Origin of the sequence: Streptomyces sp. NBC_01257, assembly GCF_035917255.1 — a bacterium.
Taxonomy (GTDB): Bacteria; Actinomycetota; Actinomycetes; order Streptomycetales; family Streptomycetaceae; genus Streptomyces.
Map to the genome: position 1 here is coordinate 2906937 of NZ_CP108472.1, position 56947 is coordinate 2963883.

The following is a 56947-nucleotide window of genomic DNA, read 5'->3' on the forward strand; positions in this document are numbered from 1 at the left end:
GGCCGACAGGGTAGGGGCACTGCGTGGACGTCCGGAAGTGCCGAGCACGACGAAGACGGTGACGACGAGGAGCACGGCCGCGACGACACGCAGTCCTTCGGCCATCGCCGGGACGAAATCAGCGGCGCGGGCGGCCGCCGGACGGTTCGGTCCCGCCCCGGAGGCCAGCACGGTTCCGACGACGGCGGCACCGAGCGCCGCCCCGATCTCGCGGGCCGCGGTGTTCAGCCCGGAGCCGAGTCCGCTCCGGTGGGCGGGCAGTTCGGAGACGACGGCGACGGTCAGGGCGGGCGCGCACAGACCCGCACCGGCGGAGATGACGAGCAGATGCACCGCGTACACGGCGTACGGCGTCCCCGCGTCCGCGGTGGAGACCAGCAGCAGCCCCACTCCGATGAGGGCGAGCCCGCCGCCCGCCACCGGCCGGATTCCGTACCGGTCCAGCCAGCGGGCCCCGAGCCTCGGCACGAGCGCCATGCCCACGGTGAGGGGGACGATCGCCACCCCGGCGAGGCCCACGGAGAAGCCCTTCACGTACTGCAGGTACTGGGAGTTGACGTAGAACAGGGCGAAGAGCCCGAAGAACCCGGCGGCGGTGCCCAGCACCCCGGCCCGCAGGCCCGGCGACGCGAAGACCCTCGGGTCGAGGAGCGGATGCGCCGCCCGCAGCCCGTGGACCACGAACACGGCCAGCAGTACGGCTCCGAGGCCGAAAGCGATCAGCACGTGCACCGAACCCCAGCCGCGCGACGGGCCCTCGATGATCCCGTACACCAGGGCGGTCAGGGACCCGGTCAGCAGCAGTGACCCGACCGGGTCCGGTGCGGCGCCGGTCTGCGCGGGGGTGCGGGGCGCGATACGGGCGACGGCCAGGGCGAGCAGCGCGGCGAGCGGCACCATCGCCCAGAACAGGGCGCGCCAGGACAGGAACTGTCCGACGAGTCCTCCGCCGACATTGCCGGCCAGACCGCCGAGCCCGACGGCGAGTGTCCAGGTGGCGAGCGCCTGCGCCCTGCGGCCGGGAGCGGCGAGGGTGACCAGGATGGACATGGTCGCGGGCATGATCAGCGCCGCCCCGGCGCCGCACACTCCGCGTCCCGCGATGAGCGCGGCGGGAGCGGTGGCGAGCGCGCTGGTGGCCGAGCCCGCGGCGAAGAGCCCGAGGCCGGCGAGGAGGACGCCCTTGCGGCCGAAGCGGTCGCCGAGGGCGCCGGCCGGGATCAGCAGTCCGGCGAAGACGATGACGTAGGCGTCGACCGCCCACAGCAGCTCGCTGGAGCTGGGACGCAGGGCGGAGGAGGCGAGTTGGGGGATGAGCAGGTTGATGGCGGCGACCATGCTCTGCGCGACGAGCACACAGGCGCAGAGCACGTACAGCGCGGAACGGGAGAGGCCCGGGGCCTTCGGGGCATACGGAGACAACGCTCCTCCTGGAGCCGTGGATGCGGGGTGTGCTCTCCACCGTAGAGTTGGCCCGACTTGCTTTCCAATGCATCTTTGGCAAGGGAACTATGCGCGTGACGCAATCCAGCCTTGACCTCAACCTTCTGGTCGCCCTGGACGTGCTGCTGGAGGAATCCAGCGTCTCGGGGGCCGCCGCCCGGCTGCATCTGTCCGAGCCGGCCATGAGCCGCACCCTGGGCCGCATCCGCAAGGCGCTGGGCGATCCGGTGCTCGTGCGGGCGGGCCGCACCATGGTCCCCACCGCGCACGCCCGGGCCATCCACGGCGAGGTGCGTGCCGTCGTGGAGCGGGCGCGCGGCGTCTTCCTCTCGGGCGGCAAGGTGGATCTGCGCGCCCTCTCGCGGACCTTCACCGTGGTGGGCCAGGACACCCTGGCCGCGACAGCCGGTGCGGCACTGTTCGCCAGGATCGCCGAGGAGGCGCCGGGCGTACGGCTGCGCTTCCTGATGGAGAGCCACGTGGACGCCCCGTTCCTGCGCGAGGGCGCGGCGGACCTGGAGGTCGGGGTCATCGACACCCGCTCCCCTGAAGTCCACCGCGAGCACCTCTTCGAGGACCACATGGTGGGCGTGGTGCGCCCGGGTCACCCGCTCCTGAGCGGGGAGCTCACGCCCGCCCGCTTCGCGGCCGCGGAACACCTGACCGTCTCGCGCCGCGGCCGCACGGAGGGCCCCGTCGACACCGCCCTCGCCGAACTCGGCCTGCGCAGAAAGGTGGTGGGGAGCGTCGGCACCTTCCCGTCCTCGCTGTTCATCCTGCTGGGGAGCGATCTGGTCGGACTGGCCAACACGCGCACCCGCACCCTGACGGACACCTTCGGCCTGCGGACGTTCGAGATCCCGCTCCCGCTCCCGCCCCTCCCCTTCGGCCTGGCCTGGCACCCGCGCGACGACGCGGACCCGGCGCACGTCTGGCTGCGGGGATGCTTCCGGGAAGTGATGACAAGGGCTTAGGCGACCTTGACCGGGGGCTCCGGGGACAGGGGGCGGAGTGCCGGGGAGGGGTCCTACCGCTTGAGCGCCCGGTACCGCTTCGTCAGGGCGACGATGGCGTCGCGGTTCGCGTCGCCGTTCAGCTCGCGCAGGAGATCATCGGGGCAGAGCTCGTAGTGGTCCCCCCACCATCGACGCCCACGGTTGTCCCAGATCCGGTAGCCGCCCGGGACGCCCCTGGCGACGTAACGCCTCTTGCTCACGCTGCACCTCTGCTCTCACGGCCCGGCGCACCAGCGCCCCGGGAATCGAGGGTACGGAGGGGCGACGAGGACAGGGATAACCGCTACCTTCCCACGCGATCAAGGACTACCGTCCAGCACGCACAACCACAACCGCAACCACTTCCAGCCTCCCTCACCGTCGCATGATCCTCAAGGAGTTGGGATGCCCGGTCGCCAGAGCACGCGCTGACGTCGCAGGTCGTGATCGACCCGTCATCGCGTGCTGCCTCCACGTCGCGGCACAGCGAGCCTTTCTCGCCCGATCCGGCGCACTTCCTCGTGCACCGGCCGGTGAGCGTTGTCCGCCACAGCTCAAGAGGCCTCCATGCACCCGGTATGCCACACCCGAACATCGACCGCCTTCAAGCCGGAAGTCCCCCTCCGACGGGCCCACCGATGAAGGCGGCCGGGAGCAACGGCCGTCGGGCGGCCGGGACGCCGCCGCCCCTGTGGCGGGACGCCGACTTCCGCAGGCTGTGGGTGGGCCAGGCCGCCTCCCAGTTCGGGGCGCAGGCCACGCAGGTGATCCTGCCGCTCGTCGCCGTGGTGTCCCTCGACGCGGGTGCGGGGCAGCTCGGCTTCCTGCGCGCGGTGGAGCAGGCGCCGATCCTGCTGCTCTCGCTGTTCGCGGGCGCGTGGGTGGACAGGCGCCGCACCCGTACGGTGATGGTGGCGGCGGACCTCGGCCGCGCACTGGCACTGGCGGCGATCCCCGCCACGTACGTACTGGGCCTCCTCGGCATGCCCGCGCTGCTGGTGGCCGCCCTGCTCGTCGGCGTCCTGAGCGTGTACTTCGACGTGGCGTACCAGGCGTCGCTCGTACGGCTGGTGGACCGTGACCGGCTGATGCAGGGCAACAGCGCGCTGGAGGGCAGCAGATCAGCGGCCCAGATCGGCGGCCCTGCGCTCGGCGGCATGCTGATGTCGCTGTTCTCCGGCCCGGTCGCGGTCGTCACCGGCGCGTTCTTCTTCGCGCTGTCGTCGGCTTCGGTCCACCGCATCCGCGGCCACGAACGGGTACCCGAACCTGCTGCGGGTCCGGCGCGCACGGGACCACAGATCCTCGAAGGCCTCCGCTTCGTGGCCGGCAATCCCGCGCTGAGGGCGGTGGGGGTGGCGTCGGCGCTCTTCCAGTTCTGGTTCGCCGCACTGATGACCGTGTATCTGCTCTACCTCCCGCGCGGGCTGCACCTGTCGCCCACGGCCATCGGCCTGGCGCTCGCGGCGATGGGTCCGGGCGCGGTCGCGGGATCGCTGCTGGCGGCGAGGCTGCCGGGGAGGTTCGGATACGGCAAGGTGCTGGTGTCATCGGCGGTCGTCGCGGACGGCGTGATGCTCGGCGTACCGGCCCTGCACAGCTCCTCCTTCATCACGCTCCCCGCGCTTCTCGTCATCAACTTCCTCTTCGGGACCTTCGGCCAGCTGGTCAACGTCACGGTGATGGCGGTACGGCAGGGGCTCACACCCGTACGAATACAGGGCCGGGTCGTGGCGACGATCAACTTCGCGGGCATGGGCCTGACGCCGATCGGCTCTGTGCTGGGCGGCTACCTGGCGGGCAGTTGGGGCCTGCGCACGAGCCTGCTGGCGACCGCGGTGGCACTCTCCCTCTCTCCCCTCTTCATGGCCTTCTCCCCCTTGGCAAGACTGGGGAGGCGCCTCCCGCTCCCGTACGGAACACCCCTCCAGGCCCCGCGCCGGTTCACACCCGCTGGATCCGGTACACATCGCGCACGCACAGGTTGGCCACCGTGGCGGCGAGGATGATCGCGGCGCACACCAGCAGAATGTGCCGGCTGGTCCAGTACGCGGAGGCCCCGGCCACCAGCAGGTAAGCGAAGGGGATGGCGACACGCTCCCCCACCGCGTTGAAGGCACCGAGCCGCCCCAACTCCGCGTCCGGCACCTGCTGTTGCATGACGGTGGACCAGGCCACGATGGCCACGTCCAGCCCGATCCCGGCAACGACGGCGGCCCCCAGCACCCAGGACAGCGAGAGTCCCGCCCCGAGAGCGGCCAGCGGCAGCATGATCGCCGAACTGGCCACCACGCAGACCAGCATCAGCCGCCGCGGCTTCCAGAGGAGACAGACGAAGGTACCGGCCAGGAGCCCGGCGGCGAAGGCCCCCTGCACAAGCCCCCAGGAGCGGGCACCGGAGTAGCCGCGGTCGGCGACGAGCGGCCCGAGCAGTTGATATCCGGCCAGCCAGGCCGCCACGACCGCGGTCCCGGCGGCGGTGTAGCTCCAGAGCCAGTTCCGCGAACGGAATCCGGCCCATCCGGTACGGAGGTCGTCCAGGGCGCCACCACCGGAGGGCACGGGGCCGGCGAGCCGGAGCCCGAGCAGCAGCAGTGCCGCGACGACGAAGGTCGCCGCGTCCCACCCGAGCGCCCAGGCGGGCCCGGTGAACGAGACGACGAACCCGCCGACGACCGGCCCGACGACCTTGACCGCGTTCCCGGGCACCCGCACCAGGGCGTTGGCCTGCTGGAGCTGCTCCCGCGACACGAGCCGGGTCGCGATGCCCTGGGCCGCCGGCGCGATGAAGGCGGCCGCCACCCCGGATACGCAGGCACAGACGCTGATGGCGAAGGTGGACGCGGCCCCGGTGGCAACGAGGAGGGCGAGGGTCGCTTGAGCGGTCCCGGCGCCGAGGTTGCCCATGAACAGAAGGCGACTGCGGGACATCCGGTCGGCCAGCACACCGCCCATGAGGAGAAAGACCAGGGCCGGCACGGTGTTGGCGGTGAGCACGATCCCGAGCGACCAGGCTCCTCCCCCCTGCCCGATGACGGCGAACGCGAGCGCGACGGGCGCCATGGCCGACCCGGTCGCGGAAACCAGGTGAGCCAGCAGGAACCGCCGGAAGGCCGGAACACGCAACGGGGAGCCGGTCACGGAAGCGGGGACGGGCCGCGTGCGCTCGCTCTGGCCTGCGCTCACCGGCTGCCCTCACGGCTCGGAGCCGGACAGCAAGGAGCCGTCGTCCAGGTGCGGCGCTGCCGCTGGTCACGCCTTCGCCTCTGATCCATGCCGGAGAGGCTAGGGGCCCTGCCGGTACCGGGGGACGAGATTTCGCCTCGCGGGGAGACCGGGCGCGAGCGGCCACAGACCGCCGTCTCGCGCCGAGCGTGGTCGTGCCGCGACCGCCCCGGACGACTGCTCCGGTCGACTGCTCCGGAGTCGCCAGGGAAAACTCGGGCGCGGACGAATTCCTGCGGAGCTAGGGTGCGGCAATGATGAACGAGGGACAGCGCTTGGGCGCGGAGGCCGCGCGTCGCCTGGCGGATACGGGCCTCTACGCATTCGAGCCGGGACTCAGCGATGCGGAGTTCGCACGGATCGAGCGAGAGCACGGCTTCGAGTTCGCGGACGACCACCGTGCGTTCCTGGCAGCGGGCCTTCCCGTAAACGTGCCACCGGAAGAGGGCCAGACCTGGTCCAAGCCCTGGCCCGAGTGGCGCGACGCAGAACCGGACGAACTGCGCAGTCAGCTGGACTGGCCGGTCGAGGGCGTCCTCCTCAGCATCGAGCACAGCGCCTTCTGGTACGAGCCGTGGGGTGAGCGCCCGACGGATGACGCGGCCGCCCTCGCCACAGCACGGTGCCGGCTGGAGAACGTACCGATTCTGGTGCCGGTGTACGCCCACCGCTACCTACCCGCGGGACGGGGAAGCTTCGGGCACCCCGTGCTCTCGATGTGGCAGACCGACATCATTTACTACGGGCAGGACCTGGTCGACTACATGCACCAGGAGTTCGACGACGCACGGGGCGACGTCGACGCAAGTGGGGACCCGCAGGCGAGCGTCGGATTCTGGCAGGACTTGATCTGAACCCCGAAGGGCCTTGCGATGCCGCGGAATCGGGGCGGCGGGCACATTACTTGCCGCAGCGGCTGCCATGCCCATCGACCCCTGACCGTCACGTCAAGGACCGGAGCTGAGTAGCCGTACTCAGGCGCGACGCCTGCCGCGCAAGGAGGCTGGACCACATGCGACCGACCGGATCCGGCAGACCGGAGTGTGGTGGACATGTGGCGTGCCAAGCCGTCGACCGGCCAGCAGGTCGGCCTCAGCGTGGCACTACTGTTGATCGACCTGGTAGTGGTCGCCTATCTGGTGTTCCGATATGGGATGACGGGATGGGCCGACGCCTATGACAGCAACAATCCGCCCGGCGCCCCAAGCGAAGCGATACGAGGGGCGTGGCTGTTGCTCGGCGGCGCGGCCGTCACAGGGGGCGGGCTGATTCTCCTGCGATGGCAGATCTCCGGCATCGTGCAACTGCTCGTACTGGGGACCGGAGCGGGGCTGCTGGCGGCCTTGGCAACCGTCAAATAGCCCACGCCCGCAGGCGGAACGACGGGGCACAGCGCCCGGCGCCCGGCGCCTACGGCCATGGCTCTCTCAGGCGCGCCGCCTAAGGGTCTCGGCTGCATGCCCCACGTCATCTGAGGCCCGCCTGCGCCGGACTCGACCTCGCTAGGCCCACCTCAGATCGCCCTGCACCAGGTCGTGGTCCGAGTAGGGAGTGAGATGCACACGTTGCCTGATCGGGGCGAAGCCGCGCAGAAAGATGTAGTCGAACTTGCTGCGCCAGTCGGTGGTCGGCTTGCACGCACCGGCCGCCGAGGGACCGCACTCGGAGTCGGCGTCCGAGGCCAGGCCCCACATCCCGGTGAGTTCGGGTGTGTCCGGCACCGCGTTGAAGTCACCGAGAACGATCGTGCGGTCGTGCCGGGCAACGGCCTTCGCCAGTACGGCGGTCTGCTTCACGCGGACTGATTCCTGTCTCCGCTGGGCCAGGTGCGTGTTGAAGACCCGGACGGGCCGGCCGTCCACGAGGGTGGTGACGGCCATGTACCCACGGTCCTCGGAGCCGCCGTCGGGGTACTCCACGTTCACATGGTCGGTCATCGGAGCGGCCGAAAGAATCGCCTGGCCAAAGCCCCCAGGACGCCACGGCACTCCCCCGCAACGGCCCCAGTTCCGGAGAACCGACCCGTACTCGACGTGGTAGACGAGCCCGTACTGATACCGCAGATGCTCCCGGATCCTCTCGACATCACCCACACACGCCTCCTGCAGGCCGATGACCTGAGGCGCGTACGTGGCGATCTCCGCCGCCCGGCCGGCGTTCTGGCCGCTCCCCTTGCAGGGGTTGCAGATGTTCCAGGTCATGACCCGGTTCGGCACGACCTCCGTGGGGGCGCCGGCCGGCAGCGGCTTGGTGACGTAGGCGCCGTTCGACGCACTGGGGCCGACAAGCAGCACACAGGCCACGATCAGCGCACCCGCGAGCCATCGCGCGCCGGTTCCGGTCACGTTCGCCTCCTAAAGGTCTCCGCGCACGAGGTTATGTGACGGGCTGTATGCGGCACATGAAGTGCCTGGATCTCGCAACGCAACAGAAGCCATCGCATCCAAAGCGGCTTGTATTCCGTTCGGTGGCCGGGAAATCCGTTGGACCTGTTGGCGGGGGTGCGTCGTAGGGTGCGGGGCGCAGTGGAGCGGTCGGCGGAGAGGGAGCGGTGGATGGCGGGACTGGACGAGATCTGGCGGCGCGCGGAAGTGACGCGCAGGCTCGACGTGTTGTCGGGCTTCGTCGCGATGTGCGTGGCGGGGGACGACGACGCGCGACTCCGCCTCACCCAGGTGGCCACCGACGCGGACGAGGCCCTCTCGGCCTCGCCCCCGGATCTGGTGGCCGCCTCGGGGTACCTGGACGAACTCGTCCGGTGGGCTGAAACGGAGTGGGCGGATCACCCCTACCGCCCCGTGGAACCCAGGCCTGACGAGGCCGACCGGCAGACACGTGACTACGCCAAGGATCTCCGGCACGCCGCACTCCCGGTCCACGTGCGGGACGAGATGGGCCGTATCGAACTCGGCCTGGAGGTAAGGTTCCTGGCCTTGTGTCGCCAACCGGAGTTGGACTGCCGGATCCGCCAGGACATCTTCTACGTCGCCGGGCGAGCTGCGATGGCCCTGGACCTCGGGTACTTGGAAGCGGCGGAGCGGGAGATCAGGCGCATGGAACAGGTGGGTTCCGAGAGAAGCGGCAACCCCGCGCATCAGCTCAGTCCCGCCCGCACTGGCAGTCACCCGGGTGCCAACCGACACAACTGAACGCGTCGTCGGGACAGCACGCCTCGTGGTCCCCAGCGATCCCGCCGACGCACTCTTCACGCACCGCACGATGAGCAGCGGCAGAGGACGGAGGAGGACACCCCGCAACGAACTGCGACTCCTCCCATGGCCGGGCCCCGAGGCAAGTCCTGCTGCCCGAACACCGACGACAACAGCGGCCACCTGTGGCATTTGGCAGACAACATCGAAGCGGCACTACTCGGCGTGACAGCCGACCTCCAGCAACGCGCGGCCGAGGTAGTCGGAGACTCGAACTGCGACTCCTGGCAGGACATCTGGCCGCAGCCGTGCACAACGACCACACATCACGGCAGACGAGGCGGCGCCGAGCACGCTCCCCTGCGCATCTACCGCTTCCTGCGGATCTTGCTCTTCTTCGCCTTGGCTTCCTTCTCCTTGCGTTGCGCAACACCGTAGGCAGACCAGGAGCCCTGGTGCTTCGCGCAACGAGAGGTGCCGACCACTGCGAGGTTCCGGCACGCTGTGCCGGCTTTGGTGCGAGCGCCACACCTGGACTGAGATGCCATTCCATACCCCCTACGAAGAGGCCAGGTAATTCCAGACCCAGGCAAGGCTTCCGCCTCGGACTTGAACGGGGTAGGCGTATACGAGAGGCATGGGAGCACATTCAGGGCGGTATCGAAGCAGACTTGGTAGGAGCTTCAGCCGGGGGCGGTTCAGGTTGAGCCTGGGGACTCGGTCCGGGTAGCCCTGCCGTGGCGGAAGGCCGACACCCACTTCAAGAGTTGACCGACGGAGTGCCACTGCACGGTGCGGAAAAGGGTGCGGTTGTGCAGCGGGCCGCCGGGGACCGCGGTCGTGCCCCGCGGTTGACCTCAGGCAGGCCGAGGCACGATGTTCACCGCGCGGTAGTCGTACCCGTCCTGCTTGAAGCCGGGAGCTTCCCAAGTGAGTGCCACTTGCTGTCCGGGCGACAGTGTGCGGAAGCCGGTCGTCTGGATGTCGGAGTAGTGGCCAAAGCAACCGCCGGGGGTCTCGGAGGAGTCGAGCACGCCCCACCCTTCCTCGTCGTCCCACTCACGGACAGTCGCAGTCACCATGTGCAGCACCCTACGGTGTTCGTATGCGTTGGCGCGCTTGGTACCTCGCTTGGAGATCAACGCGCGTTCGGCCTGATGTGCGGTCCTGACCTGCAACAAGGAGAGTCGCGAGGGCAAGACCCTTCTCCATGGCCGTGGTTCACCGCGGATCGTTCGGAAGCACCAGAGCTTCTGCCCCCGCAATAGGCCCTTGGCCCGGCTTCTACCAGCAGCTGAGGACGCTTCCGTGCATCCGGGATCAGCCCCTACGAGCAGCGCCCTCCGGCCACACCACCTCGACCGGCAGCCCAGCCGCGCGGGCATCCTGCACGGTGTCGGCGGTGCCGCCGCCCTTTCCGGATGGGGGACTGCCGTCCCATACGGCGACGAGGACATCGGCGCGCGTCAGGAGTTCCCTGTTGGCTGCCTCGTAAGCGTCACGGTTGGCGGTCTCATTCGGCAGGGTGAGCACCTCAATGTCATCCGCGGCTCCTCACATCAGCTTGCCAGGAGGTCGCGGATACTCTCCCGCGCCTCACGCACGGACCGCGAGGCACTATGGCCAACGGTGTACGGATACAGCTGCCCAAGCTGTACGAGGTGAACCGGGCCGGGATCACTCGGGTGTTACGGCCGCAGGCCCCTGCCGTGCCCTCCACGACGGTCGATCAGTCGGCCGCGTTCCCGGATTGTCAGTGCGTGAAGTGCCGGCCCGAGGGCAAGGCTGACTCGTCGTACCGCGTGCTCCTGACCACATCACGCTCTGCCCGGCTTGTCTGGCCGGGGCACCGTATGTGACGAAGGGCGCCCTGGGCCGTGCGTGGCGTCGGGGGCGCGCATGATGTGCGACCGCTGCGACAAGCCGATGTGCCCCGAGGATTCGGTTCCGTACACCATCCCTGGGGCCACGGGTCCGGGGATCACGATCCGAGTTCACCGGATCGTCTGCGACGTCCCCAGAGCCCGGCCACGCTCGTACCCCGAGCGCTGAGGCGCCGTCCGTACCCGAGATCGGCGGCGGCCGGGATGCGGGGTGCCCGTCACTCGCACGAGATCGGCACGCCGTATGAAGAGTGTGGTTGGAGTGTTGCGACAGCCGCTAGAGCTCTGCGATGCACGGGCCACCGTTCCAGCTCCTCTATCGAATGACGAGGGCCACTCACCTTCGTGGGGATGTGGCTTCCATGTGGACTCGATCATGGAATCGGCCCCCCGGTCCGTGTGGATCGGGGGGCCGATTCAGGCTCTCACCTGACGTTTCCTACTGTGGGCGCGGACGGTTTCGAACCGCCGACATCTGCTTTGTAAGAGCAGCGCTCTACCCCTGAGCTACGCACCCGTGGATGAGGGAACAGGTTACATGGCCCGCGGCGCCCGTAGACAATCGGTTGACCGGGCGTCCCGCACGCCCCGATGGCCGCGAGGTCGTCCCGGGCGTTCCCGAGTCCCCGCCCACCGCTTAGGGGGGATATCCCCACCCGAAGACGGTAGCCGACCGGATCGTCCCGGCGGCGGGGGCTGCATAGCGTGGAGGCACATCGGCAGCGCCAGCCAGGGGGACTCGATCTTCATGACCATCCGCACCCACACCCGTACTCGCACCCGTACCCGCGTTCTCGTCGCCGCCGGCGGCACCGTACTGCTCGTCGCCGGGCTCAGTGGGTGCGGCAGCACCGATGTGGAGGATGCTCCCGCCGAGCACAAGTCGTTCGCGTACAGCGGGAAGGCGCTCACCATCGATGCAGAGAACTCCACCGTGGAGGTGGTGCCCGCCGATGTCGAGCAGATCGAGGTGACGCGCAAGGTCGACGGGTGGGTCGTGCTCGGGAGCGGGCCGGATCCCGTGTGGAAGCTCGTGGGGGACACGTTGACTCTTCGGGTGAAGTGCGAGGCGATGATCAGTGACTGCGGGGCGCAGCACCAGGTGAAGGTGCCGCGTGGGCTCCCGTTGACCGTGGACGCGGACAACGGGAGGGTCACCGCATCCGGTTTCGGTACGCCGCTGAAGCTCTTCTCCGACAACGGCGGGGTCGTCGTGCGGGATGTCAGTGGGCCTCTGGAGCTGAAGAGCGACAACGGGGCCGTGCGCGGCGAGCGGCTCTCGGGGGCGTCCGTGATCGCACATTCGGACAACGGTTCCGTGAAGCTCGACTTCAGCCGCGTACCGGATCTGGTGGACACCGTCAGTGACAACGGGAGCGTCACCATCGACCTCCCGGCCGGCAGTACCCGGTACTCCGTGGCCGCTTCGGCCGACAACGGGAGCATCTCCGTGAGGGTGCCCCGTGGTGACGACGGGCGGCACGCGGTGAAGGCGCACAGTGACAACGGCGAAGTCACGGTGCGAAGCGCGAACTAACAGGCCCGTGTGTTCGTCCTTACCTGGTGGGAGAATGTACCGGGCAGGGCGAATCAGCACGGGAGAGGGATGTGACGGCGACACACGCGAAGCCGCAGGCGAGAGCGGGTGCGAGTTCCGCCGTCAATGATGTCCCCGTCAGTGATCTTCACGCTGGTGAGCTTCGCGTCGGTGGTGGGGCCGGCAGTGGTGTCAGTAGTGATGGCGGTCTCGTTGTTCGTCGTGCCGCTGCCAGGCGTGTTCCTTCCCGTCGGGGCGGGCGCGTCCTCCGTGACGGCCTGGTTCTGATGCTGTTGCCCCTGCCCCTCTTCGCCGCCGTCCTCCCCGCCGCCTTCGCCGGTGGCGGTACGCGGCGCTGGTTCGGCGGGCGTGGCGAAGGGCAGCGGGCCGAGGCGCAGGCCGCGAAGGATGCCGCTGCCGAGGCCTTCTACGAGCTCGACACCGCCCAGCGTGATCTTCAGATCTCCATCGAGACCATCACCGCCGTGGACAGTTCGCCCGCCGCGCGCAAGGCCGTCGACGACTTCGCCGCCCTCGGGCGGCGCATCGACGAAGCCAGCCACTCCTACATCACCGCCGTCGATGCACACGATCTCGACCGGGATGATCTCGAACCTTCGGTCGCCTCCCGGGCCCGGTCCGAGCTGTCCTCCGCCAAGGACGAGCTCGTCCGGGTCAAGGGTGAGCTCGACCGGTTCGCCGCCGGGCTCGGGCCGCTGCTCGGGACCGCCGAGACTCAGCTCGCGCGGCTCGCCCCCGCCGTGGAGCGGGCGCGTCAGGCGCTCCTCGCCGCGAGCAATGCTCTCGATGCGGTGCGGGCGTCCGGGCTGCGGGCGGATGATCTCGCCGCGCGGCTGGCCGCCCTCGCCCCCGAGCTGACCAAACTCAACCAGGGCGCCGGCCGGCACGGCGTACCCGAGACGCTGCAGCGCGCCGATCAGGTGCTGCGGGACGCCGAGGCCGTACGGGCCGAAGCCGCGCAGCTGCCCGAGCGGGCCGCCGAGATCGACAAGCGGCTCGTGACGTTGCGTACGCGCGCCCAGGCCCTGACGACCCGGTCGGCCTCCGTCGAGCCGGTGCTCAGCGAGTTGCGGCGGCGGTTCTCGGCGGCCTGCTGGCAGGACCTCCAGCCGGTCCCCGAGCAGGCGGCCGTCAATGTGCGTCAGGCCGAGGAGAAGCTCAAGGAGGCTTCGAAGGCGCGCGACGAGCAACGCTGGGCGGATGCCACGTCGCGGCTGAGTACGGTACGTGCCCTGCTCAACGCCACGGACGAGGCGGTGTCCGCGGCCGGTGACCGGCTGCAACGGCTCGACGCCGTCGCCAAGGATCCGCAGCAGGAGATCCAGCGGACCCGGTTCGCGATCCGTGACGCCCAGCGGCTCGCCATGGCCGGGCGCCACACCCCCGAACCGCGCCACGCCCGGCCGCTCGACGACGCGGTGGCCCGGCTCGACCAGGCCGTCACCGCCCTCGAAGGGCGCCACCCCGACTACTGGCACTTCCTGACCGTGACGGAAGGCGTCCGGCAGACCGCATCCCGCGTCGTCTCCGACATCCGTGAGGAGCGAGGAGCCGGGACCGGGGGCGGCGGCAACTAGTACGGGGCCTGGGAGGGCCTGGGCTGCGTCTTCCGGGGTCGTGGGTGCTCTGACGTGCGGCGGTCGCGTCCGCGGGCGATCCTGGTAGTACTCGAAGGAGGCCCCCATGGCCACCCATGTACTGCGTCCCGCGCGGCAGCCTGCCGCCCATCGCAAAGCCACCCGGCTCGATGAGCAGCTGCCGGTCGACCACCGGCTCAGCCGGGTCTACCGGATCGGCGCCGGGCTGATGGGCCTGGTGCTGCTCGCCTTCGGCATCCTCGGGCTGATCGACAAGATCGGATTCTTCGACACCGGCGGCGACACCGTCGCCGGCCTGAGCACCAACGGCGCGCTCAGCGTGCTGTCGATCTGTGTCGGGCTGCTGCTGTTCATCGGGATGGTGATCGGCGGCAATGCCGCCTCGACGCTCAACATGGTTCTGGGCGTCCTCTTCATTCTCAGCGGCTTCGTCAATCTCGCCCTCCTGGACACCGGGCTCAACTTCCTCGCCTTCGAGATCCAGAACGTGCTGTTCAGCTTCGTGGTCGGGCTGTTGCTGATGATGTTCGGGATGTACGGACGCGTCAGCGGCGGGCTCCCCCACGACAATCCGTACTGGCGGGCCCGCCATCCCGAGGAGGCCGCCCGCGAGCAGCGGCTCGCCCGGCGTCGCGCGATCGAGGAGATGCCCGTCGTCCGGCCCGAAGGTTCGTAGAGCCCTGCGGGCTTCGTGGAGCCCACCGCGGTGTGACCTGGGTGGGGTGGCGCGGGCGGGGACCTTCCGTCGGCCGTTCCGGCCGATAGCCTGGGGGCATGCCTCGTTACGAGTACCGCTGCCGCTCCTGCGGAGACACCTTCGAGCTCAGCCGTCCCATGGCCGAGTCCTCTTCCCCCGCCTCCTGCCCCGCCGGGCACGAGGACACCGTGAAGCTCCTCTCCGCCGTCGCCGTGGGCGGTTCGGCCGGTTCGGCCGCCGCGCCCTCGGCCGGTGGTGGCGGCGGTGGCGGGTGCTGCGGTGGCGGCTGCTGCGGCTGATCCCCCGCCGTACAGTCCGGAGCCCGGGCCCTTTCCGCCTTACCGGTCAGGAGCCCAGCCCCTTCGCCCGTACCGTCAGGGCCCCGGTCCTTCGCCGGTACCTTCCGGGCCCCGGCTCCCCCGCTACCTCTTGCGGGACAGGGTCAGGCCGTCCGACACCGTGAGCAGCACGCTGTCCATCCGCGGGTCGGCGGACACGTGGTCGTTGAACTCCTTGATGGCCGCCGCCCCGCCGGTCGCCCGCGGGTCCGTCACACCGCCGTGGAAGAGCACGTTGTCCGTGGTGATGAGGCCGCCCTGACGCATCCGGGGCACCAGTTCCTCCCAGTACGGGATGTAGTTGCCCTTGTCCGCGTCCAGGTAGGCGAAGTCGATGTGCGGCTCGATGGGCATCGCGCGCAGAGTGTCGAGGGCGGGGGCGATCCGGAGTTCGATCCGGTCGGCGACGCCCGCCTTCGCCCAGGCCTCGCGGCCGTAGGCCGTCCATTCCTCCGAGACGTCGCAGGCGATCAGGCGTCCGTCGGCCGGCAGCGCCTGGGCCATCGCCAGAGCGGAGAAGCCGGTGAAGGTACCGACCTCCACGATGTGCCGGGCCCCCGTCAGCCGTACGAGGAAGGCGAGCAGCGGGCCCTGTTCCTCCGCCGACTGCATGCCCGCGTGATCGGGGAGCCGGGCGTACGTCGTCTCGACGAGTTCGCGCTGCACGGCGTCCAGCGGCGGGTTGTGCGCCAGCATGTACGCGTACAGCTCGTCCGTGATCTTGGTTTCGTTGCCCTTGGTCATCGCACCACTCCCCTGTTCGGCCACGCGCTCCCCCGACGGGCGGGAACGCGGTGACTGTAGTCGCCGCGCCGGACCGGTTCGAGCGATTTCAGCGGCGCGTCGTCAGGGAGTCGGGGACGGGGACGCCCGCGCCGGCCACCGCGTCCGTGCGCGCCGTCCGCAGGAAGCGTCGCAGGATCTCCTCGCCCGCCGCCACACCGCTCTCGGCGGTCACCTCCACGTGCGCGGCGTTCCAGCCGGCGTCGGCGAGTTCGCCGTGGCCGGGGCGCCAGCCCCGGTCGGCGGCGAGCAACAGGTCGGCGTCGAGGAGGGAGTCGCCTGCGGCCAGGGTGAGCGTGGCGCCGGTGCGGCGGGCGACCTCGCGCATGGCCGCGCTCTTGGTGAGCGGGCGCGGCACGACGTAGATCTTGCGGCCCTGGAGCGACACGGTCCAGCCGCGCGGATCCGCCCATGCGGCGAGTTCCTTCGTCCAGTCCGGCGGGAGCTGGGTCCGGTCCACGACGAGGTAGGCGAAGAGGTCCTCGGCGACCCGTTCCTTGAGCAGCCAGGCGGGGTCCGCCGCGGCGACGAGGTGGGCGCGGACCTCGGCGAGCGAGGCGCACTCCTCGGCCAGCCGGCCGGCCACGGTCCGCTGCCAGTCCCGGTCGGACTCGCCGTCCACCAGGATGTGCCCGCCGTTGGCGCAGATCGCGAACTCGGCCGCACGGCCCGGGAGATGGATGCGGTGGTACTGCTCACGGGTGCGGGTGGTGGTCGGTACGAAGACCGTGGACGGGGCGTCCGTCAGTTCGGCGAGCAGCGCTGCGGCCGTCTCCGTCACGTACGAGAGCGGCTTTCCCTCGTACACCTCGACGCAGAGCAGCCGAGGTGCCTCGGCGTCCGGCATCGGGAGCTGGAGGGCCGCCGCCGAGTAGATGAGGGTGCGGTCGAGGTCGCTGGCGACCAGCGTCACGGGGGACGCCGGCCGGGGGGAGGGTGCGGGCGCCGGATGGGTGGTCACTTGGACTCCACCGCCCTGCCGTCAGCGCCCGTCGCCCCGCGCGTGTACTTCGGGTGGATCAACCCGACGCAGGTGTACGGGAGTTCGTCGACCTCCTCGACCGGTACGCCGCGCTGCACGGCGAGCAGCCTGATGTGTTCCAGGTCCGCTCCCGCGCCCCGCTTGGCGAGGATCTTCCACGGGACGCGCCGCAGCAGGACCCGGGTCGTCTCGCCGACACCCGGCTTGACCAGATTCACGTCGTGGATGCCGTACTCCTCGCTGATGCGCTCCACCGCGGCCCAGCCCTCCCAGGTCGGGGCGCGGTCGGCCGTCAGCAGTTCCTTCACCTCGGCGTCCACGGCGTCGGCGACCTCGTCGAACCGGTCGGTGACGGTGTCGAGGAAGTGGCCGGAGACGTCCGATCCGGCCAGCTCGCGGTAGAACTTCGCACCGTGGAAGTCGTCCGGTCCGACCAGGTCGGAGCGCAGCACCGTACGGGAGATCAGTCCGGAGACCGTGGAGTTGAGGCAGGCGGACGGGATCAGGAAGTCCTCGCGGGTGCCGTACGTGCGGACGCAGCCGCCCGGGTCGGCCAGCACCGCGATCTCCGGGTTGAAGCCCTCCGTGCCGTCGGACTCCTCGAACTCGGCGATGGCCGCCGCCAGTTCGCGGGTGATGGCACCCTTGCCCGTCCAGCCGTCGACGAAGACGACATCGGCCGGGTTGTGGTGGGCGGCCAGCCAGCGCAGGGCGTTGGCGTCGATCCCGCGGCCCCGCACGATCGAGACGGCGTAGTGCGGCAGGTCGGCACCGCGCCGGAGCCGGGCCCAGCGGCGCATCAGTACGCCGACGGGGGTGCCGGCCCGGGCCAGCGAGACCAGGACGGGGCGCGGGCCGCGCTCGGCGAGGACCGTCTCGGTGACCGTGCCGACGGCGCGTGCGATGCGGGCCGCCGACAGGTCCAGGGCCGCCTTGAACAGGTCCTGGTACTGCTCGGACGGCTGGTACTCCACCGGCAGCGATTCGGCGTAGTGCGCGCCACCGCTCTGTATCGCCTCCTCGCGCTCCTCGGTGGGCGCCTCCAGCTCGGTGTCCGAGAGGTCCTGGAGCAGCCAGCCGACCTCGTCCGGCGCGTAGGAGGAGAAGGCGGGGCCGCGGAGGGGCTCGGGCAGCATGGCGGAGTCTTCCTGCCGTTCGGGGGCGTGGGCCGGGGTCGGTACCGAGGTGGGGGACTCGGCGGGTACGGCGGTCGCGGCCCCGGACGGTACGTACGAGGGGACCACCGCCAGCAGGACCGTGCCGGTGTGTGCGGCCAGCTGGTGCAGCAGGCCGCCAGGGGCGTGCAGGGCGGGGGTGTCCGCGGTCGAGTCGACGACGAGGACGACGGCGTCGAAGCCGGCGCCCGCGACGTTGTACGCGTACCGGTCGCCGGGGCCGTCGGCCGGGTCGTCGTGGGCCGGGAAGACCAGGCGGGTGCGTATCGCGTAACCCGGGTCGTCCACGGCGAGGACCGGGGAGCGGGTCGTGGTGGAGTAACGGACCTCGTAGCGCGCGTCCGAGCCGGTACGGGCGTCAGCGCCGGTACGGGCGTCAGCGCCGGTACGGGCGTCAGCGCCGGTGCCCGTACGCGCCTCCAGGGCGGTGCCCAGGCGCAGGGGCGCGTACATCAGCTCCTCGAAGCCGAGGACCAGGATCCGGCGGGGCTGCCCTGCACCTGTCTCCTCGTGCGGTGCCTGCCCGGACGGCATCCGCTCGGCCGGCATCCGCTCGTCCAGCGCCTGCGCGATGCGGTCCGCCATGGCCGGGAGGGCGGGTTCCAGGACCGCGCGGTGTGCCGGGGTGAAGCCGTGCCGGCCGCCGTCGGGTACTCCTGCGGGCCACTGAAGGTCCACGCGCGCACCGGGGCGGAGGGTGCCGGGCAGCTTCCCGTCGCCGGACGTCGACGCGGGGGGCCGCAGCGCCTCCTGCTCCGCGACCAGGGCCTGTCCCTTCTCCAGGACGCCCTCCGGGAGGCCCACCGTGCCCGTGTTCCTCGCCACCAGGTCGATGCGGGCACCGATCTCCGCGGCGAACTCCGCGAGCCGCCCGCGGTCGGCCGGTGAGCGCATGTCGACCAGCGCCACGATGACGTACCGGCTGCGGGGGCAGCGCTCGTGCAGGTCGCGGATGGTGTTGAGGACGGTGTTGCCGGTGGAGAACTCGTCGTCCACGAGGACGAGCGTCGCACCGGAGGAGCCCTCCTCGCCGTTCCCCAGCAGGTCCGGGTCCTCCGGCAGCAGCAGGTGCGAGGTGGCGTGCGAGTGCGCCTCCTCGAAGCCGCCCGCCCGTGCCACGCCCTCGACGGGGCGTCGCGTCGAGTGGAGGTAGGTCGCATCGCCCAGCCCGTCGGCGACCGCGTGGCCGAGGCCGGTGGCCGTCTCGGCGTAGCCCAGCACAACCGCCTCGCGCGCCCCGGCATCGCCGAGCAGGTCGCGCACCCGGCGGCCGAGCTCGAAACCGGCGCCGTACACGACCGACGGGCGCTGCGGCACGTGCTTGCCGAGCACGTTGGACACGAGCAGATGTGCCCGCTTGGGGTTGCGCCGCAGGGCGAGGCCCAACAGCTCACGGAGCTCCCCGTCGCCCACCAGCTCGACGCCCAGCCGCTCCGCGACCCAGCTACCCGACCACACCACGTTCGTCGTCTCTTTCCGTCGGCCTGCCACGCGCCCGCCTACCGGGGCCCGTCGTCCATCAAGCATCACGCGCCCGCTCACCGGACCCGCGCATCAAGCATCACGCGCCCCGCGCACCCGCACCTGCGGGCCCGTCCGGGGCCCGGGGGAACCCGCGCACCTGCTCCGCTCACTCCGCGAGGCTCGCCGCCAGCAGGTCCACGAAGCCGACGTCCTCCTTCGCCACGCCGAAGACCTCGGCCCGCCGCAGTGTGCGCTCGGCCCAGGCGCGGTGCGGCTTCACCTCGTTCATCTTGTTCGTGTACGAGGAGCGCAGCACCCCGCCGCCGCCCCGCTCCGGCCGCAGGATGTCCTGCGCGTCGCTGAACTCCTCATGGCTGACCACCGACAGCGCGTGCACGGGGGCCACGTGCGAGGGGTGGATACAGGTCTTGCCGAGCAGGCCGTTGGCCCGGTCGAGCTCGATCTCCCGCAGCAGCCCGTCCAGGTCGTGCTCGATCAGCGCGGTGCGCAGTTCCTCCGCCCGGCCCTCCAGGAAGGGACTGCGGCGCAGCTGTGGCTTGAACATGCGCTCCTGGAGTCTGAAGTACTCCCAGACGGGGCCGGTGATCGTGAAGCCCGTCCCGTCCGCCCGGCCCAGCACGTTGACCACGTCGGCGATGACGTCGCCGACGATCCGGACGTCGTACGCCGTCATGTCGGGTGCCCGGCGCAGTCCGTACGCCGAGCAGAAGTCGGTGACGCCGAGCCGCAGCGCGAGCACCCGGTCACGGTAGGTGTCGACGGTGCGGGCGATCTTGTGGAGGACTTCCCGCCTGGTCTCCAGGTGCAGCAGTTCGGGGGATTCCAGCACGGGCATGGCGAAGAGCCGCAGCCCGTCGACGCCCTCGGCCTCGGCCTTGGTGAGGGCCTCCATGAACGGCACACCACGCTCGTGCGTGAACTTGGGAAGTACGAAACCGGACAACAATCGGGCGGACTCGCCGAGCCGGCGCACCAGGTCGGTGATCTGGTGCGGTTCACGGACCCGGATGAACAGCAGCGGCAGCACCCCGTCGCGCCCGGCCAGATCGGCGAACTGCCTGACCAGGTTCTCCTCGGCGTCGGCCACCTCGGAGTCGTCGATCGAATCCTCCAGGCACAGCACCATGGAGACGACACCGCGGGCGGCCTGCTTGATGACGTCGTCGGCGAGCGCGGGCCGCGTGGCGGGGCTGTAGAGCGTGGCGCCCAGGGCGGCCGCGAGGACGGGGGCCGGGGAGCCGGCGTCGAAGTCACACGGTTCCCGGAAGAACAGATCGCCCCTCGCAGCAGGCGCAATATGCCCGAAATGACGCATGTGATTCCCCCCGTACTCCCTGACCGACCGGACAACGTGTGGCCGGTAATAGTACGTACGGACGGGTGTCGGCAGTTCCCTGTCCGCATGAATTCCGGGTAACTCGTCCATTTCGCGATGGTTCCGAAGGGCGCGGAGGCGCCCGTTCCGACATTTCGGCGAGACACGGCTTGCGACCCCCGCGTTGTCCGCAGGGGCTGCCAGCAGGCAGGATGACCGGCATGACGCACGCGATGGTGAAAGGCTCGAACGTCCCCCTCGACGCCATGGCCGTACGGGCCGTGCTGCGCTGGACCCCGGGCTCCGGGGTGCCGGACGTCGACGCCTCAGCCCTGCTGCTCGGAGCCGGCGGCCGCGTGCGCTCCGACGAGGACTTCGTCTTCTACAACCAGCCCCGCCACCCCTCCGGCCTGGTACGACGGCTGCCGAAGCGCAGCCTGGCCGAGGGGCTGACGGACACCATCGAGGCCGACCTGAACGCACTCGACCCCTCGGTCGACCAGGTCGTCATCGCCGCGTCGTCCGACGGGGCCGCCTTCGAGCAGGTGCGCGACCTCCGCATCCTGCTCTACGACGCCGCCGCGTCGGGCGGCGAGCCGCTCGCCGTGTTCGACGTGCGGCCGGAGACGGGCGAGGAGACCGCCATCATCTGCGGCGAGCTCTACCGGCGCGGCGATGGCTGGAAATTCCGGGCCGTGGGACAGGGCTATCCGACCGGTCTCGTCGGTCTCGCGACGGCCTTCGGGATTTCGGTGGACGAGACCGCGGCCGACCCCGGTCCGACCCCGCCGCCCGCCCCCGCCTTCCCGCCCGCACCGGCACCCGGCCCGGACTCGCAGGCCACGGTCCAGCACCAGCAGCCCGCGTACGGCTACCCGCAGCCCGCCGCGGCTCCTGCCCAGCCCGCGCCGCAGCCCGCGTACGGCTACCCCCAGCCGTCCTCCGCACAGCCCGCCTACGGCTATCCGCAGCCCGCGGCGGCGGCCGCCCACGCGCCCGACCCGAACTTCGTCCTGCCACCGCAGGGGCCGCAGTTCATACGGCCCTGACCCGGCCCCGTCCGTACGCCTCCGGACCGGATCCGGACCGGAGGGCGACAGGCGCGGCTACGCCCTGGTCTTGTAGCCGCGCCCCCACTGCATGCCGTAGCCGTACAGCCGGTCCAGCTCCGACTGGAAGCCGTACACGAACTTCACCTCGCGCCGCACGATCAGCTCGTCCTTGATGTTCTCCACCGTGAACACCGCGCAGGAGCGGGCCTGCGGGGCCCGTTCGTCCAGCTCGATCTCGATGCGCGGACCGTTGCCCGGGTAGAGCGTCACCTTGGCGTGGGTGCGGTCGAAGGCCGGGGTCTGGTCGTAGATGTAGACGAAGAACAGCATCCGCTTGATCTGCTCGCGCTGGTCGAGGTTGACGTAGACGGTCTCCCCGGACGGCGCCCCGAAGCGGTCGTCACCGCTGAGCCGGATGAACGGCGGGCCGTTCAGATCGCCGATCAGATTGCCGAGCGGCTGCACCACGCCCTTCGTCCCGTCCGCCAGCTCGTACATGCAGCCGAGGTCCAGGTCGACGTTGACCACGCCCTGCGTGTGCGCCTGGACCACGTCGGGCTTGAAGAGCTTGAGCGGCCGCAGCAGCCGGCCGCTCTGCCGTGACCGGCCCTCGATGTCGGACGAACGCATCTGCCAGGAGAGGTTGACCCGCAGATTGCCGGTCAGTGCCCCTTGTTTGGTCAGCGAGACCGTGGCGTGCCTCCTGGAGAGCACGATGGAGCTCGTCGCCGAGTTGCCCGACTCGAACTGCGCTTCCCGCCCCGGCCACAGGCTGTTCCAGAACGCCATGCCAACCCCCACACCTCTCGGCCCCGCACCCGTCGCATGCGGCACACGCGACGCACGCACCACTGCGGGGCGGCTCCGGGCCGGTCATGGTGTTCCCCACAACCGTTGCCGCACGAGCCGCCCCGCAGAGAGCGTTCCTCAATCCCTACCGGGTCACACCCCGGCGGAGACTTCCGTACTGCCTTCACCGCCGTCGGCCTCGATGGCCTTGTTGCGCCGGACCGAGGACCAGAAGGACCAGGCGATCAGGACGACACCGACGAGACCGGTGATGAGCTCGTGGATCTCGTACTGGATCGTGACGAGCAGGATGATCGACAGGGCGCCGATCGCGTAGTGCGCGCCGTGCTCCAGGTAGACGTAGTCGTCCAGGGTGCCCTGGCGGACCAGGTAGACCGTGAGCGAACGGACGTACATGGCACCGATACCGAGGCCCAGCGCCATCAGCACGATCTCGTTGGTGACAGCGAAGGCGCCGATGACACCGTCGAACGAGAAGGACGCGTCGAGCACTTCCAGGTAGAGGAACATGAAGAACGCGGCCTTGCCGGAGAGGGCGACCGCGGAGATCTTCTTGCCGGTCCGCCTGGCCTCCTCCTCCGCCTCGTGCTCGCGTTCCTCCTCTTCCTCGAGCTTGTTCTCGAAGAAGCCGGAGAGACCGCCGACGATGAGGTACGTGATCAGACCGGCGATGCCGGCGAGCATGACCGTCTCGGCCTTGTCCGCGTGTCCGCCGCCGTGCTGGTGCGCCTGGGTCGCGAAGGTCATGGCCGAGATCAGGAGGACGATCAGGGCGATGCAGACCGACAGCATGTCGACCTTGCCGAGCTTGGCGAGCGGGCGCTCGATCCAGCGCAGCCACTGGATGTCACGGTCCTCGAAGATGAAGTCGAGGAAGATCATGAGCAGGAACATGCCACCGAAGGCGGCGATCGCCGGGTGGGCGTCGGTGACCAGTTCCTTGTAGCGGTCCGGGTCGTTGAAGGAAAGATCGATCGCCTCGATCGGTCCCAGTTTGGCGGTGATGGCCACGATCACGACGGGGAATACCAGCCGCATACCGAAGACCGCGATGAGCACGCCGACCGTGAGGAAGATCTTCTGCCAGAAGGCACTCATCTTCTTCAGGATTCCGGCGTTGATCACCGCGTTGTCGAAGGACAGCGAGATCTCCAGGACGGAAAGGATCGCCACCACTCCGAAGGCTTCCCACCCCCCGTAGAACCACGCTGCGACCAGACCGATCGCGGTAATCGCGAACGACCAGCCGAAGGTTTTCAGAACCACTGGCTACCCCATCATGTATGTAACGGGTCTCCCCCGAAGAGCACGGGGCTCCCCCGCGCCGTGCGCGGCTTTACGAAACGTTGACCCCGAAGTCTAGAGCGATGCCCCGCAGCCCCGACGCGTACCCCTGCCCGACTGCACGGAACTTCCACTCGCCGTTGTAGCGGTAGAGCTCGCCGAAGATCATCGCTGTCTCCGTCGAGGCGTCCTCGCTGAGGTCGTAACGCGCGAGTTCCTGGCCGTCGGCCTGGTTGACCACGCGGATGAACGCATTGCTGACCTGGCCGAATGTCTGACCGCGATTGTCGGCCTCGTGGATCGAGACCGGAAAGACGATCTTGTCGCAGTGGGCCGGCACCTGGTCGAGATGCACGATGACCGACTCGTCGTCGCCCTCGCCCTCACCCGTGAGGTTGTCACCGGTGTGCTCCACGGAGCCGTCGGGACTCGTGAGGTTGTTGTAGAACACGAACCATTCGTCGCCGAGCACCCGGCCCGACTGGCACAGCAGTGCGCTGGCGTCGAGGTCGAAGTCCGCCCCCGTCGTGGATCGTGCGTCCCAGCCGAGCCCGATCAGCACCTGGGTGAGATTGGGTGCGGCCTTGGAGAGGGAGACATTGCCTCCCTTGGCGAGCGTGACGCCCATGGTGTGTCCTCCCCGAGTCGATGAACCGTGTGTGGAACCGGCGGATCCGCCGGCCGATGCCGAGACCGGTGAATCCGTCGGCTGAGCGCGTCCGGCGCCGCACGGGGTGCGGCGCCGGACGGGACGTGCTGGTGCCGTCCGGGGCCGCGCGCACGCGGCCCCGGACGGGTCCTGCTAGACGTTGACGCCGAAGTCCTGCGCGATGCCGCGCAGACCCGAGGCGTAGCCCTGGCCGATGGCGCGGAACTTCCACTCCGCACCGTTGCGGTAGAGCTCGCCGAAGACCATCGCGGTCTCCGTCGAGGCGTCCTCGCTCAGGTCGTAGCGCGCGAGCTCGGTGTTGTCCGCCTGGTTGACCACGCGGATGTACGCGTTGCGCACCTGGCCGAAGCTCTGCTGCCGGGACTCGGCCTCGTAGATCGAGACCGGGAAGACGATCTTGTCGACGTCGGCCGGGACACCGGCCAGGTTGACCTTGATGACCTCGTCGTCGCCCTCGCCCTCACCGGTGAGGTTGTCACCGGTGTGCTCGACCGAGCCGTCGGGGCTCTTGAGGTTGTTGAAGAAGACGAAGTTGCCGTCGTTGCCGACCTTGCCCTCGGCGTTCGTGAGCAGGGCGCTGGCGTCGAGGTCGAAGTCTCCGCCGGTGGTGGTACGAGCGTCCCAGCCCAGACCCACGATGACCGCGGTCAGGTTGGGCGCGGCCTTGGTCAGCGAGACGTTGCCGCCCTTGCTGAGGCTGACTCCCACGAGTCCTCCCATTGGTTTCTTTGGGGGCCGGCCGGTGCCGGCGCCTCCACGTCGTGTTGGCATCGGATCAACGAGTGGATCCTAGTGACCGGTTCCCGGCCAAAACAGGCTTTCGGCGGGGGGTCGCCCGGAGATCCACCGGATCTCGGATCAGAGCGCGCCGAGCGCCTTGACGTAGTCGTTGAGGTCGCGCGCGTCGGGCAGGCCGTTGACGACCGTCCAGCGCACCACGCCCTCCTTGTCGATGATGAAGGTGCCGCGCACCGCGCAGCCCTTGTCCTCGTCGAAGACGCCGTACGCGCGCGAGGTCGCGCCGTGCGGCCAGAAGTCCGAGACGAGCGGGTACTCGAGGCCCTCCTGCTCGGCGAAGACGCGCAGGGTGTGGATGGAGTCGTTGGAGACGGCGATCAGCTGCGTGTCGTCGTTCTCGAACGCGGGCAGTTCGTCGCGGAGCGCGCAGAGCTCGCCCGTGCAGACCCCGGTGAAGGCGAACGGGTAGAACAGCAGCACCACGTTCTTCTCACCACGGAAGTCGGAGAGCTTCACGGTCCGGCCGTGGTTGTCCTTGAGCTCGAAATCCGGGGCCTGGGTGCCGACCTCGATCGCCATGAAACGCGTCCCTTCGCTACGTCGCCCGGGCTGGGCCGTCCGGGTGACTCCCACCCTACGCAGAGCCGTGCGGGGGCCGTACGGCACCCGTGGAAGCTTCCTGCGGACGGGGGAGGAAGGGGATGGGGAGGGGGACGGCGGGGAATGTACGAAGGCCCCGGACGGCGTGTCGCCGTCGGGGGCCTTCAGGGGCGAGTGCGGTTCAGCGCTTGGCCTTGGCCGCCTTCGGCGTGACCAGACGGCTGCCCGTCCAGTCCTTGCCCGCACTGATGCTCTTGGTCTGGGCGAGACCGGCTGTCTGGGCAGCCTCGTTGATGTCGCTCGGCTCGACGTATCCGTCACGGCCGGTCTTCGGCGTCATCAGCCAGACCGTACCGCCGTCCTCGAGCAGACCAATGGCATCCACCAGCGCGTCCGTAAGGTCGCCGTCCTCGTCGCGGAACCAGAGCAGGACGACGTCTGCGACGTCGTCGTACTCCTCATCGACGAGATCCTGGCCGGTAGTGGCCTCAATGCCCTCACGGAGCTCCAGCTCGACGTCGTCGTCGTAGCCGATCTCCTGGACCACCTGTCCGGGCTCGAACCCCAGGCGTGCTGCCGGGTTGGTCCGCTCCTCCGCGTGGTCCGCGGTCGCGCTCACGGGTTGCCTCCTGATCATGTTTCGGAAAATGCTTCAGCCACGCGCGTGCGCGGGGCGTTGGCCGTAGTCCACACGGGAGCGGCGGATCGCGCAAGTACCCAGCGTACGAGACCGCCTAAACGGTGACGTTTCCTGCCACGTCGCCGCCTTGTCGGCGGGTCCCCTGCGGGAGCCGGCGCTGCCGTCCACACCCTTTACGTCCTTGAACAGCTTATGCGGTATCGGTCCGGCAAACGGAGTCGAACAGCATTCGGGAACGTTTGGACCCCTTGGGCGTATGGTTGCGGTTTCGCCCGACCCATCCTGCCCGATGCCTCCCGACCGGCCGGAATCCCGCTCCGGCGCGGCCCGTGCGCCCCTCGGGGCACGGTGTCGCGAAAGCCGGTGGTTACCTCTCGGTAGAGATGACGTTTACGTCCTCGCGGTACACGATGGGATGGCGTACGCGCAGATGTCCCGGGGGCGTGACTCCCGTTACCAGGCCCCGTAGAGCAGCACCGAACAGCGAAGGAACAGCGTGGCTTCCGGATCCGATCGCAACCCGATCATCATTGGCGGCCTTCCGAGTCAGGTCCCGGATTTCGATCCCGAAGAGACCCAGGAATGGCTCGACTCCCTCGACGCCGCCGTCGACGAGCGAGGCCGTGAGCGGGCCCGCTACCTCATGCTCCGGCTCATCGAGCGCGCGCGCGAGAAGCGTGTCGCCGTGCCGGAGATGCGCAGCACGGACTACGTGAACACGATCGCCACGAAGGACGAGCCGTTCTTCCCCGGCGACGAGGAGATCGAGCGCAAGGTCCTCAACGCGACCCGCTGGAACGCGGCGGTGATGGTGTCGCGGGCGCAGCGTCCGGGGATCGGCGTGGGCGGTCACATCGCCACGTTCGCCTCGTCCGCCTCGCTGTACGACGTGGGTTTCAACCACTTCTTCCGCGGCAAGGACGACGGGCGCGGCGGCGACCAGATCTTCTTCCAGGGGCACGCCTCCCCCGGGATCTACGCCCGCGCCTTCCTGCTGGACCGGCTGAGCGAGGCGCAGCTCGACGCGTTCCGCCAGGAGAAGTCGAAGGCGCCGAACGGGCTGTCCAGCTACCCGCACCCGCGGCTGATGCCGGACTTCTGGGAGTTCCCGACCGTGTCGATGGGCCTGGGCCCGCTCGGCGCGATCTACCAGGCGCGGATGAACCGCTACATGGAGGCGCGCGGCATCGCCGACACCTCCGATTCGCACGTCTGGGCGTATCTCGGCGACGGCGAGATGGACGAGCCGGAGTCGCTGGGCCAGCTGTCCATCGCCGCCCGTGAGGGCCTGGACAACCTGACCTTCGTCGTCAACTGCAACCTGCAGCGCCTCGACGGCCCGGTGCGCGGCAACGGCAAGGTCATCCAGGAGCTGGAGTCGCAGTTCCGCGGCGCCGGGTGGAACGTCATCAAGCTGGTCTGGGACCGCTCCTGGGACCCGCTGCTGGCGCAGGACCGCACGGGCATCCTGGTCAACAAGCTGAACACCACGCCGGACGGCCAGTTCCAGACGTACGCCACCGAGACGGGTGCGTACATCCGTGATCACTTCTTCGGTGACGACCCGCGGCTGCGGGACATGGTCAAGGACATGACCGACCAGCAGATCCTGCACCTGGGGCGCGGCGGTCACGACCACAAGAAGGTCTACGCGGCGTACGCGGCGGCCAAGGCCCACAAGGGCCAGCCGACGGTGATCCTGGCGCAGACGGTCAAGGGCTGGACGCTGGGGCCGAACTTCGAGGGCCGCAACGCGACCCACCAGATGAAGAAGCTCACCGCCGAGGACCTGAAGCGTTTCCGGGACCGGCTGCACATCCCGATCGCGGACGCGCAGCTGGAGGACGGCAACCCGCCGTACTACCACCCGGGCCGCGACTCGGAGGAGATCCAGTACATGCACGACCGCCGCAAGGGTCTGGGCGGTTACGTCCCGACCCGGGTGGTGCGGGCGAAGCCGCTGGTCCTGCCCGAGGACAAGACGTACGCGACCGCGAAGAAGGGTTCGGGTCAGCAGTCGATCGCCACCACCATGGCGTTCGTCCGCATCCTGAAGGACCTCATGCGGGACAAGGAGATCGGCAAGCGTTTCGTGCTGATCGCACCCGACGAGTACCGCACCTTCGGCATGGACGCGTTCTTCCCGAGCGCGAAGATCTACAACCCGCTGGGTCAGCAGTACGAGTCGGTGGACCGCGATCTGCTGCTCGCGTACAAGGAGTCGCCGACCGGGCAGATGCTGCACGACGGCATCTCCGAGGCGGGCTGTACGGCCTCGCTGATCGCCGCGGGTTCGGCGTACGCCACGCACGGCGAGCCGCTGATCCCGGTGTACGTCTTCTACTCGATGTTCGGTTTCCAGCGCACGGGTGACCAGTTCTGGCAGATGGCCGACCAGCTCGCGCGCGGTTTCGTGCTGGGTGCGACCGCCGGCCGTACGACGCTGACGGGCGAGGGTCTGCAGCACGCGGACGGCCACTCGCAGCTGCTCGCGTCGACCAACCCGGGCTGTGTCGCGTACGACCCGGCGTTCGGGTACGAGATCGCGCACATCGTCAAGGACGGTCTGCGCCGGATGTACGGCGGGACGCCCGAGGAGAACGAGGACGTCTTCTACTACCTCACCGTGTACAACGAGCCGATCCAGCACCCGGCCGAGCCCGCGGACGTGGACGTGGAGGGCATCCTGGCGGGCGTCCACCGCTACAGCAAGGGTGAGAAGGGCGAGATCCCGGCCCAGATCATGGCGTCCGGTGTGGCGGTCCCCTGGGCGATCGAGGCGCAGCGGATCCTCGCCGACGAGTGGAACGTGAAGGCGGACGTCTGGTCGGCGACCTCCTGGAACGAGCTGCGGCGCGAGGCCGTGGACGTGGAGCGGTACAACCTGCTGCACCCGGAGGAGGAGCAGCGCGTCCCGTACGTGACGCGCAAGCTGTCCGGTGCGCAGGGTCCGTTCGTGGCGGTCTCGGACTGGATGCGGTCCGTGCCGGACCAGATCGCGCGCTGGGTGCCCGGTGCGTACCAGTCGCTGGGCGCGGACGGCTTCGGCTTCGCGGACACGCGTGGCGCGGCCCGGCGGTTCTTCCACATCGACGCGCAGTCAATCGTCCTGGCGGTGCTCACGGAGCTCGCCAAGGAGGGGAAGATCGACCGTTCGGCGCTGAAGACGGCGGTCGACCGGTACGACCTGCTGGACGTGACGGCGGCCGATCCGGGCGCGGCGGGCGGCGACGCGTAGCCACGGACGATCGAACGGCCGCGGGGCGGGCGGGAGCCGGACGGCTCCCGCCCGCCCCGCGGCCTTTTCCGTGCGGTCAGTTCTCCCAGATCTTGAAGGCCCGTACCTGGTACGGGGTGCGCGGGGCCCAGGTGCCGTCCCCCGGGTAGGTGTCGAACTCGCCGGTCTCGTCGCACTCCGCCGACTGGTAGGTGGTGACGGGCCGGCCCGTGCGGTTGGCCAGGGCCTGGACGGTGGCACCCGCCTTCAGCGGTACGCAGCTCTCGATGTCGACGGTGGAGAGTTCGTGGACCTGCCGGGCGCCGGTGAAGTCCGGTTTCGCCCAGAGACAGAGCTGGCCGCTCCCGCAGTCCCCGAGCCGGCCGGACACGGCCTGGACCGGAGCCTGCGGGATGAGTGCGGTGGCGGCCAGGGCGGCCGCGACAACGGTCGTACGCATAGGAATCAGCCCCCGTGTCGATGTGGATCTTCCGCGTTCACCCTGAGCCGCCCGGCGGCGGTACGGGAAGGGGTCCGGGGGCGGGACCACCCTGATAGGCGACAGCCCCGCCGGAACGTTCCGGCGGGGCTGTCGTACGCACTGTGTTGACGCCTGACGGCGCCGTCGGGGACCGGTCAGATGTGACCGGCGCCCACGCCCGCCTCGGCGTTCTCCCCGCGCTTGGTCAGGGTGGCGACCAGCGCGGCGATGACGGCGACGATGCCCGCGACCATGAACGCGGTGCTCATGCCCGAGACGAAGGTGTCGTGGGCGACGCCCGCGATCTTCCCGGCGATCTCCGGCGGGGTGTCCTTGGCGACGGGCGGCATGCCGACCTTGACGGCGGAGGACGCCTGCTCCAGCTGGGCCGGGGAGAGCGGCGGAAGCTGGGCTTCCTTCCAGTTGCCGGCGAGGTCGGCGTCGACCCTGGCCGCCATGACCGCGCCCAGCACCGCCGTACCGAGGCTGCCGCCGACCTGCATGGCGGCCTGCTGGAGACCGCCGGCGACACCGGAGAGCTCCATCGGGGCGTTGCCGACGATGACCTCGGTGGCGCCGACCATGACCGGGGCGAGGCCGAGGCCGAGCAGACCGAACCAGATCGACATGGTCACGGTGCCGGTGCCGATGGTCAGCTGGGACATGCCGAAGCACGCGATCGCGGTGCACACCATGCCGCCGACGAGCGGGACCCGCGGGCCGAACTTGGTGATCAGGAAGCCGGCGAGCGGCGAGGCGACGATCATCATGCCGGTCAGCGGCAGCAGGTGCAGTCCGCTGTCGACGGGGCTGAGACCGTGCACGTTCTGCAGGTAGAAGGTGACGAAGAACAGGCCGCCCATGAAGGCGAACGCCATCAGCACCATCAGGACCGTGCCGGCGGAGAGCGGCACGGAGCGGAACATCGCCAGCGGGATCAGCGGTTCCCTGACGCGCTGCTGGACCAGGGCGAAGCCGATGAACAGGACGACGGCACCGACCAGGAAGCCGACGGTCCTGACGTCGCCCCAGCCCCACTCCGAGCCCTTGATGAGCGCCCAGATCAGGCAGAACATCGCCGTCGAGAGCAGCACGATGCCGGCGATGTCGAAGGAGCGCGGCGCGTTCGCGGCGCGGTGGTCCTTGAGGATCAGCGCACCCAGCACGAGGGCGATCACGCCGACCGGCACGTTGATGAAGAAGACGGACTGCCAGCTGACGTGCTCCACGAGCACGCCGCCCAGGATCGGGCCGCCCGCGGTCGAGGCGCCGATCACCATGCCCCAGATGCCGATCGCCATGTTCAGCTTCTCGGCCGGGAAGGTGGCCCGCAGCAGGCCGAGCGCGGCCGGCATCAGCAGGGCACCGAAGAGGCCCTGCAGCACCCGGAAGGTGATCACCAGGACGACGCTGTTGGAGAGGCCGATGGCCCCGGATGCCGCGGCGAAGCCCACGACGCCTATGAGGAAGGTCTGGCGGTGGCCGAACCGGTCACCGAGCTTGCCCGCGGTGATCAGGGAGACCGCGAGCGCGAGCATGTAGCCATTGGTGATCCACTGGACGTCGGCGAGCGAGGCGCCGAGGTCCTGCTGGATCGCGGGGTTGGCGATCGCGACGATCGTGCCGTCGAGCGCGACCATCATCACGCCGATGGCCACGGAGAAGAGCGTCAGCCAGGGGTGGCCGCGCAACCCCTTCGCGGGTGCGGGGGCGAGGGGTTCCTGGGGTTCCCGCGAAGCCTTCTCGAGGGTGGGCTGACTAGTCATACGCGGGAGATTAGTGTCAGCCGCTGACAGTTGACAAACCAATTCACAAGTCGGTAACTGTCACGTAGCTCACAGGTAAGGTGAGCCGGACAAAGCAGGGGAAAGAGGATCACTTCAGTGACCGAAGGGCAGCGAGCCGCAGGCCATCGGGCCGGGCTGCGCGAACGGAAGAAGCAACGCACCCGGGACGCCCTGCTCAACGCCGCCCTCGGCCTCTTCACCACCCAGGGGTACGAGGAGACCACCGTCGACGAGATCGCCGACGCCGTCGAGGTCTCCCAGCGCACCTTCTTCCGCTACTTCGCGGGCAAGGAGTCGGTCGTCTTCGCCGTGCAGGACATGGTGGAGTCGCGCTTCCTTCTCGAACTGCGTCAACGTCCCGCCGCGGAAGCCCCTTTCGAGGCCATGCGCCGCGCGGTGCTGTGCGCCTGGAACAGTATCGGCGAGGCCATCGAGGCCATCATCCCGGTCGAACTCCACATGCGGACCTATCAGATGATCGAATCGACGCCCTCGCTGCTCGCCGCGCACATGCGCCGCGGCGTCGCCCTGGAGGAACAGATCGCCGGGCTGATCGCCGACCGCGAGGGCCTGGACCTCGCGCGGGACCCGCGGCCGAGGGTCGCCGTCGCCGCGTTCTCCGGGGTGATGCGGGTGACCGGGCAGCTGTGGGGGCGGGGCTGCGACGGCAGCATGGACTCGCTGCGGGCGCTGACCGAGCAGTATCTGGACCAGCTCGGTCCGGCCCTCGCCGGTGACTGGCACGCACACCCGCCCGAGGCGGCCCCCCTCGTCCGAGGCGTGTGCCGCACGCCTCAGGCGCACACATGACCGACGTCACAACAGGCGTGCGACAGCGCCCTGCTGCGGCACTCACGCTGCGCCGAGCGCGGCGGAGCGTGGCGCAAGGCGGTACACAGCGTGAGGGAAACGGCATTCCATTCCCCGCCGACGGGTGATGTGTGTCACCCCCTTAACAGCGCCTTACGCGCGTCTCCTAATGTGGGCCGAAGTGACTTCCTTCGACTCCTCCCCCACGCTCACCGCCTGGCGCGCTCTTCTCGCCATCGCGGTCGTGTTCGTGATGCTGGCGACCACCGGGTGGACCGCCGTGCGTCACCAACGCTCCGACGAGCCACGCACCGTCGCACTCGCCTCCTGGGCCAAGGGATCGATAGCGGGCCAGGCGCTCCCCGCGCCCGACGCGCCGCCCTACAAGCTGGCGCACTTCTTCGCCGCGCTCACGGACACCCAGCGCACCGGGCTGGCCCGCAAGTACCCGCTGGTGGTGGGGAATCTGAACGGCGCCCCGGTCACCCTGCGCTATCGGGCGAACCGGCTGGCGCTGCAACAGGCCCGCACCGCCGAGCAGACGCGGGTGCACGACCCGCGGCTCTCCCCGGACGGCCGGGCCGAGGCGGTCCGCCGGGTGGACCGCTTCCGCTCGATGCTCGCCGACGACCGGCACTTCCTCGCGTTCGACCCGTCCGGGCGGGGCCACGCCGCCGAGGTGTTCGGCGACCTCGACCGCGCCGAACGGGTCTCGGTGATCGTCCCGGGCGTCGACACCAACCTGCTCACGCTGGAGCGCACGGGGAGAAAGACCAACGCCGCTCCCGTCGGCATGGCCAAGTCGCTGTACGCGGCCGAGCACTCCGCACACCCCGGTGTGCGGACCGCGGTGATCGCCTGGGCCGACTACACCGCACCCGCGGGCATCGGCATGGACGCGGCACTGGGCAATCTCGCCGAGCGCGGGGCGGTCCGCCTCGACGCGCTCGTCGGGGCGCTCCCGGGGACCGCGCCCGTCTCGTTGTTCTGCCACAGCTACGGCTCCGTCCTGTGCGGTGTGGCCGCGGACCGACTGCCTCCACGAGTGACGGACATCGCGGTCGCGGGCAGCCCCGGCATGCGTGCCGACAACGCCGGCGAGCTGCACACCCGGGCCAATGTGTGGGCGATGCGGGACCGCGACGACTGGATCGCGGACGTGCCGAACCTGGAGGTCGGAGGGCTGGGCCACGGGGCCGACCCGGTCGATCCGGACTTCGGCGCGCGGATCGCGTCGGCGGGTGACGCGGTCGGTCACAGCGGCTATTTCGAGCCGGGTACCGAGAGCCTCGGCAACTTCGCCGCGATCGGTACGGGCGCCTATGCCGCGGTGACGTGTGCACGGGCCGACAGCGGCTGCCACGAACAGATTTCCGGCGGCGAGACGGTCTGACGCGCGTAGAGAACCGTGCCGGACCGCGAATTGCCGGGTACTCCGAGGGGGGACGAGCGGGCAAGTGCCGCATACGATGAGGCACATGGGTGATGTGCTGGCCGGAATTCATGCCACCTGGGAGTTCGACACCGACTCCGTGCTCATCCGCTTCGAACGGGGTATCCGTACGCCGAGGCTCCTCCAGAGCCTGCGTGAGCGCCGCGTCCCGCACGCCGCGCTGTCGTCGGTGACGCTCACCCCGGGCAAGCGGGGCACGGTGGTGCTGCGTGCGGTCCCGAGACCGGGTGCCGACCCCCTGCTGGAGGCGGCGGCCGGGCAGCTGAAGGACGGCTGCGACCCGTACCGCCTGGTGCTCCCGGGCGAACGGGAGACGCTCGCCGAGTACTACGCGGACGAGCTGCGCGCCCGGCTGGGCCCCGAGGCGGGCGAGCCCGCCGACCGGTTCATGGTCGCAGCCCCCGAGGCACCGATGCACTTCAAGGCCTACGACGGCAGAGCCAGCTTCGACGGGGACCGGATCTCCTTCAGGTGGTTCTGGACGGGTGCCTCGTCCGAGAAGTGGAAGGCCGGCGACCAGACGTTTCCGGTCACGGAGCTGAGCGGCGTCGAGTGGCGTTCTCCCGAGGCCCTCGAGGGGTATCTGCGGCTGGTGCCGCGCGGACTGGAGGGCGCGGGTCCGGTCACCGGTGCGGGCACCGGCCCGGCCGCCGGCCCGGGGTCGGGTCTGCTGACGAGCACCGCGCCGAGCGTGCCGCCGGCGGCGGCCCGTCCGGCCCGGGCCGATCAGGACCCGGCCGCGGTGATCTTCGGCCTCGGCTACGGCCCGGTGCACGAGTCGCTGCCCTTCGCCGCTGCCGTACTGGAATCCGTGCGCAGGAAACAGACCACGCCCGTAGCGGCCGCGGCCGCCCTGGTGGGCGCGGGACGCCGGGACCCGGCGGACATCGCCGAGCGGATCCGCCACCTCGGGGAGCTGCACCAGGCGGGTCTGGTGACGGACGACGAGTTCCGCGCGAAGAAGGCACAGCTGCTCGCCGAGCTGTAGCGGCGGCGGTCCGGGGCCCCCGGCCCGCGGCCGCCCCTCGGCACCGGCGGGTGCCGCCCCCGCCTCTTCCGTACCGGCGGGGTGATACCCCCGTACGAGACGCGCGGCGGCAGACCGGGACCCCGGTATGACGCCGCCGGACGGCTTCGCTGCCTACCCTGATCAGGCCATGCCCACATCCTCCCCGCACCCGCCGTCATCGCCGCCGACCGCTCCCCCGCACCCGCCGGCGGACGGTCTGCTGAGCGCCGCCCTGCGCAATCTGCGCGAGATCGGCCACGCGCTGTCCCACCCGTCGCACCCCCCGACACCGTTCCTGGCCACCGCCCCCAAGCGGTGGCAGCGGATGCTGCCCTATGTCGTCGTCGTGGGGCTCGCCGCGGTCTTCATCCCGGTCACGATCACCGTCCTGACCGGCCAGTACGGCCTGAGCGGTGGCATCGCGGGAGGGCTCGCCGTCGCGCAGGCCGCCCCGTTCCTGATGCTGGCGCACCGCCCGCTGCAGGCCTGGTGGATCGTCTTCCCGGCCCAGATCCTGGGCGCGATCGTGCTGTTCGGGCAGGAGGGCGGGCAGAGCAACGCCTGGCCGTGGACGCCGCCCGGCCTCGTCGGCTACCTCTTCCTGCTCCTGGCGCTGGCGCTGCGCGAGCGGCGGCAGGCGCTGATCGGCGTCTGGCTGGCGACCGGCATCGCGGGGCTCGTCCTGTTCCTGGTCTCCTCCCACCGCGGCACCGACAACTCGCTCCTGCTGGTCATCCTCGGCGCCGTGGTGCTGGTGATCGGCGCGACGGTACGGGAACGGGGCGACGCCCAGCGCCGCCTCGCCGAGCAGGAGACCATCAGCGAGGCCGAGCGGGCGCGGCGCACGCTGCTGGAGGAACGCACCAGGATCGCCCGCGAACTCCACGACGTGGTCGCCCACCACATGTCGGTGATCACGGTCCAGGCGGACTCCGCCCCGTACCGGCTGGAGGGGCTGTCGGACGAGGCGCGCGAGGAGTTCGGCGCGATCGCCGCGAGCGCGCGCGAGTCCCTCGGTGAGATGCGGCGGCTGCTGGTGGTCCTGCGCAGTGAGGGCACGGAGGGCGAGCGGGCGCCCCAGCCGGGCCTCGACCGGCTCCAGCAGCTGGTGGAGGCGACGGTGCGGTCCGGGCAGCCGGTCGAACTGTCGCTGCCCGCCGGGCTGACGGGTGTGCCGCAGACGGTGGACCTGTCCGCGTACCGGATCGTGCAGGAGGCGCTGGCGAACGTGGTCCGGCACGCGTCCGGCGCCCCGGCCCGGGTGTCGGTGAGCTCGGACGGCGCCCATCTGACGGTGCTCGTCGTCAACGGGCCGCCGGAGCGCGCGGGTTCGTCCCTCGCTCCGCACACTCCGCTGGAGACGACGGGGACCGGACACGGCCTGGTCGGCATGCGCGAACGCGTACGGTTGACCGGCGGCACGCTGGACACCGGCCCGCTGCCGGACGGCGGCTTCCGGGTGGCCGCACGCCTGCCCCTGCCCCCGCCCTCACCCCCTCCCGCCTCCCCTGCCTCTTCCGCCCCTGCTGCTTCTTCCGCCCCGCCCCTGCATCCGGAGGACCCGTGACCATCCGCGTGATCATCGTCGACGACCAGGCCATGGTGCGGGCGGGATTCGCGGCGCTGCTGTCGGCACAGACCGACATCGACGTGGTCGGCGAGGCGCCCGACGGGCGCCAGGGCGTCGACGTCAGCCGCCACACCCACCCGGACGTGGTCCTGATGGACGTGCGGATGCCCGAGATGGACGGCCTCGCGGCGGCCCGCGAACTCCTGAACCCGCCGGCCGGTGTGGTGCACGTGCCGAAGGTGCTGATGCTGACCACGTTCGACGTGGACGACTACGTGTACGAGGCGCTGCGCGCCGGGGCGTCCGGCTTCCTGCTGAAGGACGCCCCTCCGGCGGACCTGATCTCGGCGGTCCGGGTGGTGGCGTCCGGCGACGCGCTGCTGGCGCCGTCCGTGACGCGGCGTCTGATCGCGGACTTCGCCCGGCAGCGGCCGTCCGGAGCCGCGCGCGGCGGAGCGGCCCTGCGGCTGAACGGACTGACGCCGCGCGAGACCGAGGTGCTGGAGCTGATCGCCCGCGGGCTGTCGAACCAGGAGATCGCGGGGCATCTGGTGCTGGCGGAGCAGACGGTGAAGACCCACATCGGTCGTGTGCTGGCCAAGCTGGACCTGCGCGACCGCGCGCAGGCCGTGATCTTCGCGTACGAGGCGGGACTGGTGGTACCGGGCACGCCCGGCCCGTCCGGCGGCTGAGGACAGAGCGGCAGGACAGAGCGGCAGCAGCCGCCGGACGCCCCCGCGCACCCCGTACACCCCCTACCCGGGTATCACCCCGCAGTTGGCCCCCCGGTGTGACGCTCCCGCACCCGTCGTCTTCCTACCTTCCTCTCCGACGCGCCGAACGGCGTGCGGAAGCCGGTTCAGCCGGAGAGGGAGGGTCCGATGCGCCGCTATGCGAGGACTTTGGTCGCGGTCGCCCTGGCGACGACCGTCGTGGCCGGGACGGCCGGCTGGGCATCGGGGAACGCCCAACACGCCCTGACGGGCCCGCCGCCCGGCACCGCGGCCTGGCGTTCGGATCACGTACTGGGGCGGGAGCTGCCCGATCCGGCACGGGACACTCCCGCACAAGTGGCACTGTTCTTCCGGGGGTTGAGCGAGAAGGACCGCCGGACGCTGGCCGTCCGGCATCCGCTCGTCGTCGGAAACCTGGACGGCGCACCCCTCGAACTACGCTACCTGGCCAACGCCCTTGCCCTGAAGGCCGATCCCGACCCCCGGTACGCGAGCCTCGCCGCCGATCCGCAGCGGCAGATCCTGGCGTTCGACCCGCGCGGTCGCGGCCAAGTGGCGGAGGTCTTCGGTGATCTGAGCACCGCGCACCGGGTGTCGGTCGTCGTGCCCGGCTCGGACATCGACGCCGGGACCTTCGACCGCACGAACGACGTGTACGGCACCCCGGCCGGCATGGCCAAGTCGCTGTACGCGCAGACCGGCCGGGACAGCGCGGTGATCGCCTGGGCCGGGTACACCACCCCCGTCGGCGTCGGGGTGGACGCCGCGACCGGCTCGCTCGCCGAGGCCGGCGCGGACCGGCTGACCCGGTTCACGGACGGGCTGGCGGCCGACGGGGTGCCCGCGCCCGTGGTGTTCTGCCACAGCTACGGCTCCGTCGTCTGCGGCCTCGCCGCGTCCCGGCTGCGCGCCACCGACCTGGTCGTGCTCGGCTCGCCCGGGATGCGCGCGGACGACGTCGGCGATCTGCACACCGGTGCGCGGGTGTGGGCCGCCAAGGACCCCGACGACTGGATCGACGACGTGCCGAACGTCGAGTTCGCCGGACTGGGCCACGGTGAGGACCCGGCCTCGGCCGCGTTCGGCGCCCGCCGGGTGCCCGCCGAGGACGCCCACGGGCACACGGGCTACTTCGCCCCGGGCACCGAATCGCTCCGGGCCTTCGCCGCGATCGCGGACGGCACGTTCGCCGTGGACGGCCCGTACGCCGTGGCCTCGTACGCGGAAGGGGGCCCGCGATGAGCCTGCGAGCCCTGGCCTCCCGTATCGATGCCCGTACCCCCGCCCACCGCGACCGTGCCGTCGACGGTCTGCGCGCCCTGGCCCTGCTCGCCGTGCCCACCGGGCACTGGCTGCTCGGCGGATTCCGGCTCGACGGCGGCGGCGCGCTGCACAACGCCAGTCCGCTCTCGGCCTTCGGCGGGCTCGCCCCGTTCAGCTGGGTGCTTCAGATGCTGGGCGTCTTCTTCCTGGTCGGCGGATACGCCTCGGTGCTCTCGTACCGCCGGCGGAGGTCCACCACGGCGGTCTGGCTGCGGGGCCGGATGGCCCGGCTCGGCCGGCCGGTGCTCGGGGTGACCGCCGTGTGGGCGGTGCTGATCCCGGTGCTGTCCGCGCTGGGCGTGCCGGGCGACACGCTGCGGACCGGTTCGACGCTGGTGATCCAGCCGCTCTGGTTCGTCGGCGTGTACGCGGTGGTCACCGCGCTGACGCCGTTCTGCATCAGGGCGGCGCGCAGACTCGGCGCCTGGGCGGCCGCCCCGCTGCTCGGCGCGGTCGCCGTCGTCGACCTGCTGCGCTACGGGCCGCTCGCCGACAGCATGCCGTCCTGGCTGAGCCTGCTGAACATCCTGCCGGGCTGGCTCTTCGCGTACCAGCTCGGCGTCTCCTGGGGCGAGGGCCGGATCGGGAAGCGGGGTGCCCGGTTCCTGCTCGTCGGCGGAGGCGTCCTGTTCGCGGCGCTGCTGCTGGTCCTCCACTACCCGGCGTCGATGGTCGGGGTGCCGGGCGAGGCGCGCACCAATTCGCATCCGCCGTCGCTGCTGGTCCTGGCGCTGGCCGCCGCGCAGAGCGGCGCGGCGATCCTGGTGCGCGACCGGCTCGGCGCCCTGCTGCGCAGGCCGCTGGTGTGGGCGCCGGTCGTCGTGGTCAACCTGTCGGCGATGACGATCCTGTGCTGGCACCAGACGGCGATGCTGGCGGCGGCGGTGCCCGCGTCGTTCGCCGGTGCGGTGCCCGGGCTGACCACGGGTCCCGACACGCTCGGCTGGATCCTGGCGCGGGTCGCCTGGATGCCGGTGTTCGCGGGGCTGCTGGTGCTGATCGCGCGGTACGCGCGGAGGTTCGAGGCGCCGTGGCAGGCGGGGACCCGCGCCGCGAACGCCCGCCGCGTGCTGGCGGGGGTGTTCGCGGCGGGGTTCGCGGTCTTCGCGCTGGGGCTGGCGTGAGGCGGAGCCCCGAGGGCCGCTACTCGCGCGCGGCGGACGTCGAGCTCATGTCCGGGTAGCGGTCCCCCGCCACCTGGCCGGCGATCGGCTCCAGCAGAGCCAGTTCCTCGGCGGTCAGCGTGAGCCGGGTCGCGCCGACGTTCTCCAGCAGCCGGCTGCTCTTGCGGGTGCCGGGGATCGGGACGACGGTCAGCCCGTGCACCTGGGCGCGCTGCTGGACCCACGCGAGGGCCACCTGGGCGGCGGTCGCCCCGTGCGCGGCGGCGATCTTGTGGACGGGTTCGAGCAGCGCGGCGTTGACCTTGGCGTTGTCGCCGGTGAAGCGCGGCTGGTACTTCCGGAAGTCGTTCCCGGTCAGCTCCTTGCCCGCGTCGGCGAACGCACCGGTCAGGAAGCCCCGGCCGAGCGGCGAGTACGGCACGAAGGTCACGCCGAGCTCGACGGCGGCGGGCACGGCGCTGCGCTCCACGTCCCGGCTGAAGAGCGACCACTCGGACTGCAGGGCGGCGATCGGGTGCACGGCGTGCGCCTCGCGCAGCTCCGCACCGGTGACCTCGCTGAGCCCGAGCTGCTTGACCTTGCCCTGCGCCACCAGCTCCGCCATGGCGCCGACGGACTCCGCCAGCGGGACGGACGGGTCGCGGCGGTGCATGTAGTAGAGGTCGATGACGTCGGTGTTCAGCCGGCGCAGGCTGTTCTCGACGGCCTGCCGGATGTACGCGGGGTCGTTGCGCACGCCCCGGTAGTGCGGGTCGTCGTCGCGCCGCTCGATGGCGAACTTGGTGGCCAGGGTGATCTCGTCGCGGTGCGCGCCGACGAAGGGCGCGATGAACGTCTCGTTGGCGCCGCTGCCGTAGATGTCGGCGGTGTCGAAGAGCGTGACGCCCGCGGCGAGCGCCGTCTCCAGGGTCTCCCGGGCCGCGGACTCGTCGGTGTCCCCGTAGAACTCGCTCATGCCCATGCAGCCGAGTCCCTGGACGCCGACCTGCGGGCCGTTGCTGCCGAGCTCCACGGTGGCGATCTTGTGGTCAGTCATCAGGCACTGGGCCTTTCCGGCGCCCGCCGGGCGCCTGCGTAGAACTCGATCTTGTAGTCGAGGACGGCGAGGGTGTCCTGGAGCTCCGCGATCCGCGTCCTCACATCGCGGCGGGTCGCCTCCAGCAGCTCCTGCCGTTCCTCGAAGGTGTGGTCGCCCTCGCGCAGCAGTTCCGCGTAACGGACCATGTCGGCGACCGGCATGCCGGTCAGCCGCAGCTTGCCGACGAAGGCGAGCCAGTCCAGGTCACGATTGGTGAAGCGGCGCTGGCCGGTGTGCGACCGGTCGACGTGCGGCATCAGCCCGATCCGCTCGTACCAGCGCAGCGTGTGGGCGGTCAGCCCGGTGTGGGCGGCCACCTCGCTGATGGTGTAGCGGTCCTGGCCCTCGGGGCGCGGGTGGGCCCGGGGGCCCGCTGCGCAGGCGTCCGCGTCCGTTCCTGCCGAAGTGGTCTCCATCACCGTCATGCCTCCACGCTAGAACCTTGGAGTGCACTCGAAGCAAGTGGGCCCCTTGCGGGGCCGGGTCCTCGGTTGTCGCTTGCCCCTCGTTCGGGGCCGGGGTCTCTGTCCTCAAGCGCCGGACGGGCTTGGTGGGGGCGCCGAGCCCCGCGGGGCACCCGCACAAAGCCGGCCCGTCCGGCGTTTGAGGACGGAACCCCGGAGCCATAGGCTCCAGCACATGCAGAGCCTGGCGATGATCGATAACTGGCCCGTCCCCACCGCGGCGGCGGCCGTCGTACGAGCGGACGGAACCGTCCTCGGCAGGCACGGCCCCGCCGCGCACCGCTTCCCGCTCGCCTCCGTCACCAAGCCGCTCGCCGCCTACGCGGCACTGGTGGCGTACGAGGAGGGCGCGGTCGAGCTGGACGAGCCGGCGGGCCCCGAGGGCTCCACGGTCCGCCACCTCCTCGCGCACACCAGCGGCCTCGCGTTCGACGAGCACCGGGTGACGGCCCCGCCCGGCACCCGCCGGCTGTACTCGAACGCGGGCTTCGAGGTCCTGGGCGACCACATCGCGAAGGCGACGGAGATCCCGTTCCCGGAGTACGTGCGCCAGGCGGTCCTGGAGCCGCTGGGCATGACGGACACCGCGCTGGACGGCTCACCCGCCCGCGACGGCGTCTCGACGGTCGACGACCTGCTGCGCTTCGCCGCGGAGGTGCAGGCCCCCCGGCTCCTGGACCCGCGCACGGTCCTGGAGGCCCAGACCGTCGTCCACCCCGGCCTGAAGGGCGTACTGCCGGGCTACGGCCACCAGAACCCCAACGACTGGGGCCTCGGCTTCGAGATCCGCGACCACAAGTCGCCGCACTGGACGGGCGCTTCGTCGTCCCCCGCGACGTTCGGCCACTTCGGCCAGTCCGGCACGTTCCTGTGGATCGACCCGACGGCGGGCGCGGCATGCGTCGCCCTCACCGACCGCGCCTTCGGCCCGTGGGCGGCCGAGGTATGGCCGCCGTTCACGGACGCGGTGCTGGCGGAGCTGAAGGCGTAGCGGGGCGGCGGCGGCCGCCCCGGGCCCCGTTCGTCGGCGTCAGGCCGTGGCCACCCGCCCCGCGTACCGCTGGGTCCATCCCGCCCCGGTGTCGGCGGTGAGCACCACGTCGTAGTAGCCGTGTTCGGTGGGCCAGTGCACGACCGTGGAGGCGCCGCCGGGGACGGTGTACTTCCGGGTGCCGCCGGCGTAGTCGTTGGCCTTGAGGGTGTAACGGACGGGACGGCGGCCGTCGTTGTGCAGGCGCAGCCTGACCGTGGCGTGCCTGCCCTTCAGCAGTTCCGCGGCCACGCGCGGAATGCCGATGTGCTTCGTGCTCACGCTCGCGGGAGTCACCTGGCCGGCGAAGGAGCGCAGGAAGCCGTCGGGGCCGTAGACCGAGAAGGCGTACTTGCCGTCGGTCTCGTCCGTGTTCCAGGTGTACGAGCGAGGGGTCGCCGTGCTCACCGTGTACGGGGTGTTGGCGAAGGCGAGGTACTGGTCGGGGAAGACCTGGAGGCTCACCGCCTTGTCCGCCGGGCCGCCGGTCAGCGTCATGGACGCGGTCACCGTGCCGGCGGAGCGGTCCTCGGTGAGCGTGGCGTGCGGGTGGAAGGAGAGGCCGCGCGGCTCCAGGCGGTCGCGCGGCGGCTTCGGCGGGGTGCCGGTGACCGGGTCGGCGATGACGACCCGGCCCGGGCGCGGGTGTGCGAAGTCGATCGCGCTGGTCAGGTCGCCGGCGATGGAGCGGCGCCACTCGGTGATGTTCGGGCAGGTGAACGGCTTGCCCAGGTGCGTGGCCCAGGTCTCCAGGAACTTGATCGTCGAGGTGTGGTCGAACACCTCCGATGCGACGTAGCCGCCCCGGGTCCACGGTGAGACCAGCAGCATCGGGACCCGGGGGCCGAAGCCGTACGGGGTGGTGCCGGAGAACTCGCCGGGGGTGCCCGCCTCGGGGCGCGGGGGCAGGACGTGGTCGAACTTTCCGTCGTTCTCGTCGTAGGTGATGATCACCAGGGTGTGGTTCCAGATGTCCTCGTTGCTCTGGAGCGTCTTGAGGACCTTGTTCATGTAGCGCTCGCCGTGCACCGTGTCGAAGCCCGGGTGCTCGCTCCACGCGGCGGGCATCACCACCCAGGAGACCTCGGGGAGCGGGTGCTCGGCGCCCGGCTCGCAGGCCGCGATCAGGTCGCGGAGCACCGCGTCGAGGTTCGCCTCGGAGTCGTCGTTGGGCGTGGTGGCGCCCTCGTAGACGAAGGAGTTGGCCTTCCAGATCCTGCCGGTGCCCGGCGCGAGGTCGGCCTCGTCCGCCGTGCGGGGGTCGAAGGCCTTGAAGCTGTTGGTGACGTTGCAGCCGTACTCGCCGACGTAGCCGTTCTGGAGGCTGCCGGCGACGCCGTTGCCGCTGTTGTCGGAGTAGACCCGCCAGTCGATGCCGGCCTGCTGGAGCTGCTCGGGGACCGTGGTCCAGCTGCGGGAGTAGTTGTTCTGGCCGGCGTTGGTGACCTCGCCGCCGCCCGAACCGGTCATCAGGTAGTAACGGTTCGGGATGGTCGGCCCGTGCAGTGAGCAGAAGTTCATGTCGCAGACGGTGTACTGGGAGGCGAGCGAGTACATCCACGGCATGTAGTCGGGCGTGTAGTACCACATGCAGTGGTCGCCCTTGTCCTTCACCCAGGTGTCCCAACGCCCCTCGTTGGCACCGTAGAAGTTGTGCTTGTCGCTCCAGGTGGCCGTCGAAACGGCGGGCGTCACGATGGCGCCGGTGGCGTCGCGCTGCTGGAAGACGTCGGTGCCGTCCTGGAATCTCAGGACCTGCTTGTCGTGGTGTCCGCGCACACCGGGCAGCTGACCGAGGTAGTGGTCGAAGGAACGGTTCTCCTGCATCAGGATCACCACGTGCCTCAGGTCCGATATGTCACCCTTGAAGCCCTTGGGCAGGTGGTATTCGGCCGCGCTCGCCTGCGCCCCGCCGACCGCTTCGGCGACCGGGCCGGCCGCCAGGGCGCCGAGGGAGACGGCGGCGGTCTGGAGCATCCGGCGCCGGGTGATGCGGAACTCGCTGGTGTTCTCGCCCGCGACGCCGTTCTCGGTGTCGGGGGACGAGGGCTCGGTCGTGTGGAGAGTCATCAGGGGCACCTCTGGGGGGAGAGAGATTCGGGGGAGGAACGTCGGCGCGTGCCTGCGAAAACTAGGCCGCCGGGGCGAACGGCGGGCGAAGCGTGGACGTATTCCTGAGACACCGGCAGATGTTCTTTCGCCGTTCCGCTGCCGGGTGGGGGGCTCGCCGAGGCCAAGATGCCAACAGGGCGGGCCGGGACGGTAGTCCAAGGTCACGAATGGCCGATACTCTCCCCGGCCATGACCGACATAGTCCGCGCCACCGCCTCCGACGTCCCGGCGCTCGCCGCCGTACTCGCCAGCGCCTACGCCGAGGACCCCGTCTGGTCCTGGCTGATGCCGCACGACCGGGACCGGCGGCTGCGGCTCCTGTTCACGGCGCACCTCGCCCAGCAGGTGCCCGCGAGCCGGGTGTGGACCGACCCGGACCGCACGGTCGCGGCGGTGTGGGCGGAGCCCGGTCAGTGGAAACTGCCGGTGAGCTACCTGCTGCGCAACGCCGGCACCCTGCTACGCGCGGGCCGGACCCAACTGCCCCGGACCGGCATGCGGTTGCTCGCGCTGGAGCATCGTCATCCGGCCACGCCCGCGCACTGGTACGTGGAGTACATCGGCACCCACGCCGACGCGCGCGGCACGGGGCGTGGTTCGCGGGTGCTGAGCCGGCTGCTGGAGCAGGCGGACGCGGACGGGCGGCGGCCGGTGTTCCTGGAGTCCAGCAACCGCCGCAATCTGACGTTCTACGAGCGGCACGGATTCGTCGTGCACGAGGAGATGACCTTCCGGGCCGGGCCGCCGATGTGGTCGATGTGGCGCCGGGACAGCGATCGGTAGGGCGGGCGGCTCAGTCCGGCAGTTCCCACATCAGCACCTCGGCGGGCCCGGCCGCGACCAGTTCGAGGCCCTCCTCCGCGGTGATCCGCGCCGCGTCCCCCGCCGCCAGTTCCTCGCCGCCGAGCGCGACCCCGCCCCGCACCACGTGCACGTACACCTTCGGCGCGTCCGGCACCGCCGTGCGCTCCCCCTCGGCCAGCCGGCGCACATGGAGCATCGATCCGGCGTCCGGCAGGGCGTACGGGGTGGAGTCGGCGATGCCGGGGACGGTCGTGTACGAGGGGTCGCCGCCCGGCTCCAGGGGTGCCAGCCACATCTGGAGGAACGTCAACGGGCTCTCCCCGTCGTTGCGTTCGACGTGGCGGACGCCGGAGGCCGCACTGAGGTGCTGGACGTCGCCGGGGCGTACGACCGTGGCGTGACCGGCCGAGTCGCGGTGGGTCAGCTCGCCCTCCACCACCCAGGTCACGATCTCCGTGTGGCTGTGCGGGTGCTCCTCGAAGCCCGTGCCGGGGGCGAGGCGCTCCTCGTTGCAGGCCAGGATCGGGCCGAAGCGGAGGTTGTCGGGGTCGTAGAAGGAACCGAAGGAGAAGGAGTGCCGGGACTCGATGCCCGCCGCTCCGTCCCCGCCCCTGAAACGGTCGCCCGAGCGGCGTACGGAAATCACCCGCCCACGGTAGCCCGCCCCGGGACCTCGTGTTCGGGCCGTCCGGATACCCGGCGGTACGACCCGCGGACCGCCCCGCCCCTTCGGGCACCCGTCCGGATAGGGCAGTCTTGTCCCCGTGCCCCGACCCGATCCTGAGCAGCCCGCTGCGAACGACGCCCATCTCCATGCCGCGACCCTGAAGCGTCTGGAGCAGTCCTCCGGCCGGCTGGCCGCGAACGCGATCGCCCGCATGGACGAGTCGCTGCCCTGGTACCGGGCGATGCCACCGGAGAACCGGTCCTGGATCGGCCTGGTGGCCCAGGCCGGCATCGCCGCGTTCACCGAGTGGTTCCGGCACCCGGAGACCCCGCAGGCGATCTCGACGGATGTGTTCGGTACGGCCCCGCGCGAGCTGACCCGGGCGATCACGCTGCGGCAGACCGTCGAGATGGTGCGGACGACGATCGAGGTCATGGAGGCCGCGATCGACGAGGTCGCCGCCCCCGGTGACGAGTCGGTGCTGCGCGAGGCGCTGCTGGTCTACGCGCGGGAGATCGCCTTCGCGACCGCGCAGGTGTACGCCCAGGCCGCCGAGGCCCGCGGGGCCTGGGACGCCCGGCTCGAATCGCTCGTGGTCAACGCGGTGCTGTCCGGCGAGGCCGACGAGGGCGCGGTGTCCCGGGCCGCCGCGCTCGGCTGGAACTCGCCCGAGCACGTGTGCGTGCTCCTCGGTACGGCCCCCGACGGGGACAGCGAACTGACCGTGGAGGCGATCCGCCGGGCCGCCCGGCACGCCAAGCTCCAGGTCCTGACCGGGGTGCTCGGCAACCGCCTGGTCGTCATCGCGGGCGGCAGCGACAACCCGCTCCAGGTCGCGAAGGCCCTGATCGGCCCGTACGCGGCGGGTCCGGTCGTCGCCGGGCCCGTGGTGCCCGACCTGCTGGCGGCCACCCGGTCCGCGCAGGCGGCCGCCGCCGGGCTCAAGGCGTGCGGTGCCTGGCAGGACGCCCCGCGCCCGGTTCTCGCGGACGATCTGCTGCCGGAACGCGCGATGGCGGGCGACCCGGCGGCACGGGATCAGTTGGTGGAGGAGATCTACAGACCGCTCGAAGAAGCGGGCTCGGCTCTCCTGGAGACCCTGAGCGTCTATCTGGAACAGGCGAGCAGCCTCGAAGGCGCGGCCCGGATGCTGTTCGTCCACCCCAACACCGTGCGCTACCGGCTCCGACGTGTGACTGACGTCACCGGCTGGTCGCCTTCCGACGTCCGCTCGGCGTTCACTCTGCGGATCGCCCTGATCCTGGGGCGTCTGGCCGACAGGGATCTGCAGTCCTAGACTTTTGTCGGACATCAACAATTCCCCCTACGGTTCTTCGTCCCTGTCCCCACGGGCGTTCCGGACCGTTCACAAGAGAGAGTGTGAGGGTGCTCGTACTCGTCGCTCCCGGCCAAGGCGCTCAGACGCCCGGCTTCCTGACTCCCTGGCTCGACCTCCCCGGTGCCACCGACCGCATCGCGGCCTGGTCCGACGCCATCGGGCTCGACCTTGCCCACTACGGCACCAAGGCCGACGCGGAGGAGATCCGTGACACCGCGGTGGCTCAGCCGCTGCTCGTCGCCGCCGGTCTGCTCTCCGCCGCCGCGCTGAACGCGTCGCCGGGTGTCGTCGCAGGTCACAGCGTGGGTGAAATCACCGCGGCCGCTCTCGCCGGAGTCATCGGCGACGAGGCGGCGCTGCGTTTCGTGCGGACCCGCGGGCTCGGCATGGCCGAGGCCGCCGCGGTCACCGAGACCGGCATGGCGGCGCTGCTCGGCGGTGACCCCGAGGTCACCGTCGCGCACCTGGAGAAGCTCGGCCTGACCCCCGCGAACGTCAACGGCGCCGGCCAGATCGTCGCCGCCGGGACGGCCGGACAGATCGCCGCGCTCACCGAGGACAAGCCCGAGGGCGTGCGCCGGGTGGTCCCGCTCAAGGTCGCCGGCGCGTTCCACACGCACCACATGGCTCCCGCGGTCGAGCGGCTCCGCGAGGCCGCCACCGCCCTGGAGGTCTCCGACCCGGCCGTGACATATGTCTCCAACGCCGACGGGAAGACGGTCGCCACCGGCGCGGAGGTCATCTCCCGGCTGGTCGGCCAGGTCGCCAACCCGGTCCGCTGGGACCTGTGCATGGAGACGTTCAAGGAGCTCGGCGTGACGGCGATCGTCGAGGCCTGCCCCGGCGGCACGCTCACCGGTCTCGCCAAGCGCGCCCTGCCCGGCGTGGAGACGCTCGCGCTCAAGACCCCCGACGACCTCGACGCGGCCCGCGCGCTCATCGCTGAGCACGCGGGCGCCTAAGGAGCCCGAGAGCATGTCGAAGATCAAGCCCAGCCAGGGCGCCCCGTACGCACGGATCATGGGTGTCGGCGGCTACCGTCCGACCCGTGTCGTGCCCAACGAGGTGATCCTCGAGACGATCGACTCGTCCGACGAGTGGATCCGCTCCCGGTCCGGCATCGCCACCCGCCACTGGGCCTCCGAGCAGGAGACCGTGGCCGCGATGTCCGTCGAGGCGTCCGGCAAGGCCATCGCCGACGCCGGGATCACGCCGGAGCAGATCGGCGCGGTGGTCGTCTCCACCGTGTCGCACTTCAAGCAGACCCCGGCCATCGCCACCGAGATCGCGCACAGGATCGGTGCCGGCAAGCCCGCCGCCTTCGACATCTCGGCCGGCTGCGCGGGCTTCGGCTACGGTCTGACGCTCGCCAAGGGCATGATCGTCGAGGGCTCGGCGGAGTACGTGCTCGTCATCGGCGTGGAGCGGCTGAGCGACCTCACCGACCTGAGCGACCGCGCGACGGCGTTCCTGTTCGGTGACGGCGCCGGTGCCGTCGTCGTCGGCCCGTCCCAGGTGCCGGCCATAGGCCCGACGGTCTGGGGCTCCGAGGGCGACAAGTCCGACACGATCAAGCAGACCGTGGCGTGGGACACCTTCCACGCCGACCGTCCGGAGAAGTTCCCGGCCATCACGCAGGAGGGTCAGGCGGTCTTCCGCTGGGCCGTCTTCGAGATGGCGAAGGTCGCCCAGCAGGCGCTGGACGTGGCCGGGATCGCCCCGGAAGACCTGGACGTCTTCATCCCGCACCAGGCCAACATGCGGATCATCGACTCGATGGTGAAGACCCTGAAGCTGCCGGAGCACGTCACGGTCGCCCGTGACGTGGAGACCACCGGCAACACCTCCGCCGCCTCGATTCCGCTCGCAATGGAGCGGCTTCTGGCGACCGGTCAGGCGAAGAGCGGCGACACCGCGCTCGTCATCGGCTTCGGGGCGGGTCTCGTCTACGCCGCGACGGTCGTTACCCTCCCCTAGGCACACCGGGTCTTTTCGCCCGGACACCCGAACCCAGCAGATATACACCGAAGGAGCGCCAACATGGCCGCCACGCAGAAGGAGATCCTCGACGGTCTCGCCGAGATCGTCAACGAGATCGCCGGTATCCCGGCGGAGGACGTCCAGCTGGACAAGTCCTTCACCGACGACCTGGACGTCGACTCGCTGTCCATGGTCGAGGTCGTCGTCGCCGCCGAGGAGCGCTTCGACGTCAAGATCCCCGACGAGGACGTCAAGAACCTCAAGACGGTCGGCGACGCCACCGACTACATCCTCAAGCACCAGGGCTGATCCCAGCCCGGCTGTGTCGCCACCCGGCGGTGGCGCCGCTGATTCACGACCCTCTACACGTGGAGAAGATTTTCCAGTGAGCTCGACCAATCGCACCGTGGTCGTCACCGGTATCGGCGCAACCACTCCGCTGGGTGGCGATTCCGCATCGACCTGGGAAGGTCTGATGGCCGGCCGGTCCGGCGTCAAGCCCCTTGAGGGCGAACGTTTCGCCGAACTGCCCGTACGGATCGCGGCCCTCGCGGCCGTCGACCCGTCCGAGGTCCTGCCCCGTCCGCTCGCCCGCAAGCTGGACCGCTCGGCGCAGTTCGCGCTGATCGCGGCCCGGGAGGCGTGGGCGGACGCGGGCTTCACCGGCAAGGCCGGTGAGGACGAGAACGTCCGGCCCGAGCGGCTGGGATCGGTCATCGCCTCCGGCATCGGCGGCGTGATCACCCTGCTCGACCAGTACGACGTGCTGAAGGAGAAGGGCGTACGCCGCGTCTCCCCGCACACCGTGCCCATGCTCATGCCGAACGGCCCGGCCGCCAACGTGGGCATCGAGGTGAACGCCCAGGCGGGCGTCCACACCCCGGTCTCCGCCTGTGCGTCTGGTGCCGAGGCCATCGGCTACGCCGTCGAGATGATCCGCACCGGCCGCGCCGATGTGGTCCTCGCCGGTGGCACCGAGGCGGCGATCCACCCGCTGCCGATCGCCGCGTTCGCCAACATGATGGCGATGTCCAAGAGCAACGACGAGCCCGAGAAGGCCTCGCGTCCGTACGACACGGGCCGTGACGGCTTCGTCCTCGGCGAGGGTGCCGGAGTCGTCGTGCTGGAGTCCGCGGAGCACGCCGCCGCGCGTGGTGCCCGGGTCTACTGCGAGGTGCTGGGCCAGGGGCTGTCCGCGGACGCCCACCACATCGCCCAGCCCGAGCCGACCGGGCGCGGTATCGCCGCGGCGATGCAGAACCTGCTGGACCAGACGGACCTCAAGCCGTCCGAGGTCGTGCACCTGAACGCGCACGCGACGTCCACGCCGCAGGGTGACCTCGCGGAGCTGAAGGCCCTGAGCAAGGTCCTGGGCGACGACCTGAACCATGTCGCGATCTCGGCGACGAAGTCGATGACGGGTCATCTGCTCGGTGGCGCGGGCGGTATCGAGACCGTGGCGACGGTGCTCGCGCTGCACCACCGGATGGCTCCGCCGACCATCAACATCGAGCACCTCGACGAGGCGGTCGAGGCGGACATCGTGCGCGATGCGCCGCGTCCGCTGCCGGAGGGGCCGATCGCTGCGATCAACAACTCGTTCGGGTTCGGCGGGCACAACGTGGTCCTGGCGTTCCGCACGGTGTGATCTTCGCGCCTGTACGCATGAAGCCCGCTTCCCCTGTCCTGGGGAGGCGGGCTTCATCCGTGACACGGTGCGTTCCGGGGGCGCTGCCCCCGGACCCCCGCTCCTCAATCGCCGGAGGGGCTTGATTTGCCCGGATCACCGCTTGAAAGCGACCACCGACGTTCGAGAAGCGAGTCCGGGGCGAAGCCCCAAAATCAAGCCCCGCCGGCGCTTGAGGCGCGGGGTCCGGGGCAGAGCCCCGAAAAACCAGCCCCGCCGGCGATTGAGGCGCGGGGTGCGGGGCGGAGCCCCGGGTGGGCCTCGGTGCTCGGGCCTGCGCGGGCGGGCGTGCCCGGAAGGTCACACCACCTGGTGGAGCCACCGCACAGGCGCACCCTCGCCCGCGTGGCGGAAGGACTCCAGTTCGTCGTCCCAGGGCTTGCCCAGGAGTTTGGCGACCTCCGCCTCCAGGTCGCTCTCACCCCGCAGCGACCGCGCCAGCGCGGCCCGCAGACGGTCCTCGGGGACCAGGATGTCGCCGTGCATGCCGGTGACGGCGTGGAAGATGCCGAGCCCGGGCGTGGAGCTGTAGCGCTCGCCCTCCGCGGTCGGCGACGGCTCCGCCGTCACCTCGAAGCGCAGCAGGTCCCAGCCGCGCAGCGCGGAGGCGAGCTGCGAGGCCGTGCCGGGGCCGGCCTGCCAGGAGAATTCGGACCGCCAGGTGCCGGGCGCGGCCGGCTGTCTGATCCAGTCGAGCTGGACCCGCACGCCGAGAACACCCGCCACCGCCCATTCGACGTGTGGGCAGAGCGCGCGCGGTGCGGAGTGAACGTACAGAACTCCACGTGTCGTCACCGGGACCTCCAGTGTGGGACGAGGTTCGCCTTCCCCAGCGGCCTCGCGCCCGTACCACCTCTTACCGGCCGGTCCCCGAGGCTGTCATCAGTAAACAGCATCGGGAGTTAATATCCGGAAAAGGGACAGTATGTGACGTGATGTGATGTTCGGAAACCACCCGAGTGGAGCCGGGTGGCCGAAAGAGCCACTGGTTCGACGGGGAAAAGCTACCGTGCGGCGGCGTCCGAGGTGTGACGTACCGTCGGTCCTGGGCCCATGATTCGCTCAGCATTCACCCGGCAGGGCGCGCGGGCCCGCCGACCGGTGCCGCACGGGTGTGCCGGCGGCATGGGACAGGAGGGGACGAGGACATGCCGGATCGCTCCGTACGGCACCGCTCGCGCACCGCACTGGCCGCGCTGGCCGCGGTGTCATGTCTGGGCACGGCCGTGCTGACGGGCTGTGACTCCGGGTCCGACGGGACGACGAAGGGCGCGGCGGCCGGAGAGGGCCGGCGGCCCGCGGCGGCGGCGCCGGTCTGGGACCGCAGTCCGCGGTCCGTCGCCGCGGTCGGGGACTCCATCACCCGTGGCTTCGACGCCTGTTCGGTGCTGGCCGACTGTCCCGAGGCCTCCTGGTCGACCGGTACGGACAGCGCGGTGCGCAGTCTCGCGGTGCGGCTGCTCGGCGCCTCGGGCGCGGCGGCCCGCAGCTGGAACCACGCCGAGACGGGGGCCAGGATCGCCCAGTTGCCGGAGCAGATGGCGCTGGCCGCGAAGGAGGACCCGGAGCTGGTGACGGTGATGATCGGCGCCAATGACGCGTGCCGGGACTCGGTGCGGGTGATGACGCCGGTGGCGGACTTCCGTGCGTCGTTCGAGGCGTCGATGCGTCAGCTGCGGAGCGCGGCGCCGAAGGCCCAGGTGTACGTGTCGAGCGTGCCGGACCTGAAGCGACTCTGGTCGACGGGCCGGGGCAGTCAGCTGGGCAAGCAGATCTGGAAGCTGGGCATCTGCAAGTCGATGCTGGGCGACGCGGACGACATGAGCGCGTCGGCGGTGGCCCGGCGCGCGGCGGTGCAGGAGCGCGTCGTCGCGTACAACGAGGTGCTGCGCGAGGTGTGCGCGAAGGACCGGCGCTGCCGTTACGACGGCGGGGCGGTGTTCGACTACCGCTTCACCGGCAAGCAGCTCAGCCAGTGGGACTGGTTCCACCCGGGGCGGAACGGGCAGGCCAGGCTGGCCGAGATCGCCTACCGCAACGTCACGGCGGCACGGCCTCCCGCGTAGAGTTTCCGATCATGGAGACGGGTTCGGGCACGGTCACGCGTACGGAGCACTTCGGCACGCTCGGGGACGGTGCCGAGGTGCACCGCTGGACGCTGGAGCGCGGCGGTACGCGGGTGCGCGTCCTGACGTACGGCGGCGTCGTGCAGTCGGTCGAGGTGCCGGACCGGGACGGTGCGCGGGCCGGGGTGGCGCTCGGGCTGCCGGATCTCGCCTCGTACCTCCAGTACACCGGCCCGTACTTCGGCGCGCTGGTCGGGCGGTTCGCGAACCGGATCGGCGGCGCGGCGTTCACCCTCGACGGGCGGACGCACCACGTCACGCGCAACGAGGGCCGCAACCATGTGCACGGCGGGGCCCGCGGCTTCGACAAGCGTGTGTGGGAGGCCCGCGGGATCGCGGACGGCGTGGAGCTGTCCCTGGTCGCCGCGGACGGCGAGGAGGGCTTCCCGGGGCGGCTTGAGCTGTCGGTGGCGTACACCCTGGACGAGGACGGGGCGCTGCGGATCGCGTACCGGGCGACGACGGACGCGCCGACCGTGCTGAACCTGACGAACCACACGTACTGGAACCTGGCGGGCGCCGAGTCCGGCAGTGCGCTGGGTCAGCGGCTGCGGATCGCGGCCGGGCGGATCACCCCGGCGGACGCGGAGTCGCTGCCGACGGGTGAGTTCCTGCCGGTGGACGGGACCCGGTTCGACTTCCGGGAGCCGCGGCCGGTCTCCAAGGAGTACGACCACAACTTCGTGCTCGACGAGGGAGTGGCGGGCCCGGTGGCCGAGCTGTACGACGAGGTGTCGGGGCGCGTCCTGACCGTCTCGACGACGGAGCCGGGCATGCAGCTGTACACGGCGGACCACTTCGACGGGCGGCCCTTCGGTCCGTGCGCCGGGATCGCGCTGGAGACCCAGCACTTCCCGGACTCGCCGAACCGGCCGGAGTTCCCGAGCACGGTGCTGCGGCCGGGCCAGGAGTACGTGTCGACGACGGTGTACGGCTTCTCGGCGCGCTGAGGACCGGCGCCGGCAAGGCCGTTCTGACCTGCGAGAACGCCGGTATTACAAGATCGTTAAGCGGCACCTGGGAGTGATTCCGGGCGGTCTACGCGCGTTCGCGAAATGCGCCCCTTTCCGCGCCCCTCAGGGTGGCCGCATGACTTCCAAGCCCACCGGACCGACGTCCGGCCTGCCCTCACGCCGCACCATGATCGCGGGCGCCGCCGCCGGCGTCGCGGCCCTCGCCACCACCGCCGCCCGTGCGGACGCGGCCGCGTCCGGCTCTCCCGCCGCGCCCGCCCCTCTCGCGGCCCCCGGTTCCGACTGGGAGGCCTGCCTGACCGTCGCCCGCGCCGTTCTCGTACGCGACGAGCAGGACGAGTCGCTGGTGCCGCACTACCGCGACGTCCTGCTCACCAAGGGCCTGCCGCGCAGCGGCAAGGACCCGAAGAAGGTGCTGATCGTCGGCGCGGGTCCGGCCGGGCTGACCGCCGCCCATCTGCTGCGCGAGGCCGGGCACACCGTCACCGTGATCGAGGCGAACGGCAACCGGGTCGGCGGCCGGATCAAGACCTTCCGCACCGGCGGCCACGAGAACGCGAAGTCGCCCTTCACCGACCCGAAGCAGTACGCCGAGGCCGGCGCGATGCGCATCCCGGACAGCCACCCGCTCGTCACCGGGCTCATGGACAGCTTCGAGCTGAAGCGCCGCCGCTTCCATCTCGTCGACGTCGACGGCACGGGACAGCCCGTCAACCACACCTGGATCCACGTCAACGGCATCCGGGTCCGCAAGGCGGACTACGCGAAGAAGCCGCAGGCGGTCAACCGCTCCTTCGGGGTCCCCGCGGCGTTCGAGGACAAGACCGCATCGGCCATCGTGCGCGAGGCGTTCGCCCCCGTGCGCAAGGAGTTCGAGGGCAAGGAGGGCTCGGAGCTCGTCAAGGGCTGGGCCCGGGTCATCCAGAACTACGGCCACTGGTCGATGTTCCGCTTCCTCACCGAGGAGGCCGGGCTCGACGAGCGCACCATCGACCTCATCGGCACCGTCGAGAACCTCACATCGCGGCTCCCCCTCGCCTTCGTGCACAGCTTCATCGGCGCCTCCCTGATCAGCCCGGACACCGCGTTCTACGAGCTGCCCGACGGCACGGCGACGCTGGCCGACGCCATGTACGCACGCGTCGAGGACCTGGTGCACCTGGACCGCCGGGCCGCCAGGATCAGCCACGGCGATGACGGGGTCCGGGTCGAGACGGTGTCGGAGGGCCGGGACGGCACGGTGGTGCGGGAGACGTTCACCGGCGACCGGGCGATCATCACCGTGCCGTTCTCCGGTCTGCGGCACGTCCCGGTCACGCCGCCGCTCTCGTACGGCAAGCGGCGCGCGATCACCGAGGTCCACTACGACACGGCCACGAAGGTGCTGCTCGAATTCAGCCGCCGCTGGTGGGAGTTCGAGGAGAAGGACTGGAAGGAGGAGCTGGAGAGGGTCCGGCCCGGTCTGTACGACGAGTACCGGCTCGGCAGGGCGCCGGCCGACGGTTCGCTGCTGGGTGCCCACCCCTCCGTACCGTCCGGGCACATTCCGCCCAACCAGCGCGTGCACTACGCGGCGTACCGCGCGACCGCCCGCAACCAGCCCGAGGCGGCCCACGTCATCGGCGGCGGATCGGTCACCGACAACGCCAACCGCTTCATGTACCAGCCCTCGCACCCGGTCGACGGGAGCAGGGGCGGGGTGCTCCTGGCGTCGTACAGCTGGGCCGACGACGCCCTGAAGTGGGACTCGCTGGACGACGACGAGCGCTATCCGCACGCGCTGGGCGGGGTCCAGGACGTGTACGGACAGCGCATCGAGGTCTTCTACACGGGGGCGGGCGCCACCCAGTCGTGGATGCGTGACCCGTACGCGTACGGCGAGGCGGCCGTCCTGCTCCCCGGGCAGCACACCGAACTGCTCGCCGATGTGCGGTCGGTGGAGGGGCCGCTGCACTTCGCGGGCTGTCACACGTCCGTCAAGCCCGCCTGGATCGAGGGGGCGCTGGAGTCGGCGGTCCGCACGGCGCTGGAGGTGCACACGAGCTGACCGCCGGCAGGAGCTCTAGTCCTCGCCCGGGCCGTCGCCGGGGCCGCCCGCGCCGTCCCCCACCAGGTCGCGCGCCAGCAGGGTCGCCCCCGCGACGGCACCCGGCATCAGGAAGACGGCGACGAACGGGATCAGGAAGGCGAGCCCCAGGGGTACGCCGAAGCCGAGGACCAGCAGCCGGCGGCCGCGCAGCAGGGCGAGCCGCTCCTTCAGCGCCATGCCGCGGCGCTGGAGGGCGACGGCGGTGAGTTCCTCGGCGAGGAAGTACCCCGTGACGCAGAAGCCGAGGACCGGGACGACGGTCTGTCCGGCGACCGGGACGAATCCGAGGGCGAAGAGCAGGATCGCGTACAGCGCGACGCGCACCAGGATGCGCACGCTGTCGCGGGCGGAGATCCACAGCTCCCGCCACAGCGGCAGCCCGGACTCGGGGACCTCACCGCCCTCGGCCCGGTCCACCTCCTCCGACAGCGACTCGTAGAAGGGCTGTCCGACGAGCAGGGTCACGGCGGTGAAGGTGATGACGGCCAGGAAGAGGCCGAGCGCGAAGACCAGCACGGTGAGGGTGGTGCGCAGCAGGCCGAGCCAGGGCGAGGACCAGTCGTCGGCGAACGGTGTCGCCCAGTCCGCCAGGTCGTCGGCCCCGTAGCCGAGGCCGACGAGGGCGCCCGCGTACAGGAAGAGGGTGATCAGGCCGGGCAGCAGCCCTAT

The 56947-nt window shown here is 70.7% G+C and carries 51 protein-coding genes, 1 tRNA gene and 1 pseudogene (2 of these 53 only partly in view); 28 read left to right on the top strand and 25 right to left on the bottom strand.

Features of this window, described 5'->3' with window-relative positions:
• Positions 1 to 1422: the 5' portion of an MFS transporter gene (locus OG408_RS12315; RefSeq protein ID WP_326669842.1), read on the bottom strand. It extends 51 nt beyond the left edge of the window; only the first 1422 of its 1473 coding nucleotides appear in the window; its start codon is at positions 1420 to 1422; its stop codon lies beyond the left edge, outside the window.
• 89 nt (positions 1423 to 1511) lie between these two features.
• On the opposite strand from OG408_RS12315, the gene OG408_RS12320 reads away from it, so the two are divergent.
• Entirely contained in the window at positions 1512 to 2417 is a 906-nt protein-coding gene (locus OG408_RS12320) for a LysR family transcriptional regulator (protein ID WP_266778302.1), read from the top strand.
• 53 nt (positions 2418 to 2470) lie between these two features.
• On the opposite strand, the gene OG408_RS12325 is transcribed toward OG408_RS12320, so the two are convergent.
• Positions 2471 to 2659, bottom strand: a complete 189-nt coding sequence (locus OG408_RS12325; RefSeq protein ID WP_266778304.1) for a hypothetical protein — start codon at positions 2657 to 2659, stop codon at positions 2471 to 2473.
• Between the two features lie 417 nt (positions 2660 to 3076).
• Here OG408_RS12325 and OG408_RS12330 point away from each other — a divergent pair, with 417 nt between their 5' ends.
• Entirely contained in the window at positions 3077 to 4447 is a 1371-nt protein-coding gene (locus OG408_RS12330; protein WP_326669845.1) for an MFS transporter, read from the top strand.
• On the opposite strand, the gene OG408_RS12335 is transcribed toward OG408_RS12330, so the two are convergent.
• Positions 4383 to 5564, bottom strand: a complete 1182-nt coding sequence (locus OG408_RS12335) for an MFS transporter (protein WP_326674522.1) — start codon at positions 5562 to 5564, stop codon at positions 4383 to 4385. The two genes, OG408_RS12330 and OG408_RS12335, sit on opposite strands and share 65 nt — an antisense overlap.
• Positions 5565 to 5917: 353 nt before the next feature.
• Between OG408_RS12335 and OG408_RS12340 the strand changes: the two genes are divergently transcribed.
• Together OG408_RS12340 and OG408_RS12345 are read left to right on the top strand one after the other, a co-directional pair.
• The gene (locus tag OG408_RS12340) at positions 5918 to 6517 is read left to right on the top strand and encodes a hypothetical protein (RefSeq protein WP_326669847.1); all 600 of its coding nucleotides are present in this window, start codon (positions 5918 to 5920) and stop codon (positions 6515 to 6517) included.
• 198 nt (positions 6518 to 6715) lie between these two features.
• On the top strand, positions 6716 to 7024 hold the full coding sequence (locus OG408_RS12345) for a DUF6234 family protein (RefSeq protein WP_266778310.1): 309 nt from the start codon (positions 6716 to 6718) through the stop codon (positions 7022 to 7024).
• Positions 7025 to 7165: 141 nt separating this feature from the next.
• On the opposite strand, the gene OG408_RS12350 is transcribed toward OG408_RS12345, so the two are convergent.
• Positions 7166 to 8008, bottom strand: coding sequence for an endonuclease/exonuclease/phosphatase family protein (locus tag OG408_RS12350; RefSeq protein ID WP_266778312.1), 843 nt, complete (start codon positions 8006 to 8008; stop codon positions 7166 to 7168).
• A gap of 210 nt (positions 8009 to 8218) precedes the next feature.
• Here OG408_RS12350 and OG408_RS12355 point away from each other — a divergent pair, with 210 nt between their 5' ends.
• The gene (locus tag OG408_RS12355; protein ID WP_266778314.1) at positions 8219 to 8812 is read left to right on the top strand and encodes a hypothetical protein; all 594 of its coding nucleotides are present in this window, start codon (positions 8219 to 8221) and stop codon (positions 8810 to 8812) included.
• A gap of 857 nt (positions 8813 to 9669) precedes the next feature.
• On the opposite strand, the gene OG408_RS12360 is transcribed toward OG408_RS12355, so the two are convergent.
• From OG408_RS12360 to OG408_RS12370, 3 genes and pseudogenes are all read right to left on the bottom strand, one after another.
• Positions 9670 to 9894: a cold-shock protein gene (locus OG408_RS12360; RefSeq protein WP_266778316.1), complete on the bottom strand. Its 225-nt coding sequence runs from the start codon at positions 9892 to 9894 to the stop codon at positions 9670 to 9672.
• Between the two features lie 238 nt (positions 9895 to 10132).
• Positions 10133 to 10348, bottom strand: a pseudogene (locus OG408_RS12365) (hypothetical protein); the annotation flags it as partial.
• Positions 10349 to 11140: 792 nt separating this feature from the next.
• Positions 11141 to 11212 (bottom strand) — tRNA-Val (locus OG408_RS12370).
• A 231-nt stretch (positions 11213 to 11443) separates the two neighbouring features.
• Between OG408_RS12370 and OG408_RS12375 the strand changes: the two genes are divergently transcribed.
• From OG408_RS12375 to OG408_RS12390, 4 genes are all read left to right on the top strand, one after another.
• Complete coding sequence (locus OG408_RS12375) at positions 11444 to 12232, top strand: DUF4097 family beta strand repeat-containing protein (RefSeq protein WP_326669852.1); 789 nt, start codon at positions 11444 to 11446, stop codon at positions 12230 to 12232.
• A gap of 71 nt (positions 12233 to 12303) precedes the next feature.
• Entirely contained in the window at positions 12304 to 13830 is a 1527-nt protein-coding gene (locus tag OG408_RS12380) for a hypothetical protein (protein WP_326669853.1), read from the top strand.
• Positions 13831 to 13936: 106 nt separating this feature from the next.
• Positions 13937 to 14527, top strand: coding sequence for a DUF4383 domain-containing protein (locus tag OG408_RS12385; protein ID WP_326669854.1), 591 nt, complete (start codon positions 13937 to 13939; stop codon positions 14525 to 14527).
• Positions 14528 to 14625: 98 nt separating this feature from the next.
• Positions 14626 to 14847 (top strand): FmdB family zinc ribbon protein, encoded by a 222-nt coding sequence (locus tag OG408_RS12390; protein ID WP_266778362.1) that lies wholly within the window; start codon positions 14626 to 14628, stop codon positions 14845 to 14847.
• A gap of 123 nt (positions 14848 to 14970) precedes the next feature.
• Here the strand turns inward: OG408_RS12390 and OG408_RS12395 are convergent, their stop codons facing one another.
• From OG408_RS12395 to OG408_RS12410, 4 genes are all read right to left on the bottom strand, one after another.
• A complete protein-coding gene (locus OG408_RS12395; protein WP_285565287.1) occupies positions 14971 to 15630 on the bottom strand; it encodes an O-methyltransferase in 660 nt (219 codons plus the stop codon).
• 88 nt (positions 15631 to 15718) lie between these two features.
• Positions 15719 to 16630 carry an HAD family hydrolase gene (locus OG408_RS12400; RefSeq protein ID WP_326669856.1) on the bottom strand — a complete coding sequence of 304 codons (912 nt, stop codon included), beginning with the start codon at positions 16628 to 16630 and terminating at the stop codon, positions 15719 to 15721.
• Positions 16627 to 19353, bottom strand: a complete 2727-nt coding sequence (locus OG408_RS12405; protein WP_442806025.1) for a phosphoribosyltransferase — start codon at positions 19351 to 19353, stop codon at positions 16627 to 16629. The genes OG408_RS12400 and OG408_RS12405 overlap by 4 nt, the downstream gene beginning before the upstream one ends.
• A 103-nt stretch (positions 19354 to 19456) precedes the next feature.
• A complete protein-coding gene (locus tag OG408_RS12410; protein ID WP_266778369.1) occupies positions 19457 to 20626 on the bottom strand; it encodes an HpcH/HpaI aldolase/citrate lyase family protein in 1170 nt (389 codons plus the stop codon).
• 221 nt (positions 20627 to 20847) lie between these two features.
• Between OG408_RS12410 and OG408_RS12415 the strand changes: the two genes are divergently transcribed.
• Positions 20848 to 21675, top strand: a complete 828-nt coding sequence (locus tag OG408_RS12415) for a TerD family protein (RefSeq protein WP_266778371.1) — start codon at positions 20848 to 20850, stop codon at positions 21673 to 21675.
• A gap of 57 nt (positions 21676 to 21732) precedes the next feature.
• Here OG408_RS12415 and OG408_RS12420 read toward each other — a convergent pair whose 3' ends face one another.
• The 6 genes from OG408_RS12420 to OG408_RS12445 form a co-directional block, all read right to left on the bottom strand.
• A complete protein-coding gene (locus OG408_RS12420; protein ID WP_285565290.1) occupies positions 21733 to 22467 on the bottom strand; it encodes a TerD family protein in 735 nt (244 codons plus the stop codon).
• Positions 22468 to 22620: 153 nt separating this feature from the next.
• Positions 22621 to 23754, bottom strand: coding sequence for a DUF475 domain-containing protein (locus tag OG408_RS12425; protein ID WP_266778375.1), 1134 nt, complete (start codon positions 23752 to 23754; stop codon positions 22621 to 22623).
• Positions 23755 to 23824: 70 nt separating this feature from the next.
• Positions 23825 to 24400 (bottom strand): TerD family protein, encoded by a 576-nt coding sequence (locus tag OG408_RS12430; RefSeq protein WP_266778377.1) that lies wholly within the window; start codon positions 24398 to 24400, stop codon positions 23825 to 23827.
• A 174-nt stretch (positions 24401 to 24574) separates the two neighbouring features.
• Complete coding sequence (locus OG408_RS12435) at positions 24575 to 25150, bottom strand: TerD family protein (protein WP_219572022.1); 576 nt, start codon at positions 25148 to 25150, stop codon at positions 24575 to 24577.
• 150 nt (positions 25151 to 25300) lie between these two features.
• Entirely contained in the window at positions 25301 to 25759 is a 459-nt protein-coding gene (locus tag OG408_RS12440; protein ID WP_266778383.1) for a peroxiredoxin, read from the bottom strand.
• A gap of 202 nt (positions 25760 to 25961) precedes the next feature.
• Complete coding sequence (locus OG408_RS12445; RefSeq protein WP_148017457.1) at positions 25962 to 26399, bottom strand: DUF3052 domain-containing protein; 438 nt, start codon at positions 26397 to 26399, stop codon at positions 25962 to 25964.
• Between the two features lie 517 nt (positions 26400 to 26916).
• Between OG408_RS12445 and aceE the strand changes: the two genes are divergently transcribed.
• On the top strand, positions 26917 to 29658 hold the full coding sequence (gene aceE / locus OG408_RS12450; RefSeq protein ID WP_266778388.1) for a pyruvate dehydrogenase (acetyl-transferring), homodimeric type: 2742 nt from the start codon (positions 26917 to 26919) through the stop codon (positions 29656 to 29658).
• A gap of 76 nt (positions 29659 to 29734) precedes the next feature.
• Here the strand turns inward: aceE and OG408_RS12455 are convergent, their stop codons facing one another.
• Both OG408_RS12455 and OG408_RS12460 read right to left on the bottom strand, forming a co-directional pair.
• On the bottom strand, positions 29735 to 30097 hold the full coding sequence (locus OG408_RS12455; RefSeq protein WP_266778390.1) for a peptidase inhibitor family I36 protein: 363 nt from the start codon (positions 30095 to 30097) through the stop codon (positions 29735 to 29737).
• Positions 30098 to 30273: 176 nt separating this feature from the next.
• The gene (locus OG408_RS12460; RefSeq protein ID WP_285570213.1) at positions 30274 to 31884 is read right to left on the bottom strand and encodes an MFS transporter; all 1611 of its coding nucleotides are present in this window, start codon (positions 31882 to 31884) and stop codon (positions 30274 to 30276) included.
• 117 nt (positions 31885 to 32001) lie between these two features.
• Between OG408_RS12460 and OG408_RS12465 the strand changes: the two genes are divergently transcribed.
• The 7 genes from OG408_RS12465 to OG408_RS12495 all read left to right on the top strand — a co-directional run bounded on the left by OG408_RS12465 (position 32002) and on the right by OG408_RS12495 (position 39928).
• Positions 32002 to 32715, top strand: a complete 714-nt coding sequence (locus OG408_RS12465; protein WP_266778394.1) for a TetR family transcriptional regulator — start codon at positions 32002 to 32004, stop codon at positions 32713 to 32715.
• Positions 32716 to 32896: 181 nt separating this feature from the next.
• The gene (locus OG408_RS12470) at positions 32897 to 34108 is read left to right on the top strand and encodes an alpha/beta hydrolase (protein WP_266778396.1); all 1212 of its coding nucleotides are present in this window, start codon (positions 32897 to 32899) and stop codon (positions 34106 to 34108) included.
• Between the two features lie 85 nt (positions 34109 to 34193).
• Positions 34194 to 35156 (top strand): DUF4429 domain-containing protein, encoded by a 963-nt coding sequence (locus OG408_RS12475; RefSeq protein ID WP_285570209.1) that lies wholly within the window; start codon positions 34194 to 34196, stop codon positions 35154 to 35156.
• A 169-nt stretch (positions 35157 to 35325) separates the two neighbouring features.
• The gene (locus OG408_RS12480) at positions 35326 to 36744 is read left to right on the top strand and encodes a sensor histidine kinase (protein WP_266778400.1); all 1419 of its coding nucleotides are present in this window, start codon (positions 35326 to 35328) and stop codon (positions 36742 to 36744) included.
• Positions 36741 to 37439: a response regulator gene (locus tag OG408_RS12485; protein WP_266778402.1), complete on the top strand. Its 699-nt coding sequence runs from the start codon at positions 36741 to 36743 to the stop codon at positions 37437 to 37439. The genes OG408_RS12480 and OG408_RS12485 overlap by 4 nt, the downstream gene beginning before the upstream one ends.
• A 189-nt stretch (positions 37440 to 37628) precedes the next feature.
• Positions 37629 to 38723 carry an alpha/beta hydrolase gene (locus OG408_RS12490; RefSeq protein ID WP_326669865.1) on the top strand — a complete coding sequence of 365 codons (1095 nt, stop codon included), beginning with the start codon at positions 37629 to 37631 and terminating at the stop codon, positions 38721 to 38723.
• Positions 38720 to 39928: an acyltransferase family protein gene (locus tag OG408_RS12495; RefSeq protein ID WP_326669867.1), complete on the top strand. Its 1209-nt coding sequence runs from the start codon at positions 38720 to 38722 to the stop codon at positions 39926 to 39928. Before OG408_RS12490 ends, OG408_RS12495 begins: the two co-directional genes overlap by 4 nt.
• A gap of 19 nt (positions 39929 to 39947) precedes the next feature.
• Here the strand turns inward: OG408_RS12495 and OG408_RS12500 are convergent, their stop codons facing one another.
• Both OG408_RS12500 and OG408_RS12505 read right to left on the bottom strand, forming a co-directional pair.
• On the bottom strand, positions 39948 to 40964 hold the full coding sequence (locus OG408_RS12500) for an aldo/keto reductase (RefSeq protein WP_266778408.1): 1017 nt from the start codon (positions 40962 to 40964) through the stop codon (positions 39948 to 39950).
• Positions 40964 to 41431: a MerR family transcriptional regulator gene (locus OG408_RS12505; protein ID WP_266778410.1), complete on the bottom strand. Its 468-nt coding sequence runs from the start codon at positions 41429 to 41431 to the stop codon at positions 40964 to 40966. The genes OG408_RS12500 and OG408_RS12505 overlap by 1 nt, the downstream gene beginning before the upstream one ends.
• A 214-nt stretch (positions 41432 to 41645) precedes the next feature.
• On the opposite strand from OG408_RS12505, the gene OG408_RS12510 reads away from it, so the two are divergent.
• Positions 41646 to 42461 (top strand): serine hydrolase domain-containing protein, encoded by an 816-nt coding sequence (locus OG408_RS12510; protein ID WP_266778412.1) that lies wholly within the window; start codon positions 41646 to 41648, stop codon positions 42459 to 42461.
• Between the two features lie 39 nt (positions 42462 to 42500).
• Here OG408_RS12510 and OG408_RS12515 read toward each other — a convergent pair whose 3' ends face one another.
• On the bottom strand, positions 42501 to 44570 hold the full coding sequence (locus OG408_RS12515) for an alkaline phosphatase family protein (protein ID WP_326669871.1): 2070 nt from the start codon (positions 44568 to 44570) through the stop codon (positions 42501 to 42503).
• A gap of 231 nt (positions 44571 to 44801) precedes the next feature.
• Here OG408_RS12515 and OG408_RS12520 point away from each other — a divergent pair, with 231 nt between their 5' ends.
• Positions 44802 to 45395, top strand: coding sequence for a GNAT family N-acetyltransferase (locus tag OG408_RS12520; protein WP_326669873.1), 594 nt, complete (start codon positions 44802 to 44804; stop codon positions 45393 to 45395).
• 10 nt (positions 45396 to 45405) lie between these two features.
• Here the strand turns inward: OG408_RS12520 and OG408_RS12525 are convergent, their stop codons facing one another.
• Entirely contained in the window at positions 45406 to 46062 is a 657-nt protein-coding gene (locus tag OG408_RS12525; RefSeq protein WP_266778418.1) for a pirin family protein, read from the bottom strand.
• Between the two features lie 118 nt (positions 46063 to 46180).
• Here OG408_RS12525 and OG408_RS12530 point away from each other — a divergent pair, with 118 nt between their 5' ends.
• From OG408_RS12530 to fabF, 5 genes are all read left to right on the top strand, one after another.
• Positions 46181 to 47380, top strand: a complete 1200-nt coding sequence (locus OG408_RS12530; protein ID WP_123470709.1) for a PucR family transcriptional regulator — start codon at positions 46181 to 46183, stop codon at positions 47378 to 47380.
• 89 nt (positions 47381 to 47469) lie between these two features.
• Complete coding sequence (locus tag OG408_RS12535; RefSeq protein ID WP_266778420.1) at positions 47470 to 48384, top strand: ACP S-malonyltransferase; 915 nt, start codon at positions 47470 to 47472, stop codon at positions 48382 to 48384.
• Positions 48385 to 48397: 13 nt separating this feature from the next.
• Entirely contained in the window at positions 48398 to 49399 is a 1002-nt protein-coding gene (locus OG408_RS12540) for a ketoacyl-ACP synthase III (protein ID WP_266778422.1), read from the top strand.
• Between the two features lie 63 nt (positions 49400 to 49462).
• The gene (locus tag OG408_RS12545) at positions 49463 to 49711 is read left to right on the top strand and encodes an acyl carrier protein (RefSeq protein WP_266778424.1); all 249 of its coding nucleotides are present in this window, start codon (positions 49463 to 49465) and stop codon (positions 49709 to 49711) included.
• 76 nt (positions 49712 to 49787) lie between these two features.
• Positions 49788 to 51050, top strand: a complete 1263-nt coding sequence (gene fabF, locus OG408_RS12550; RefSeq protein WP_266778426.1) for a beta-ketoacyl-ACP synthase II — start codon at positions 49788 to 49790, stop codon at positions 51048 to 51050.
• A gap of 339 nt (positions 51051 to 51389) precedes the next feature.
• On the opposite strand, the gene OG408_RS12555 is transcribed toward fabF, so the two are convergent.
• Positions 51390 to 51884: a DUF3145 domain-containing protein gene (locus OG408_RS12555; RefSeq protein WP_266778428.1), complete on the bottom strand. Its 495-nt coding sequence runs from the start codon at positions 51882 to 51884 to the stop codon at positions 51390 to 51392.
• Between the two features lie 353 nt (positions 51885 to 52237).
• Here OG408_RS12555 and OG408_RS12560 point away from each other — a divergent pair, with 353 nt between their 5' ends.
• The 3 genes from OG408_RS12560 (at position 52238) to OG408_RS12570 (ending at position 56236) form a co-directional block, all read left to right on the top strand.
• Entirely contained in the window at positions 52238 to 53155 is a 918-nt protein-coding gene (locus tag OG408_RS12560) for an SGNH/GDSL hydrolase family protein (protein ID WP_326669878.1), read from the top strand.
• 11 nt (positions 53156 to 53166) lie between these two features.
• Complete coding sequence (locus OG408_RS12565) at positions 53167 to 54165, top strand: aldose epimerase family protein (RefSeq protein ID WP_266778432.1); 999 nt, start codon at positions 53167 to 53169, stop codon at positions 54163 to 54165.
• Between the two features lie 139 nt (positions 54166 to 54304).
• Entirely contained in the window at positions 54305 to 56236 is a 1932-nt protein-coding gene (locus tag OG408_RS12570; RefSeq protein WP_326669881.1) for a flavin monoamine oxidase family protein, read from the top strand.
• Between the two features lie 15 nt (positions 56237 to 56251).
• On the opposite strand, the gene OG408_RS12575 is transcribed toward OG408_RS12570, so the two are convergent.
• Positions 56252 to 56947: the 3' portion of an EI24 domain-containing protein gene (locus tag OG408_RS12575; protein ID WP_266778436.1), read on the bottom strand. Its footprint extends 78 nt past the window's final position; 696 of the gene's 774 nt are visible here — the last part of the coding sequence; its start codon lies beyond the right edge, outside the window; its stop codon occupies positions 56252 to 56254.

What these genes read in the sequence shown, in the direction of transcription:
- OG408_RS12320 (WP_266778302.1), top strand. Translation starts at nt 1,512, where the DNA reads ATGCGCGTGACGCAATCCAGCCTTGACCTCAACCTTCTGGTCGCCCTG.
- OG408_RS12330 (WP_326669845.1), top strand. Translation starts at nt 3,077, where the DNA reads ATGAAGGCGGCCGGGAGCAACGGCCGTCGGGCGGCCGGGACGCCGCCG.
- OG408_RS12340 (WP_326669847.1), top strand. Translation starts at nt 5,918, where the DNA reads ATGATGAACGAGGGACAGCGCTTGGGCGCGGAGGCCGCGCGTCGCCTG.
- OG408_RS12345 (WP_266778310.1), top strand. Translation starts at nt 6,716, where the DNA reads ATGTGGCGTGCCAAGCCGTCGACCGGCCAGCAGGTCGGCCTCAGCGTG.
- OG408_RS12355 (WP_266778314.1), top strand. Translation starts at nt 8,219, where the DNA reads ATGGCGGGACTGGACGAGATCTGGCGGCGCGCGGAAGTGACGCGCAGG.
- OG408_RS12360 (WP_266778316.1), bottom strand. Translation starts at nt 9,894, where the DNA reads ATGGTGACTGCGACTGTCCGTGAGTGGGACGACGAGGAAGGGTGGGGC.
- OG408_RS12375 (WP_326669852.1), top strand. Translation starts at nt 11,444, where the DNA reads ATGACCATCCGCACCCACACCCGTACTCGCACCCGTACCCGCGTTCTC.
- OG408_RS12385 (WP_326669854.1), top strand. Translation starts at nt 13,937, where the DNA reads ATGGCCACCCATGTACTGCGTCCCGCGCGGCAGCCTGCCGCCCATCGC.
- OG408_RS12390 (WP_266778362.1), top strand. Translation starts at nt 14,626, where the DNA reads ATGCCTCGTTACGAGTACCGCTGCCGCTCCTGCGGAGACACCTTCGAG.
- OG408_RS12395 (WP_285565287.1), bottom strand. Translation starts at nt 15,630, where the DNA reads ATGACCAAGGGCAACGAAACCAAGATCACGGACGAGCTGTACGCGTAC.
- OG408_RS12405 (WP_442806025.1), bottom strand. Translation starts at nt 19,353, where the DNA reads ATGCTTGATGGACGACGGGCCCCGGTAGGCGGGCGCGTGGCAGGCCGA.
- OG408_RS12410 (WP_266778369.1), bottom strand. Translation starts at nt 20,626, where the DNA reads ATGCGTCATTTCGGGCATATTGCGCCTGCTGCGAGGGGCGATCTGTTC.
- OG408_RS12415 (WP_266778371.1), top strand. Translation starts at nt 20,848, where the DNA reads ATGACGCACGCGATGGTGAAAGGCTCGAACGTCCCCCTCGACGCCATG.
- OG408_RS12420 (WP_285565290.1), bottom strand. Translation starts at nt 22,467, where the DNA reads ATGGCGTTCTGGAACAGCCTGTGGCCGGGGCGGGAAGCGCAGTTCGAG.
- OG408_RS12430 (WP_266778377.1), bottom strand. Translation starts at nt 24,400, where the DNA reads ATGGGCGTCACGCTCGCCAAGGGAGGCAATGTCTCCCTCTCCAAGGCC.
- OG408_RS12440 (WP_266778383.1), bottom strand. Translation starts at nt 25,759, where the DNA reads ATGGCGATCGAGGTCGGCACCCAGGCCCCGGATTTCGAGCTCAAGGAC.
- OG408_RS12455 (WP_266778390.1), bottom strand. Translation starts at nt 30,097, where the DNA reads ATGCGTACGACCGTTGTCGCGGCCGCCCTGGCCGCCACCGCACTCATC.
- OG408_RS12460 (WP_285570213.1), bottom strand. Translation starts at nt 31,884, where the DNA reads ATGACTAGTCAGCCCACCCTCGAGAAGGCTTCGCGGGAACCCCAGGAA.
- OG408_RS12475 (WP_285570209.1), top strand. Translation starts at nt 34,194, where the DNA reads ATGGGTGATGTGCTGGCCGGAATTCATGCCACCTGGGAGTTCGACACC.
- OG408_RS12480 (WP_266778400.1), top strand. Translation starts at nt 35,326, where the DNA reads ATGCCCACATCCTCCCCGCACCCGCCGTCATCGCCGCCGACCGCTCCC.
- OG408_RS12490 (WP_326669865.1), top strand. Translation starts at nt 37,629, where the DNA reads ATGCGCCGCTATGCGAGGACTTTGGTCGCGGTCGCCCTGGCGACGACC.
- OG408_RS12495 (WP_326669867.1), top strand. Translation starts at nt 38,720, where the DNA reads ATGAGCCTGCGAGCCCTGGCCTCCCGTATCGATGCCCGTACCCCCGCC.
- OG408_RS12500 (WP_266778408.1), bottom strand. Translation starts at nt 40,964, where the DNA reads ATGACTGACCACAAGATCGCCACCGTGGAGCTCGGCAGCAACGGCCCG.
- OG408_RS12505 (WP_266778410.1), bottom strand. Translation starts at nt 41,431, where the DNA reads ATGACGGTGATGGAGACCACTTCGGCAGGAACGGACGCGGACGCCTGC.
- OG408_RS12510 (WP_266778412.1), top strand. Translation starts at nt 41,646, where the DNA reads ATGCAGAGCCTGGCGATGATCGATAACTGGCCCGTCCCCACCGCGGCG.
- OG408_RS12515 (WP_326669871.1), bottom strand. Translation starts at nt 44,570, where the DNA reads ATGACTCTCCACACGACCGAGCCCTCGTCCCCCGACACCGAGAACGGC.
- OG408_RS12520 (WP_326669873.1), top strand. Translation starts at nt 44,802, where the DNA reads ATGACCGACATAGTCCGCGCCACCGCCTCCGACGTCCCGGCGCTCGCC.
- OG408_RS12540 (WP_266778422.1), top strand. Translation starts at nt 48,398, where the DNA reads ATGTCGAAGATCAAGCCCAGCCAGGGCGCCCCGTACGCACGGATCATG.
- OG408_RS12545 (WP_266778424.1), top strand. Translation starts at nt 49,463, where the DNA reads ATGGCCGCCACGCAGAAGGAGATCCTCGACGGTCTCGCCGAGATCGTC.
- OG408_RS12560 (WP_326669878.1), top strand. Translation starts at nt 52,238, where the DNA reads ATGCCGGATCGCTCCGTACGGCACCGCTCGCGCACCGCACTGGCCGCG.
- OG408_RS12565 (WP_266778432.1), top strand. Translation starts at nt 53,167, where the DNA reads ATGGAGACGGGTTCGGGCACGGTCACGCGTACGGAGCACTTCGGCACG.
- OG408_RS12570 (WP_326669881.1), top strand. Translation starts at nt 54,305, where the DNA reads ATGACTTCCAAGCCCACCGGACCGACGTCCGGCCTGCCCTCACGCCGC.